54 protein-coding genes (2 of these 54 cut by a window edge) are annotated in these 57,671 nt (G+C 58.5%); 31 read left to right on the top strand and 23 right to left on the bottom strand.

What is annotated here, in order from left to right:
• Together ACA051_RS09840 and ACA051_RS09835 are read right to left on the bottom strand one after the other, a co-directional pair.
• Nucleotides 1-1,826, bottom strand: partial view of a 3-hydroxyacyl-CoA dehydrogenase NAD-binding domain-containing protein gene (locus ACA051_RS09840; protein WP_497374527.1) — the 5' portion only. The gene continues 319 nt to the left of window position 1, outside the view; the window shows 1,826 of its 2,145 coding nt (coding positions 1-1,826); its start codon is at nt 1,824-1,826; its stop codon lies off the left edge, out of view.
• 25 nt (nt 1,827-1,851) lie between these two features.
• The gene (locus ACA051_RS09835; RefSeq protein ID WP_497374525.1) at nt 1,852-3,057 is read right to left on the bottom strand and encodes an acetyl-CoA C-acetyltransferase; all 1,206 of its coding nucleotides are present in this window, start codon (nt 3,055-3,057) and stop codon (nt 1,852-1,854) included.
• Between the two features lie 599 nt (nt 3,058-3,656).
• Between ACA051_RS09835 and ACA051_RS09830 the strand changes: the two genes are divergently transcribed.
• Complete coding sequence (locus tag ACA051_RS09830) at nt 3,657-4,478, top strand: c-type cytochrome (RefSeq protein ID WP_497310561.1); 822 nt, start codon at nt 3,657-3,659, stop codon at nt 4,476-4,478.
• 120 nt (nt 4,479-4,598) lie between these two features.
• Here the strand turns inward: ACA051_RS09830 and ACA051_RS09825 are convergent, their stop codons facing one another.
• The 10 genes from ACA051_RS09825 to ACA051_RS09780 form a co-directional block, all read right to left on the bottom strand.
• A complete protein-coding gene (locus tag ACA051_RS09825) occupies nt 4,599-5,414 on the bottom strand; it encodes a transglutaminase family protein (RefSeq protein WP_497374523.1) in 816 nt (271 codons plus the stop codon).
• On the bottom strand, nt 5,411-6,361 hold the full coding sequence (locus ACA051_RS09820; RefSeq protein WP_131062458.1) for an alpha-E domain-containing protein: 951 nt from the start codon (nt 6,359-6,361) through the stop codon (nt 5,411-5,413). Before ACA051_RS09820 ends, ACA051_RS09825 begins: the two co-directional genes overlap by 4 nt.
• A gap of 12 nt (nt 6,362-6,373) precedes the next feature.
• Nucleotides 6,374-7,783, bottom strand: coding sequence for a circularly permuted type 2 ATP-grasp protein (locus ACA051_RS09815; RefSeq protein WP_017337349.1), 1,410 nt, complete (start codon nt 7,781-7,783; stop codon nt 6,374-6,376).
• A gap of 400 nt (nt 7,784-8,183) precedes the next feature.
• Nucleotides 8,184-8,525: a ribonuclease E inhibitor RraB gene (locus tag ACA051_RS09810; RefSeq protein ID WP_219095560.1), complete on the bottom strand. Its 342-nt coding sequence runs from the start codon at nt 8,523-8,525 to the stop codon at nt 8,184-8,186.
• A 213-nt stretch (nt 8,526-8,738) separates the two neighbouring features.
• Nucleotides 8,739-8,972, bottom strand: a complete 234-nt coding sequence (locus ACA051_RS09805; RefSeq protein ID WP_477793103.1) for a hypothetical protein — start codon at nt 8,970-8,972, stop codon at nt 8,739-8,741.
• A gap of 227 nt (nt 8,973-9,199) precedes the next feature.
• The gene (gene speE / locus ACA051_RS09800) at nt 9,200-10,075 is read right to left on the bottom strand and encodes a polyamine aminopropyltransferase (protein ID WP_497309436.1); all 876 of its coding nucleotides are present in this window, start codon (nt 10,073-10,075) and stop codon (nt 9,200-9,202) included.
• A gap of 251 nt (nt 10,076-10,326) precedes the next feature.
• Nucleotides 10,327-10,518 carry a PLDc N-terminal domain-containing protein gene (locus ACA051_RS09795; RefSeq protein WP_010456621.1) on the bottom strand — a complete coding sequence of 64 codons (192 nt, stop codon included), beginning with the start codon at nt 10,516-10,518 and terminating at the stop codon, nt 10,327-10,329.
• 64 nt (nt 10,519-10,582) lie between these two features.
• Nucleotides 10,583-11,113 carry a hypothetical protein gene (locus ACA051_RS09790; RefSeq protein WP_497374521.1) on the bottom strand — a complete coding sequence of 177 codons (531 nt, stop codon included), beginning with the start codon at nt 11,111-11,113 and terminating at the stop codon, nt 10,583-10,585.
• A gap of 244 nt (nt 11,114-11,357) precedes the next feature.
• Nucleotides 11,358-11,876: an ankyrin repeat domain-containing protein gene (locus ACA051_RS09785; RefSeq protein WP_169856727.1), complete on the bottom strand. Its 519-nt coding sequence runs from the start codon at nt 11,874-11,876 to the stop codon at nt 11,358-11,360.
• 112 nt (nt 11,877-11,988) lie between these two features.
• Nucleotides 11,989-13,815: a long-chain-acyl-CoA synthetase gene (locus ACA051_RS09780; RefSeq protein WP_497374519.1), complete on the bottom strand. Its 1,827-nt coding sequence runs from the start codon at nt 13,813-13,815 to the stop codon at nt 11,989-11,991.
• Nucleotides 13,816-14,158: 343 nt separating this feature from the next.
• Between ACA051_RS09780 and ACA051_RS09775 the strand changes: the two genes are divergently transcribed.
• Complete coding sequence (locus ACA051_RS09775) at nt 14,159-14,437, top strand: DUF3509 domain-containing protein (protein WP_090181818.1); 279 nt, start codon at nt 14,159-14,161, stop codon at nt 14,435-14,437.
• 201 nt (nt 14,438-14,638) lie between these two features.
• On the opposite strand, the gene mtnC is transcribed toward ACA051_RS09775, so the two are convergent.
• The 5 genes from mtnC to aroC all read right to left on the bottom strand — a co-directional run bounded on the left by mtnC (nt 14,639) and on the right by aroC (nt 18,958).
• On the bottom strand, nt 14,639-15,322 hold the full coding sequence (mtnC, locus tag ACA051_RS09770) for an acireductone synthase (RefSeq protein WP_497309431.1): 684 nt from the start codon (nt 15,320-15,322) through the stop codon (nt 14,639-14,641).
• Between the two features lie 4 nt (nt 15,323-15,326).
• Nucleotides 15,327-15,872: a 1,2-dihydroxy-3-keto-5-methylthiopentene dioxygenase gene (locus ACA051_RS09765; protein ID WP_259150911.1), complete on the bottom strand. Its 546-nt coding sequence runs from the start codon at nt 15,870-15,872 to the stop codon at nt 15,327-15,329.
• A gap of 48 nt (nt 15,873-15,920) precedes the next feature.
• Nucleotides 15,921-16,547: a methylthioribulose 1-phosphate dehydratase gene (locus ACA051_RS09760; protein WP_497374517.1), complete on the bottom strand. Its 627-nt coding sequence runs from the start codon at nt 16,545-16,547 to the stop codon at nt 15,921-15,923.
• Nucleotides 16,544-17,689 (bottom strand): MFS transporter, encoded by a 1,146-nt coding sequence (locus tag ACA051_RS09755; protein ID WP_497374515.1) that lies wholly within the window; start codon nt 17,687-17,689, stop codon nt 16,544-16,546. Before ACA051_RS09755 ends, ACA051_RS09760 begins: the two co-directional genes overlap by 4 nt.
• Nucleotides 17,690-17,866: 177 nt before the next feature.
• On the bottom strand, nt 17,867-18,958 hold the full coding sequence (aroC, locus tag ACA051_RS09750) for a chorismate synthase (RefSeq protein WP_497374513.1): 1,092 nt from the start codon (nt 18,956-18,958) through the stop codon (nt 17,867-17,869).
• Nucleotides 18,959-19,087: 129 nt separating this feature from the next.
• Here aroC and ACA051_RS09745 point away from each other — a divergent pair, with 129 nt between their 5' ends.
• Both ACA051_RS09745 and ACA051_RS09740 read left to right on the top strand, forming a co-directional pair.
• Complete coding sequence (locus ACA051_RS09745; protein ID WP_497309425.1) at nt 19,088-20,041, top strand: alpha/beta hydrolase; 954 nt, start codon at nt 19,088-19,090, stop codon at nt 20,039-20,041.
• A gap of 99 nt (nt 20,042-20,140) precedes the next feature.
• Complete coding sequence (locus ACA051_RS09740) at nt 20,141-20,932, top strand: hypothetical protein (protein ID WP_497309423.1); 792 nt, start codon at nt 20,141-20,143, stop codon at nt 20,930-20,932.
• 126 nt (nt 20,933-21,058) lie between these two features.
• Here the strand turns inward: ACA051_RS09740 and prmB are convergent, their stop codons facing one another.
• Nucleotides 21,059-21,967: a 50S ribosomal protein L3 N(5)-glutamine methyltransferase gene (gene prmB, locus ACA051_RS09735; RefSeq protein ID WP_497309422.1), complete on the bottom strand. Its 909-nt coding sequence runs from the start codon at nt 21,965-21,967 to the stop codon at nt 21,059-21,061.
• Between the two features lie 238 nt (nt 21,968-22,205).
• Here prmB and ACA051_RS09730 point away from each other — a divergent pair, with 238 nt between their 5' ends.
• From ACA051_RS09730 to ACA051_RS09685, 10 genes are all read left to right on the top strand, one after another.
• Nucleotides 22,206-22,796: a cysteine hydrolase family protein gene (locus ACA051_RS09730; RefSeq protein WP_497374511.1), complete on the top strand. Its 591-nt coding sequence runs from the start codon at nt 22,206-22,208 to the stop codon at nt 22,794-22,796.
• A 130-nt stretch (nt 22,797-22,926) separates the two neighbouring features.
• On the top strand, nt 22,927-23,247 hold the full coding sequence (locus ACA051_RS09725) for a hypothetical protein (RefSeq protein WP_010456650.1): 321 nt from the start codon (nt 22,927-22,929) through the stop codon (nt 23,245-23,247).
• 87 nt (nt 23,248-23,334) lie between these two features.
• A complete protein-coding gene (locus ACA051_RS09720; RefSeq protein WP_497374508.1) occupies nt 23,335-23,892 on the top strand; it encodes a Smr/MutS family protein in 558 nt (185 codons plus the stop codon).
• A gap of 77 nt (nt 23,893-23,969) precedes the next feature.
• Entirely contained in the window at nt 23,970-24,515 is a 546-nt protein-coding gene (gene folE, locus ACA051_RS09715) for a GTP cyclohydrolase I FolE (RefSeq protein ID WP_003204506.1), read from the top strand.
• A gap of 101 nt (nt 24,516-24,616) precedes the next feature.
• Nucleotides 24,617-24,988, top strand: a complete 372-nt coding sequence (locus tag ACA051_RS09710; RefSeq protein ID WP_497309416.1) for a glutathione S-transferase N-terminal domain-containing protein — start codon at nt 24,617-24,619, stop codon at nt 24,986-24,988.
• Between the two features lie 336 nt (nt 24,989-25,324).
• Nucleotides 25,325-26,674, top strand: coding sequence for an NCS2 family permease (locus ACA051_RS09705; protein WP_042932677.1), 1,350 nt, complete (start codon nt 25,325-25,327; stop codon nt 26,672-26,674).
• A 72-nt stretch (nt 26,675-26,746) separates the two neighbouring features.
• Nucleotides 26,747-27,376 (top strand): LysE family translocator, encoded by a 630-nt coding sequence (locus ACA051_RS09700; protein WP_497309414.1) that lies wholly within the window; start codon nt 26,747-26,749, stop codon nt 27,374-27,376.
• A 209-nt stretch (nt 27,377-27,585) separates the two neighbouring features.
• A complete protein-coding gene (locus ACA051_RS09695) occupies nt 27,586-31,185 on the top strand; it encodes a calcium-binding protein (protein WP_497374506.1) in 3,600 nt (1,199 codons plus the stop codon).
• Nucleotides 31,186-31,417: 232 nt separating this feature from the next.
• A complete protein-coding gene (locus ACA051_RS09690) occupies nt 31,418-33,307 on the top strand; it encodes a hypothetical protein (protein WP_497374504.1) in 1,890 nt (629 codons plus the stop codon).
• Nucleotides 33,308-33,415: 108 nt separating this feature from the next.
• Complete coding sequence (locus ACA051_RS09685; protein WP_497374502.1) at nt 33,416-35,275, top strand: hypothetical protein; 1,860 nt, start codon at nt 33,416-33,418, stop codon at nt 35,273-35,275.
• Nucleotides 35,276-35,430: 155 nt separating this feature from the next.
• On the opposite strand, the gene uraH is transcribed toward ACA051_RS09685, so the two are convergent.
• Nucleotides 35,431-35,784 carry a hydroxyisourate hydrolase gene (gene uraH / locus ACA051_RS09680; protein ID WP_010456673.1) on the bottom strand — a complete coding sequence of 118 codons (354 nt, stop codon included), beginning with the start codon at nt 35,782-35,784 and terminating at the stop codon, nt 35,431-35,433.
• A 419-nt stretch (nt 35,785-36,203) separates the two neighbouring features.
• On the opposite strand from uraH, the gene puuE reads away from it, so the two are divergent.
• From puuE to ACA051_RS09640, 8 genes are all read left to right on the top strand, one after another.
• Nucleotides 36,204-37,130 (top strand): allantoinase PuuE, encoded by a 927-nt coding sequence (puuE, locus tag ACA051_RS09675; protein WP_497309407.1) that lies wholly within the window; start codon nt 36,204-36,206, stop codon nt 37,128-37,130.
• Nucleotides 37,127-37,642 carry a 2-oxo-4-hydroxy-4-carboxy-5-ureidoimidazoline decarboxylase gene (uraD, locus tag ACA051_RS09670; protein ID WP_497374500.1) on the top strand — a complete coding sequence of 172 codons (516 nt, stop codon included), beginning with the start codon at nt 37,127-37,129 and terminating at the stop codon, nt 37,640-37,642. The genes puuE and uraD overlap by 4 nt, the downstream gene beginning before the upstream one ends.
• A 90-nt stretch (nt 37,643-37,732) precedes the next feature.
• On the top strand, nt 37,733-38,728 hold the full coding sequence (gene alc, locus ACA051_RS09665) for an allantoicase (RefSeq protein WP_497374498.1): 996 nt from the start codon (nt 37,733-37,735) through the stop codon (nt 38,726-38,728).
• A 144-nt stretch (nt 38,729-38,872) separates the two neighbouring features.
• Nucleotides 38,873-39,376, top strand: a complete 504-nt coding sequence (locus ACA051_RS09660; RefSeq protein WP_010456681.1) for an ureidoglycolate lyase — start codon at nt 38,873-38,875, stop codon at nt 39,374-39,376.
• Between the two features lie 50 nt (nt 39,377-39,426).
• Nucleotides 39,427-40,719 (top strand): urate hydroxylase PuuD, encoded by a 1,293-nt coding sequence (locus ACA051_RS09655; protein WP_497374496.1) that lies wholly within the window; start codon nt 39,427-39,429, stop codon nt 40,717-40,719.
• 155 nt (nt 40,720-40,874) lie between these two features.
• Nucleotides 40,875-42,233: a nucleobase:cation symporter-2 family protein gene (locus tag ACA051_RS09650; RefSeq protein WP_497374494.1), complete on the top strand. Its 1,359-nt coding sequence runs from the start codon at nt 40,875-40,877 to the stop codon at nt 42,231-42,233.
• A 157-nt stretch (nt 42,234-42,390) separates the two neighbouring features.
• Nucleotides 42,391-43,176 carry an outer membrane protein OmpK gene (locus ACA051_RS09645; protein WP_497374492.1) on the top strand — a complete coding sequence of 262 codons (786 nt, stop codon included), beginning with the start codon at nt 42,391-42,393 and terminating at the stop codon, nt 43,174-43,176.
• A gap of 376 nt (nt 43,177-43,552) precedes the next feature.
• Nucleotides 43,553-44,338 (top strand): outer membrane protein OmpK, encoded by a 786-nt coding sequence (locus ACA051_RS09640; RefSeq protein WP_497309395.1) that lies wholly within the window; start codon nt 43,553-43,555, stop codon nt 44,336-44,338.
• A gap of 133 nt (nt 44,339-44,471) precedes the next feature.
• Here the strand turns inward: ACA051_RS09640 and ACA051_RS09635 are convergent, their stop codons facing one another.
• Together ACA051_RS09635 and ACA051_RS09630 are read right to left on the bottom strand one after the other, a co-directional pair.
• Entirely contained in the window at nt 44,472-45,644 is a 1,173-nt protein-coding gene (locus tag ACA051_RS09635) for a patatin-like phospholipase family protein (protein ID WP_497374490.1), read from the bottom strand.
• 36 nt (nt 45,645-45,680) lie between these two features.
• Nucleotides 45,681-46,613, bottom strand: a complete 933-nt coding sequence (locus tag ACA051_RS09630) for a lipid A biosynthesis lauroyl acyltransferase (RefSeq protein ID WP_497374488.1) — start codon at nt 46,611-46,613, stop codon at nt 45,681-45,683.
• A gap of 118 nt (nt 46,614-46,731) precedes the next feature.
• Between ACA051_RS09630 and minC the strand changes: the two genes are divergently transcribed.
• The 6 genes from minC (at nt 46,732) to ACA051_RS09600 (ending at nt 52,063) form a co-directional block, all read left to right on the top strand.
• Complete coding sequence (gene minC / locus ACA051_RS09625; protein ID WP_010456696.1) at nt 46,732-47,469, top strand: septum site-determining protein MinC; 738 nt, start codon at nt 46,732-46,734, stop codon at nt 47,467-47,469.
• A gap of 191 nt (nt 47,470-47,660) precedes the next feature.
• Nucleotides 47,661-48,473: a septum site-determining protein MinD gene (gene minD / locus ACA051_RS09620; RefSeq protein ID WP_090181772.1), complete on the top strand. Its 813-nt coding sequence runs from the start codon at nt 47,661-47,663 to the stop codon at nt 48,471-48,473.
• Nucleotides 48,473-48,727, top strand: a complete 255-nt coding sequence (minE, locus tag ACA051_RS09615; protein WP_007898843.1) for a cell division topological specificity factor MinE — start codon at nt 48,473-48,475, stop codon at nt 48,725-48,727. Before minD ends, minE begins: the two co-directional genes overlap by 1 nt.
• Nucleotides 48,728-48,908: 181 nt before the next feature.
• Nucleotides 48,909-49,544 (top strand): RluA family pseudouridine synthase, encoded by a 636-nt coding sequence (locus tag ACA051_RS09610; protein WP_497309389.1) that lies wholly within the window; start codon nt 48,909-48,911, stop codon nt 49,542-49,544.
• 46 nt (nt 49,545-49,590) lie between these two features.
• A complete protein-coding gene (locus ACA051_RS09605; protein WP_497374486.1) occupies nt 49,591-50,697 on the top strand; it encodes a hypothetical protein in 1,107 nt (368 codons plus the stop codon).
• A gap of 76 nt (nt 50,698-50,773) precedes the next feature.
• Nucleotides 50,774-52,063, top strand: coding sequence for a M18 family aminopeptidase (locus ACA051_RS09600; protein WP_027922480.1), 1,290 nt, complete (start codon nt 50,774-50,776; stop codon nt 52,061-52,063).
• Nucleotides 52,064-52,259: 196 nt separating this feature from the next.
• On the opposite strand, the gene ACA051_RS09595 is transcribed toward ACA051_RS09600, so the two are convergent.
• Nucleotides 52,260-53,591 (bottom strand): IS110 family RNA-guided transposase, encoded by a 1,332-nt coding sequence (locus ACA051_RS09595; RefSeq protein WP_497373144.1) that lies wholly within the window; start codon nt 53,589-53,591, stop codon nt 52,260-52,262.
• Between the two features lie 361 nt (nt 53,592-53,952).
• On the opposite strand from ACA051_RS09595, the gene ACA051_RS09590 reads away from it, so the two are divergent.
• Both ACA051_RS09590 and ACA051_RS09585 read left to right on the top strand, forming a co-directional pair.
• Entirely contained in the window at nt 53,953-54,129 is a 177-nt protein-coding gene (locus ACA051_RS09590) for a hypothetical protein (protein ID WP_178082289.1), read from the top strand.
• 77 nt (nt 54,130-54,206) lie between these two features.
• Nucleotides 54,207-56,375, top strand: a complete 2,169-nt coding sequence (locus tag ACA051_RS09585; RefSeq protein ID WP_497374484.1) for a mechanosensitive ion channel family protein — start codon at nt 54,207-54,209, stop codon at nt 56,373-56,375.
• 125 nt (nt 56,376-56,500) lie between these two features.
• Here ACA051_RS09585 and ACA051_RS09580 read toward each other — a convergent pair whose 3' ends face one another.
• Nucleotides 56,501-57,214 (bottom strand): UTRA domain-containing protein, encoded by a 714-nt coding sequence (locus tag ACA051_RS09580; RefSeq protein ID WP_010456716.1) that lies wholly within the window; start codon nt 57,212-57,214, stop codon nt 56,501-56,503.
• Between the two features lie 349 nt (nt 57,215-57,563).
• Here ACA051_RS09580 and ACA051_RS09575 point away from each other — a divergent pair, with 349 nt between their 5' ends.
• Nucleotides 57,564-57,671 carry the 5' end (the start) of an ABC transporter substrate-binding protein gene (locus tag ACA051_RS09575; protein ID WP_497374482.1) on the top strand. 957 nt of this gene lie beyond the right edge of the window, so 108 of the gene's 1,065 nt are visible here — the first part of the coding sequence; its start codon is at nt 57,564-57,566; its stop codon lies beyond the right edge, outside the window.

Raw genomic sequence — 57,671 nt, 5'->3', positions numbered from 1 at the left:
GGCCACAGATGTTTCTGGCCACCGGCGGGGTACTCGTAGAAACCGCCTCCTGCGGCTTTACCGGGCCGCTTGTATTCATTGAGCAGCAAATCAATCACGGCGAACGCCGGGTGCTCAATCAGCGGTTTGCCTTCTGCTTGCAGGTCTTTGGCGGTTTGCTGGCGGATATGGCTCATCAGGCTGAGGGAAACTTCGTCGGAGATCGCCAGAGGCCCGATCGGCATGCCGGCCTTGCGCGCTTCTGTCTCGATCATCGGTGCGCTCACGCCTTCGCCGAGCATGGCGATGCCTTCGTTGGTGAAGGTGCCGAACACCCGCGAAGTGAAGAAGCCGCGACTGTCGTTGACCACAATCGGGGTTTTCTTGATTTGCAGGACGAAATCGAATCCGCGCGCCAGGGTGTCGTCGCTGGTGTTGGCGCCTTTGATAATTTCCACCAGCGGCATTTTCTCAACCGGGCTGAAGAAATGCAGACCGATGAACTTCGTTTGATCCGGTACGGCGGTGGCAAGTCCGCTGATCGGCAAGGTCGAGGTGTTGGAGGCGATCACTGCGGCCGGGCCGACGAGTTTCTGTGCCGCGGAGGAGACGTTGGCTTTCAGCTCGCGATCTTCGAACACCGCTTCAATGATCAGATCGCAGCCGGCCAGGTCTGCATCGCTTTCTGTGGTATGGATCCGCGCCAGAATCGCCTCGCGCTGCTCCGCAATCATCTGGCCGCGGGCGACTTTCTTGTCCAGCAGCGCCGCCGAATGGGCCTTGCCCTTCTCCGCTGCTGCGAGGTTGATGTCCTTAAGCACCACTTCAATGCCGGCCGAGGCGCTGACAAAGGCGATTCCCGCGCCCATCATCCCGGCCCCGAGCACGCCGACTTTTTGCGTGACGCAAGGTGCAACCCCCTTGGGCCGCGAGCCGCCGGCGTTGATCTCGTTGAGCTGGAACCAGAAGGTGCCGATCAGGTTTTTCGAGATTTGCCCGGTGGTCAGTTCCGTGAAATAGCGGGTTTCGATCAGGTGGGCGGTGTCAAAATCCACCTGGGCACCTTCAACCACCGCGCAAAGAATTTTCTCCGGCGCCGGCATGCAGCCCTGTGTTTTGCTGCGCAGGATCGACGGCGCAATGGCAAGCATTTGTGCGACTTTCGGGTTCGACGGCGTGCCGCCCGGAATCTGATAACCCTTCACGTCCCACCGCTGTACGGCGGTCGGATTGGCGACAATCCAGGCACGCGCCTTGTTCAGCAGTTCATCGCGATCCGCGGCCAGTTCATCGATCAAACCCGCTAGCAAGGCCTGTTGCGGCCGGACTTTCTTGCCTTCGAGCAAGTACGGCAAGGCTTTCTCGATGCCCAGCATGCGCACCATGCGCACCACCCCGCCGCCGCCCGGTAGCAAGCCAAGGGTGACTTCCGGCAGGCCGAGTTGCACTGACGGATTGTCCAGCGCGACGCGGTGATGGCAGGCGAGGCAGATTTCCCAACCTCCGCCCAGCGCCGCGCCATTGATCGCGGCCACCACCGGTTTGCCGAGGGTTTCCAGGGTGCGCAATTGGCCTTTGAGCGTCAGGACCATGTCGTAAAAGGGTTTGGCTTCGGGTTTGCCGACCTTGATCAGTTCATTGAGGTCGCCGCCGGCAAAGAAGGTTTTTTTGCCCGAGGTGATGATGACGCCGGCAATGCTGTCCTTTTCGGCCACCAGGCGGGCGACGCAAGCGGCCATCGCCTCGCGATAGACCGCGTTCATGGTGTTGGCGCTCTGGCCCGGCATGTCGATGGTCAGGACCACGATCTGGTCCTGACCTTTTTCGTAACGAATGGCTTCAGTCATGTCACTTGTTCCTTAAGGTCGAGGCTCAGAGGCGTTCGATGATGGTGGCAATGCCCATGCCGCCACCGACACACAGCGTCGCGAGGCCATAGCGCAGGCGCCGGGTTTCCAGCTCATCGAGCAGCGTGCCGAGAATCGCGCAGCCGGTGGCGCCCAGCGGGTGCCCCATGGCGATGGAGCCGCCGTTGACGTTGACCTTGTCGGGGTCGATGGCCATATCCTTGATGAATTTCAGCACCACCGAGGCGAAGGCTTCGTTGACCTCGAACAGATCGATGTCTTCAACCCGCAGCCCGGCCTTGGCCAGTGCTTTACGGGTGGCCGGCGCCGGGCCGGTGAGCATGATGGTCGGGTCGGTGCTGGTGACCGCTGTGGCGACAATCCGCGCCCGAGGCTGCAGACCCAGCGCACGGCCTTTGGCCTCGGAACCAATCAGCATCAGGGCGGCGCCATCGACGATGCCGGAACTGTTGCCCGGGGTGTGGACGTGGTTGATCCGCTCGACATGGCTGTAAACGCGCAATGCGGTGGCGTCGAAGCCCATTTGCCCCATCATCTCGAAGCTCGGTTTGAGTTTGCCCAGGCCTTCGAGGGTGGATTCGGCGCGGATGAACTCATCGTGATCGAGCAGGATGATGCCGTTCTGGTCCTGCACCGGCACCAGCGATTTGTTGAACGAGCCGTTGACCCGCGCCCGCGCTGCCTTTTGTTGGGAATGTAGCGCGTAGGCATCGACATCCTGGCGGCTGAAGCCTTCAATCGTGGCGATCAGGTCGGCGCCGACGCCTTGCGGGGTGAAATGGCTGTGCAGATTGGTTTCCGGGTCCAGCGCCCAAGCGCCGCCGTCGCTGCCCATGGGCACGCGGGACATCGACTCGACACCGCCGACTACCACCAAGTCTTCGAAACCGGAACGGACCTTCATCGCGCCGAGGTTTACGGCTTCCAGCCCCGAAGCGCAGAAGCGATTGATCTGCACCCCAGACACGCTGACGTCCCAGTCGGCGACTTGTGCCGCGGTCTTGGCAATATCGGAGCCCTGATCGCCAATTGGCGTGACACAGCCGAGCACCACGTCATCGACCTGACTGGTGTCCAGTGAAGTGCGCTGCTGCAACGCCGTGAGCAGCCCGGCCACCAGACTCACCGGTTTGACACTGTGCAAGGCGCCATCGGCCTTACCTTTGCCACGGGGCGTGCGTAACGCGTCGAAAATCAAAGCTTGGGTCATGACGTCCTCGAACCTGGGCGGGTGAGTAAATACTGAGCTTCCACCTTAGGCCGAGCCGCCGTGGATTCAATGACCGCAGTGCTCACTGTTGTTGACGGACACGCTCAGACGGACGGTCGCTCACGTGAGGATTAACCGATTGACGTCACCAAGCTGTCTAGCAAACGGGCGCCCAAGAAGCTGGCAATAGGCCTCATACCTTTTTAAGAGCATCAAGCAAGCAAACCATACGAAATGGATCTAAACCAAGCGTGACGCGGGCTCTAAGGTGAACATGTACGAAGTTGTCGTCGGGTTTTGCCGAGGCACTTGTCTTACAGGACGTTCAGCGCTCTGCCGTCATGGAGTTATGCAGGCAGGCATCAGGAAATAACAAAAAAGGCGGTCAAGCCATGTTCAAACATTCGAAAGTACGACAAGCCGGGCTCATTCTTTTCGCCACTACGCTGTTGTTGATTTTGCCGAACCTGACCAAGGTGATCGGCTAGTCGGTATTCAAATAATACGGCGCCAGGTTTTTACATCGCCCTCTTAAAAATGTGACTGGCTCGCTACCCGGGCCAGCGTGGGTGTGCCAACCTTTGCGGCACTTCCACGACATGGACGGCGATCATTTGAAAAAGCTCATTCTGTTCGGGGCCTTGCTGCTCAGCACGCCCTTGTATGCCGCACAGCTGAACCTCGAGCTGGGCGCGAGCAGTCGCACCTGGCAGACAGAGGAGTTGCTCAAGCATCCTCAGGTCCAGACCATCACCATCAGCGACGACGTTTCCTACAAGCGGGAGATGAGTTATCGCGCTGTTCCCTTGGCAGCCCTGTTGACGGGCATCAAGCCTGACGACCATCTGCAAGCCGTCGCGCTGGACGGGTTTGCCGCAGAGCTGTCCGCAGCGCCATTGCTGAACGCCCAGGGCGCACGCGCGTGGCTGGCGATTGAAGACCCGGCCAAACCGTGGCCGGCGCTATCTGAAGGGAAACCAGGTGCCGGGCCGTTTTATCTGGTGTGGGTCGATCCGCAAGCCGGCAATATCAGCCCGGAGCAATGGCCGTTTCAAGTGGCGAGTATCAAGCGCTTGGCGCCCGTGGCCGAGCGCTTCCCTGCCCTGCTGCCCGATCCTGCCTTGAAGGCCGACGACCCGGTGAATAAAGGCTTTGCGCTGTTTCAGAAAAATTGCCTGGCTTGTCATCGATTGAACGGTGCCGGGGATGCGCAGTTCGGGCCGGATCTGAATATTCCGTTTAACCCGACCGAGTACTTCGGGGCGGATTTTCTGAAGCGCTACATTCGAGACCCGCAGAGTTTGCGCCAGTGGCCTCAGGCGAAGATGCCGGGGTTTGCGGCGACGGTGTTGCCGGATAGCGATCTGGAGATGCTGGTGGGGTATTTGAAGCATATGGCTGGGCGCAAGGTTAAGCCCTGATCCATTCCCTGCAGGAGCGAGGCTTGCCCGCGAAGGCGTAGTGTCAGTCGACATCAATGTGAATGACACTACGCCTTCGCGGGCAAGCCTCGCTCCTACAAGGGGGTTGTGGTGTTGCGGTTATTGCTGCTGGACTGAGAAAACCGGAGCGGGCATCGGCATCGGCGAAACAAACACCTTCGCGTGCATCTGCTCGCACCCTCCGCCCCGGCGCATCCCGCGAACCGGACAGGCATCCAGGTAATCCAGGCCCACCGCCAGTTTCAAATGCCGCTCAGGCCGGGCCAGTTCATTGGTCACATCGAAGCTGTACCAAGCGTCATCGAGCCAGGCTTCGGCCCAGGCGTGACTGGCCAGGTGTTCGCTGTTCTCGCTGTACAAATACCCCGACACATAACGCGATGGAATGCCCAGGCTGCGGGCACAAGCCAGAAACGCGTGGGTGTGGTCCTGACAGACGCCCGAACGCCCGGCGAAGGCCTGGGCGGCGCTGGTGTCCACTTCGGTGGAGCCCGGCGTGTAGGTCATGTGCGAATTCAGGCCATGCATCAAGTCGATCAACGCCGTGCGATCCCTGCGTTTTTTGCATTCCTTTTCCGCGAACGCACGCAGGGCTTCGTCGGCTTCGGTCAGGCGCGTGAAGCGCAGGAACGGAAGCGCCGACTGGCTTTCATGTTCGGCTTCGCGCAATTCGTCGATGTCGACCTGGCCACGGGCGCCAATGATGATCGCCTCGTGGGGCTCGTCCATGGTCAGCACATGCAGGATGTTGCCGAACGGATCGAGTTGCGCTCGCACCGGGCGCGGCAGGTCAAGTTGCCAACTGAGCACGTTCTGACGCTCGCTGTCGTGGGGTGTCAGTCGCAGGTACTGGATGCTCGCCCGCACCTGATCTTCGTAGTGATAGGTGGTTTCGTGGCTAATGGAAAGTCTCATGCAGCCTCCAGGTAGGAACTGTGAATGGCGTTACCCAACTGGCGCACCAGCGGGATGAATTCGGTCAGCCAGGCGTGCAGGCCTTCGTCGAGAATTTCGTTGATGCCGGTGTAGCGCAGGCGCGCGTCCATCTCCGCTGCCAGGCGTTGCGCGGGACGGCCATTGGCCCCCGGCAGTTGGGCAAGGATCTGGTCGATTTCCTCGGTGCAGGCGCGCAGGGAACGCGGTACATCGGCGCGCAGCAACAGCAACTCGGCCACATGCCGGGCGCCGGGGGCGTCGCGGTAAATTTCGGTGTAGGCCTCGAAAGAGGACAGCGCACGCAGCAACGCACTCCACTGGTAATACGCGTGAGCCGTGCCGTCGCTAACCGCTTCAGCTTGATCGCCGGCCATTTCGTAGCGGGCGTCCAGCAGGCGCAACGTGTTGTCGGCCCGTTCGATAAACGTTCCCAGGCGAATGAAGCGGAACGCATCGTTACGCATGATCGTGCCGTAGGACGCGCCACGGAACAGGTGGGAACGTTCCTTGATCCACTCGCAAAAACGGCTCATGCCGTAGCGACTCAGCCCCTGTTCGGCAATCCCGCGAATCTCCAGCCAGGTGGCGTTGATGTTTTCCCACATATCGGCGGTGATTCGGCCACGCACGGCATGGGCACTGGCCCGCGCCGAGCCCAGGCAGCTGTAGATGCTCGCCGGGTTGGCCGCGTCCAGCGCGAAGAAATGCAGCAGCCGCTCGGCGTGCAAATCACCGTGGCGTTCCAGGTAATCGTCCAGAGTGCCGGTGATCAGTAGCGGCATGGCCAGTTCGTGCAGACCGTCACCGCGACCATCCTGCGGCATCAGCGACAGCGAATAACTGATGTCGAGCATCCGTGCGAGGTTTTCCGCCCGCTCCAGGTAACGCGACATCCAATACAAATCCGAGGCAGTTCTACTTAACATGGCAGGCTTCCTTCAATCCTCGACCACCCAGGTGTCCTTGGTTCCGCCGCCCTGGGAGGAATTCACCACCAGAGAGCCTTCACGCAGGGCGACACGGGTCAAACCGCCGGGCACAACCCGGGTTTCGCGGCCAGACAATACAAACGGACGCAGGTCGATATGGCGTGGCGCGATGCCGTTTTCGACAAAGGTCGGACAGGTCGACAGGGACAACGTCGGTTGCGCGATATACGCGTGAGGCTTGGCTTTGATCCGCGCGCGGAACGACTCGATTTCCGCCGCGGTCGCCGCCGGCCCCACGAGCATTCCGTAACCGCCGGAGCCCTGGGTTTCCTTGACCACCAAGTCTGGAAGATTGGCCAGCACGTGGGAAAGCTCAGAAGGATTGCGACACTGGAACGTCGGCACGTTCTTCAGGATCGGCTCTTCGTCCAGGTAGAAACGGATCATGTCCGTGACAAACGGATACACCGATTTGTCGTCCGCGACCCCGGTGCCGATGGCATTCGCCAGCACCACGTTGCCGGAGCGGTAGGACGACAGCAGCCCAGGAACCCCGAGCATCGAGTCCGGGTTGAACGCCAGCGGATCGAGGAACGCATCGTCGAGGCGACGGTAAATCACGTCGACCGCCTTCGGTCCGTCTGTGGTACGCATGAACACCTTGTCGTCGCGCACGAACAGGTCCGCACCTTCCACCAACTCAACGCCCATCTCCCGCGCCAGGAATGCATGCTCGAAAAACGCGCTGTTGAAGCGACCCGGCGTCAGCACCACCACGCTCGGGTTATCGATCGGGCTGGAGCTTTTCAGGGTGTCGAGCAGCAGGTTCGGATAATGGTCGATCGGCGCGATGCGCTGGGCCGAGAACAACTCGGGAAATAGCCGCATCATCATCTTGCGGTCTTCGAGCATATAGCTCACGCCGCTGGGTGTACGAAGGTTGTCTTCGAGCACGTAGTACGTGCCGTCGCCATCGCGCACCAGATCGACACCGGAGATGTGCGAGTAGATATCGCGGTGCAGATCCAGCCCTTGCATCGCCAACTGGTATTGCTCGTTGGCCAGCACTTGCTCGGCCGGGATGATGCCGGCCTTGATAATGCGCTGCTCGTGGTAGAGGTCGGCGAGGAACATGTTCAACGCCTTGACTCGCTGGATGCAGCCGCGCTCGACGATCCGCCATTCGCTGGCAGGGATGCTGCGCGGGATGGTGTCGAAGGGAATCAGGCGCTCTGTGCCCTGCTCGTCCCCGTAGAGCGTGAAGGTAATCCCGGCGCGATGAAATAACAGATCGGCCTCGCGTCGCCGTTGTGCCAAGAGCTCGTCAGGCGTCTCGGCCAGCCAACGGGCAAACTCCCGATAATGCGGGCGGACCTGGCCGCCGGCATCGTACATCTCATCAAAATAGGTGCGGATCATGCCGTACTCCTTGTCACCCGGACATCTAGGCTTCGCAAGGCCCGTGCCATCGGCAGAAACGCTTTGTTATCAACCAGTTGGATAATCACGCCGTTTGCACCGCACCAATCCTGTGCAGCAAACGCCCCAACCTGATCGCCCCCGCTTCATTGCAAGGCGACGTTGTCGCCTATCACCAGCATAGTCAGAGTTGATTTCACTGCCCGGCCGGCGGTGCGGATAATCCGCGCATCCGCTGCAAAACCTGACCGAACTTCCCTTTAGCCGCCTGCTCAGGCGGTTTTTTTTTGCGCCGGGATTCTTGTTTCAGGGTTTTGCCAAGGGGACATTTCGGCTGCCACAAACGAAAACGGCCAACCCGAAGGTCAGCCGTTGCTGAGCGTTGTCACTGTTCATAACGTTATGCGAGTCGCCCTCGTACTTCCTGCTTGACGCCCCACCCTTCGAGGATGCCGCCCAGAGGCTCGACCACCGCCTCGAAACCCTGTTCGAAATCGCCGATGTCATCGTAGGTGGCGTACATGACTTTGCTCAGTTCGAGCGCCCATGCGCCGTCATCGCGCACACTGATCTGCGCGTTCAAGGATTCACCCTTGTATTGCCCTGCCGCCCTGCGTGCCCGCTCCTCGTCCGGGAAAATGGCGTAGAACTCGATGGGATGGAATCGTGAAAAATCGAAACCGCCTTCTTTCATGCGGCGCAACACGCTGCTGCTGATGTCTTCTTGATAGGCTGTGCTCATGAAACGTCCCCCTCAAATTGATGGATAGACTTTCCGTATTCCCGGCACGCGCAACCGATTGGTGCGAGCGATGCGGCAACCAGGTTGCCGGTGGGAAGCAAGCATGTAGCTGACAAGACCAGACCTTAGCGATCCGTTCGCTGATCTCGATTGCAGAGTAGCCCCAAGACAGAGGCGCTGCCAAGGCCTGGATAAGAATGAGACAGGTGTTGTTCAGATTGGCGTGATGCCGAGGATTTGAATGCTGTTCTGGGCTTTGAGACTTTTGACGCTGGCATCAGCGGTTCGCCCTTCCAGATCATTCAGATCCAGTTCGGCGGCGACAGGAAGGAGCCGGGCCTTGATGAGTTTCGCGGCTTGCTCGTTATCCGGGCACTCGTCGCACTCAAAGACTTCATCGACTGTTTCACCGTGATCATCTACGAAAGTGATTTTCCACTTTTGCATCAGTGCCTCCTCGATCAAACCCGCAAATGGGCTTACAACCATCTGGACTTTTGGTCTGAGTGATCGTTCAAACGGATTACCGCATGCAGGTATGAAAAAAATACAGGAACCTGTAGGAGCGAAGCTTGCTCGCGAAAGCGGTGTATCAGTCAACTTGTATATTGCCTGATGCACCGCTTTCGCGAGCAAGCTTCGCTCCTACAAGGGGTTATGCGCACATCTTCAGTTTAGTCGTTGCTTGGCTTGTTCACCGCTTGCAGCACGTATTGCGGCAAGGCGAAGGCGCCGATGTGGATTTCCGGGTTGTAGTAGCGGGTGATGATGCCGCTGCCGGCGAAACGCTGTTGCAGGGTTTCGCGGGACAACTTGCGATAAGCGGTGTTGGTCGCGCCCCAGGCAAAGGTCATCGAGCCGCCGATGTAGGTTGGCACCGCGGCCTGATAGAAGTGCCAGTCAGGGAACAGGCTGCGCAGGCGACCCGCGGTGGTTTTGACTTCTTCGATCTGCATGAACGGCGTGCCGTTCTGGGTGACCAGGATGCCGCCTTCGTTCAGGCAGCGACGGCAGGCCTGGTAGAAGTTTTCGGAGAACAGCACTTCACCCGGACCGATCGGGTCGGTGGAGTCGGAAATGATCACGTCGAATTTTTCGGTGGTGGTGGCGACGAAACGCATGCCGTCGTCGATCACCAGGTTCAGGCGTGGATCATCGAACGCACCCTTGGAGTGGTTCGGCAGAAATTCCTTGCACATGTCGACCACGGTGCCGTCGATCTCGACCATGGTGATGTGCTCGATGCTGCGGTGCTTGGCCACTTCACGCAGCATGCCGCCGTCGCCACCACCGATGATCAGCACGCGCTTGGCGGTGCCGTGCGCCAGGATCGGCACGTGGGTGAGCATCTCGTGGTAGATGAATTCGTCGGCCTCGGTGGTCTGGATCACGCCGTCCAGTGCCATGACCCGGCCCATGCGCGGGTTTTCGAAAATCACCAGGTGCTGGTGTTCGGTGCGCACTTCGTGCAGCAGTTTTTCCATGCGAAAACGCTGGCCGTAGCCTTCGTAGAGGGTTTCCAGGTATTCGCTGGTGGTGATGTTGCTCATGGGAAGTGCTCCGATGAATGCGGTGGCAACGGACGGTTACCCGCCCATGATGGCCAATCGATCAGCTCGATTAACCGGGAAAGGCGCGCATTCTACGTTGCGGAAGATGACAGGTCGAACCTTCTGACACCCGCATACCTGTAGCAGCGAGGCTTGCCCGCGAAGAACGATAACTCGGTCTCTCTGTTAAACCGTGTAATCGTTCTTCGCGGGCAAGCCTCGCTCCTACAGGGGGGGGGGCGGTGTTGGGGTCAGATCCGGACGTTGCCCCGTGGCCCGGCGATTGCCCAGATGATCAGGCCCAGGACCGGCAGCAGCAGGATCAGCAGCACCCAGATGATTTTCATCCCTGTGTCGGCGCCACTTTTGAGCACGTTGATGATGGCCCAGATGTCCAGGACAAGAATAATCAGGCCAATCAGGCCATTGAACGTGGAACCCATGGTGTCGCTCCCTAAGAGTGGTGTGCACTCTTAGGATAGCCGGGCCTTGCGAGGGTTCCGTTATTTAAACGTGGACCGCGATTTTCAGGGCTTCGAGCGATGGCGCGGCGATGATACCCACTTGAGCGCACAACTCGAGCACGCGCGGTACATCGTTGCCGTAGACCAATACCACTTGCAGTTCGTCGTCGAGCAACTGGCTGAAATTCATCAGCGTGTAACCGCCGTTTTCCTTGTTCATGCTGCCCATCTGCACCTGAATGCGGTTGAGCGCGGTCAGGGCTTCGGTCTTGGCCAGTTGCTTGGGTTTGATGTTGAAATCAACACCGGGGCCGAACGAGGCGACGATCTTGGCGAACAGGTCGACGTAGGTGTCGGCCTGGAACAGCACGGTTTCCGGCAGGCTGCCGACTACAATCCACTCGCCCAGTGGAATCGGGAAGGAGTCGTCGTAGTTGATATCCGGATTGGCCGTCAGAAAAGCCTCGGGACCGGCGTAGGCCTGAGCCGCTTCCTCAGCGACTTTCAGGATTTCCTCATCGCTCATGCACCCGGAGCTGATTTTAGTGATGAGTTCGACGAGTGCGGCTTTCATGGGGCGGATCCTGTAGCGAGTGAATTTTAGGGCGCGAAGGATAGCGCATTCGGAGAGAGTTACCGAGCAGACCAAAACTGTGTGGCGAGGGAGCTTGCTCCCGCTCGGCTGCGAAGCAGTCGTAATCCCGGTGTTTGTGGTCTATCTGAACCTCTGCGGTGACTGGTTTTTGGGCTGCTTCGCAGCCCAGCGGGAGCAAGCTCCCTCGCCACAGAAGCCTCTCACCACAAGGGACCGTGTACGATCAGGCCAGCAATTTTTGCAACTGCGCGGTGGTGTCGACGGCGCCCATGGTTTTCGCGGCATCCAGCGCGGTGACGCCATTGGCATCCTTGGCTTTCGGATCGGCGCCTTTGCTGATCAGGTAATCGACGATTTCAACGCGGTTGAACATCGCAGCCATCATCAGCGCGGTGCGGCCGTCGAAGGACGAGCCTTCCACTTGGGCACCACCGTCAACCAACGCCTTGACCACCGCCAGGTCGCCCTTGAACGCGGCGCCGGCAATCGGGCTCTGGCCATTGTCGTTGCGGATTTCCGGGTCGGCCTTGTGTTCCAGCAGCACTTTCACCGTCTCCACGTGGCCGTGGTAGGCGGCGAGCATCAGCAAGGTGTCGCCCTTGTGGTTGCGCAGGTTCGGCGGCAGGCCTTTGGTCAGCAGCGCAGCCATCATGGCCGCATCGCCCTCGCGCGCTTTGTTGAATACCTGTTCGGCAAATTCAGCGGCTTCTTCGGGGGTCATCTGGCGGCTTTGGTCTGACATCGGGGACTCCACTGTCTGTCATTCGGGAAAGCCGACAGTTTCCCGAGCAGCCCCGAGGCTGTCACTTCTTTTTTCTCAAGAGCCGCCATAGCCACATTCAATAGCGCTGCTTTCAATAACGAAAAGCGCCGCCGTGAATATCCGCCAGCAACTGCGGAGTGACTTGCACGTAAGTCTGGGTGCCGGGCAGCCAGGCGTAGATCGGGTCATCGCCGGTTTTGCCGGGGTCGAAGGCTTCGTCCTTGAGCCGGGTCTTCTGGTATTTGAAAGTCCCGGTGGTCTCCATTTTCACTTTCACCCGCAGGAAAAGCGGTACCGCGTACGCGGGCATTTGCTGGCGGGCAAACGCCAGCAACTCGCTGAAGTCCAGGGTCGCCAAGGATTCGGCTGGCGTGATCGCGGCCATGCCGGCACGCCCGTTGGTGTTGTGGATTTCGACGCCATACGCCACGGCTTCAGAAATATTCGGGTGTTGCAGCAGGATGTTTTCGACCTCGGTGGTCGAGACGTTCTCACCCTTCCAGCGGTAGGTGTCCCCCAACCGATCAACAAACTGCGCATGGCCAAAACCGATGTTGCGCAGCAGATCGCCGGTATTGAAGTAACGGTCGCCCCGGGTGAATACGTCGTGGAGCACGACTTTTTCGGTCTTCTGCGGATCGGTGTAACCGTCCAGCGGCGCCTTGTCGTCGATTCTCGCCAACAACAGGCCCTGCTCGCCTTTGGCGACTTTGCGCATGAAGCCCTTTGCGTCACGAATCGGCAGGCCGCTGTCGTGGTCGTAGGCCACCAGCTCCCAGGCCATCAGGGAAAAACCGATGGTGTTGTCGAAGTTGAGGATGTTGGTGAACCCGATATTGCCGTCGCTGGCGGCGTACAGCTCACAGATGTGCTCAACCGCAAAACGCGTCTTGAACTCGCGCCAGGCGCCGGGCCGCAGGCCATTGCCGATCATCTTGGTCACGCGGTGTGTGCTGTCGTCGGCCGTGGGCGGTTGATCCACCAGGTAGCGGCATAATTCGCCAACGTAACCGAGGGTGGTCGCCTGGTATTTGCGCACGTCGTTCCAGAACTGGCTGGCGCTGAACTTGCGGCGGATGGCAAATCCCGCAGCGCCGCTGATTGCCGAGCCCCAACACACGCAGAGCCCGGTGGCGTGATACAGCGGCAAGGTGCAATACACGACATCCTCGGGCTGCATATTCAGGGCGATCTGGCCGAAGCTCGCGGAGCTGCGCATCCAGCGACCGTGTTTGAAAACGCCCGCCTTGGGTAATCCGGTGGTGCCGGAGGTGTAGATATAGAAACAGGGGTCGTCGAAAAAAACCTGCTGGCTGCTGGCCGGATTCTCACTGGACGCCTGGGCGCTGGCGCTCATCAGGTTGATGAAACCGTCGGGCGCATGGCCGGGATGCCGGAAGGTGTCTTGATCGGCGACGAACCAGGTGCGCGTCGGCTCGATCGCCACCCGCTCGCGGACCGCGCTGAAGGCCGGGACCAATTCTTCACCAACAATGACCGCCGCAGGCGCCACCAGGTTCAGGCTGTGGGCCAGGGTGTCGCGGGCTTGCGAAGTGTTCAGCAAGGCGCTGATCGCACCGACCTTGGCCACTGCCAATATCGTCACCAGCAGTTCCGGACGATTCTCGAGAAAAACCGCCACCACATCGCCCTTGCGAATGCCTTGGGTGATCAGGTGATGGGCGATGCGATTGGCCCACTGGTTGACCTGTGCATAAGTCAGCGTCACATCGCCCTGCAGCAACGCCGGGCCATCGGGATTGCGCAAGGTCGCTTGCTCGAACGTCCAACCGAGGCCACACGGTTGGCTCGGGTCCTTGACGTTGGCGACTTTCATGCCCTTCACCACACGCGGAATGGCTTTGGCAATGGAAGGCAGCTTGCGGAGCATCATGCCCCAGGTAATCGTGTCGCTCATGCTTGCTCCCGTTCGATCTTTTTATTGTCGGGCGGCGGTCTATGAGTCCGAAAATACGTCAGCGGTTCTTGAGCTGTACACGCGGTTTTTGAAATGTTTTGTATCCGGGCCTGCGCGTTCGAGATCGGGAACCTCAGCGCGGGTGATTGGTTCCATCGAATCGAGGCCAACCACGCAAAATGCAGGATGCACGATGGCCATTCATGCAGATTGCACGAAAGCAAAAAACCACCAAAAATATAAGATATTGATTTATAACGATTTTTAAAACTTCAGGTGCTGGCACAATCACTGCAACTACCTCTCCATGCTTGCCAATCAAGTGCTAACGGAGCTGATAGACATGAGCCTGATCCAAGAAAAATTTACCTCCCTATTCTCCAACTTCGATGTGACCACCCAGCCGCGTCCGGATGGTGGCATTCTGCTGACCCTGCGCAGTACCGAAGGCAAAGTGTTCAAGCGTTCGATTTCGTACCAGCAATTGCATGCCGGCGATCAGTTGTCGTGGGTCATCAGTGCGATTCGCCGTGACCTGGCCGAACAGGCCAGCGAACTGCCGCAGATTTCCATGCTGCAAAGCCAGCAACGGTTCGCCCTGCCGACCTATCACTCGGCGTGAACCCTGCGGTTGTGTAAATAAACGCGCTGTAAAAAAACAGGCCGTGAAGCGTTCGCTTCACGGCCTGTTTAGTTTCTGGATTTACACAATTCCATGTGGGAGTGAGCCTGCTCGCGATTGCTGTGTGTCCGGCAACATTTAAGTTGAATAGCACTTCGCAATCGCGAGCAGGCTCACTCCCACAGGTTATGGGGTTGGACCTTAGAAAGTAGAAGGATCAATCCGCGCAAAACTGTCGACGGTCACATGCCCCGCCAGCTCCCCGCCTTCTCGGGCCAGCCCGCAAGTGGCCATGCCGGCCATGCGCGCCGCATCCAGTTCCTCGACGATGTCTGACAGAAACACGATCTGCTCAGCCTCCAGCCCGATGGCTAGAGTAATACGCTCGTAAGATTGCGCTTCACGCTTGGGCCCCGACGTGGTGTCGAAGTAGCCGTTGAACAGAGGCGACAAATCACCCGCCTCCGAACAGCCGAAGATCAGCTTTTGTGCCTGGATCGAGCCCGAGGAATACACAAACAGTTTGAAACCGTCCTGATGCCAGCGCTTGAGCGCTTCAACGGCGTCCGGGTAAACGTGGCCTTTTAACTGCCCGGCTTGATAGCCCTGCTCCCAGACCATGCCTTGCAACGCTTTCAGCGGCGTGGCTTTGCGGTCTTCGGCAATCCAGCCCAGCAGGATCTCGATTACCCGCTCAACGTCGGCGCCCGGTTCGTTGCTGTCGCGGCGCACGGCGGCCAGTTGCTCGGCCACATCCGCGCGCTCGGCGTGCTGGCGAACAAAGTCCGGCAGGTGTTTGGCAGCGTAAGGAAACAGCACGTCGAACACAAAACTCACCGCGCTGGTGGTGCCTTCAATGTCGGTGAGAATCGCTTTGATCGGCATCGGTTCAGTCCTCAAGACGCGGGAAGCGGCTGGCGATGTCTTCGCCGGTGAAGTTGGCGACCCAGCCTTCAGGGTTGTTGAACAGACGGATCGCGACGAAGTGCGGATGCTCGCCCATGTCGAACCAGTGTGGCGTGCCGGCCGGTACGGAGATCAGGTCGTTCTTCTCGCACAGCACCGCGTAGACGTAATCGTCGATGTGCAGGGTGAACAGCCCACGGCCGGCGACGAAAAATCGTACTTCGTCTTCGCCATGGCGGTGTTCGTCGAGAAATTTGGCGCGCAGTTCGGCTTTTTGCGGGTGATCGCTGTTCAGGCTGATCACGTCGACGGTGACGTAACCGCGCTCGGTCATCAGCTTGTCGATCTGTTCCTGGTAAGCAGCGATGACTTCTTCCTGGCTGGCGCCCGGCTGGATTTTCGCCGTGGCTTGCCAGCGATCGAAACGCACGCCCTGCTCGGCCAAGGTCGAGGCGATGTCTTCGAAATGGGTCAGCACCTTGTTCGGAATATCAGGGCTTGAGACGTGGTAAACGGACAGGCTGCTCATCAGGGCAACTCCTTAACGGTTCAGGCTAGGCGGTTCATGCGTGACGCTTCAGCTTTTATGGTTCAAGAGTGAGCGCATCTTCAACTCGCATTCGAACAAAAATTCAAACGCTTCGATCTGCCGCAGGGCGTCGCTCATGCGCACGCCCCAGGTGTAGAGGCCGTGGCCGCGAATCAGGTAGCCGACGCAATCGGGGTGGGCTTCAAGCCAAGGCTGCACCTTGGCGGCGAGGCGCGCAATGTCCTGATCGTTGTCGAAAATCGGCACGCGCACCCGGGACTCGTGGGTCGAAACGCCACTGAAGGCTTTTTGCAGTTCGTAATCTTCGAACTCGATGAAATCCTGCGGCGTCAGGCGCGACAGCACCGTGGCGTTCACCGAATGGGTGTGCAGCACCGCGCCGATCTCCGGGCGCCAGCTGTAGAGCTGGGTGTGCAGCAGGGTTTCGGCGGACGGTTTCTTGCCCGGTTCCAGGCTGTTGCCCGACAGGTCGGTGGCCAGCACATCATCCACACCCAACTGGCCTTTGTGCTTGCCGGACACGGTCAGCAGCGCTTCGGTCGGCGACAGACGGGTCGAGTAGTTGCTGCTGGTGGCCGGCGACCAGCCGCGACCGTACAGAAAACGCCCGGCGTCGATGATTTCCTGGGCGAGGTGTTCACGGGTAAGGCTCATGGCCTGTCCTCTTGCATGCGTGTGGCGATGATAACGGCAGCGGCGAAGGCTGCGAGACTGGCAATACTAAAGGTGAACGTGGCTCCGAGCGCATTCCAGCTGTAGCCGGAATACAACGCACCCAAGGCGCCGCCGGTGCCGGCCAGCGCGGCATAAAGCGCCTGGCCCTGTCCTTGCTGACGTGCGCCGAAGCTACGTTGCACGAACTGGATGGCAGCGGCGTGAAAGCTGCCGAATGTAGCGGCGTGCAGCACCTGGGCAAACAGCAGCACCCAAAGGAATTCGGCCAGCGAGCCCAGCAGCAACCAGCGCACGGCCGCCAGCAGGAAACTCGCCAGCAGCACCCGACGCACCGAGAAGCGCGCGAGGATTTTGCTCATGGCCAGGAACATCAGAACTTCGGCGACCACGCCGACCGCCCAGAGCATGCCGATCACGCCTCGACTGTAACCGAGCCGTTCGAGGTGCAGGGTCAAAAAGGTGTAATACGGCCCGTGGCTCACCTGCATCAGCGCCACGCAAGCGTAAAACGCCAACACGCCGGGATTGCGCAATTGCCTGAGAAACCCGTCTCCGGCAATGCGCTCGCCCTGAACCGGTTGAGCGTTGGGCACCCACAGGCTGCTGACGACAATGCCGGCCATGATCAGCACCAGCGCCACCGGATAAACGTCGAGGCTCAGCCATTCGAACATCCGGCCAAGCGCGACCACGGTGATGATGAAACCGATGGACCCCCAGAGGCGGATCTGACTGTAGCGCGACGTCTGCCCTTTCAAGTGCGCCAGGGTGATGACTTCGAACTGCGGCAACACCGCGTGCCAGAAGAACGCATGCAACGCCATGACCATCGCCAGCCAGGCGTAGGTCTTGCTGACGAAAATCAGCGAAAACGTCAGCAGCGTGCAGACGGCGCCAAAGCGCACGATGGCCAGGCGCCGGCCGGTGTAATCACCGAGCCAGCCCCAGATGTTCGGTGCCACGCAACGCATCAGCATCGGGATCGCCACCAGCTCACCAATGCGCGCGCTGGAAAAACCCAGGTGATCGAAGTACAGCGCCAGAAACGGCGCTGTCGAACCGAGCAAGGCGAAATAGAACAGATAGAAACTGGAAAGCCGCCAGTACGGGAGCGCCGCCATAGTCGTCAGACCCTGGCGGCTGTGAGGCTCTGTACGAAAACTGCCTGCGCGACGATCATGCTGCGTTAAAAACAGGCTCGCAATGCTCATGTAGGTCCCTACACTCCGCTTGCTCGCCTGTTTTTGCCTTGCCTGATCGCCGCTCGGCGAGTTTTCGTACAGACCCTGCGTCAGCCATTAAAGCTGACCCAGCACCGGCGTGCTCACGCGCACGTCGGCATTCTGCCCGCGATGACGCAACAGGTGATCCATCAGCACGATGGCCATCATCGCTTCGGCGATCGGCGTGGCGCGGATGCCGACACATGGGTCGTGACGGCCCTTGGTGATGACGTCCACCGGGTTGCCATGAATGTCGATCGAGCGGCCAGGCGTGGTGATACTCGAGGTTGGCTTGAGGGCCAGATGCGCAACGATCGGCTGACCGGACGAGATGCCGCCCAAAATACCGCCCGCGTTGTTGCTTAGGAAGCCTTCCGGGGTCATTTCGTCGCGGTGTTCGGTGCCGCGCTGGGCGACGCTGGCGAAACCGGCGCCGATTTCCACGCCTTTCACGGCGTTGATGCTCATCAGCGCATGGGCCAGTTCGGCGTCGAGGCGGTCGAAGATCGGCTCGCCGAGGCCTGGCATCACGCCTTCGGCGACGACGGTGATCTTCGCGCCGACCGAGTCCTGATCGCGACGCAACTGGTCCATGTAGGCTTCCAGCTCCGGCACCTTGTCCGGGTCAGGGCAGAAGAACGCGTTATCTTCCACCGAATCCCAGGTCTTGAACGGGATATCGATCGGGCCGAGCTGGCTCATGTAGCCGCGAATGACGATGCCCTGGGTGGCCAGGTATTTCTTCGCAATCGCACCGGCGGCCACGCGCATGGCGGTTTCACGGGCGGAGCTGCGTCCGCCACCGCGGTAATCGCGTTCGCCGTATTTGTGGTGATAGGTGTAGTCGGCGTGGGCCGGACGGAACAGATCCTTGATCGCCGAGTAGTCCTTGGACTTCTGGTCAGTGTTGCGGATCAACAGGCCGATGGCGCAACCGGTGGTGCGACCTTCGAACAAGCCGGAGAGGATTTCGACTTCGTCGGCTTCCTGGCGCTGCGTGGTGTGGCGGCTGGTGCCGGGTTTGCGGCGATCCAGATCGCGCTGCAGATCCTCAAGGGAAATCTCCAGCCCCGGCGGGCAGCCGTCGACAATGGCGACCAACGCCGGACCATGGCTTTCGCCCGCGGTGGTGACAGTGAACAGCTTGCCGTAGGTATTGCCGGACATGCAGGACGCTCCGTGAAATGAACCTGAATACGTAATGCGCGCCAGTATACGCAGGCTACCCAAGTAGTTCATCCTCGAACCTTATGGGTGCCCGCGAGTCCAACCGGCACCTTTGTGAATGATGGCGTGATGATGCTGCGAGTTCTAGCCTTGAGCCTTACCCTGTTTACCGGCTTTTCCCAGGCCACTGTCCTGCAACGCCCGATCACTTTGGATACCGGCACCGGAGAGCTTTTCGGCTCGCTGTTGTTGCCTAAATCCGACATACCGGTGCCGGTTGTCCTGATCATTTCCGGCTCTGGCCCTACGGATCGTGACGGAAACAACCCCGACGGCGGCCGCAATGACAGCCTCAAGCGGCTGGCCTGGGTGCTGGCCAAACACAACATCGCCAGCGTGCGTTACGACAAACGCGGCGTGGCGGCGAGCCTCGCGGCGACGCCGGACGAGCGCAATCTGTCGGTGGAGGCCTATGTGGCCGACGCCGAGGCCTGGGGCCGCAAGCTCAAAACCGATCCGCGCTTTGGCCAGCTGATTCTGCTGGGCCACAGCGAAGGCGCCTTGATCGCCAGCCTCGCGGCGCCGAGCGTCGATGCCGCTGCGGTCATCTCAATGTCCGGCAGTGCCCGGCCGATCGACCAAGTGTTACGTCAGCAATTGAGCAATCGCCTGCCACCGCCGCTAATGCTGCGCAGCAATGAACTGCTCGACAGCCTCAAGGCCGGCCACACTGACGACAACGTTCCGCCGCAGTTGCAGGTGATCTTCCGCCCGAGCGTGCAGCCTTATCTGATTTCGCTGTTCCGCCAGGACCCGGCGGCGGCGTTCGCCAAACTGAAAATGCCGGCGTTGATCATCCAGGGCAGCAACGACATCCAGGTCGGCGTCGGTGACGCCAGGATGCTCAAGGCGGCCAAACCGGACGCTGAACTGGCGCTGATCGAAGGCATGAACCACGTCATGCGCATCGTGCCCAACGATGTAAAACGGCAAATGGCCTCTTACAAGGACCCGCAATTGCCCTTGGCCGCTGAACTCGGCGCGCGAATCCTCGGGTTTATTGACGGACTTCGCACCAGTTAGCCACTACTAACCCTCCAGTCCTGAAAAAAACGGCCGATAAGCCTTTGTCGCCAGCGCTATGACTGACGACAAGCAGAGCTTGGACAGGATCTCGCCGTTATGACTGATACCCAGACTTCACCTGACACGACCGCTGAAAAAGACGCACCGCCAGCGGTCGAGCTGCCGTGGGCGGACGTTCACGTCGAGCACCACAAGATGCTCCGTCTGGCGCCGCTGCAAACCGACCGCAATACCGGTGGGCGGCCGTTACGCTTTGTCGAATTCGGTTACGCCGACCGCCACAGCAAGGACCACAGCCTGATGCGCATGAGCATCAAGCTGCCCGGCCAGCGCGTACGCAAAGAGCAGAATCATCTGGACGTGTGGGTCGATCACACCGCCAAGCGTGTGCATTTCGAGCCCGAAAGCGGCTTGCAGATTGAACCGATGAACCGTGGCATCGGCCGGTTCATGGCCGCTCAAGGGATTACCTGGGCGAAGAAACGTTGGCCCGGCTACACCGTCGACGGCACCGATCTGAACAATAAAGATGCGTTGAACGAAGACACGCGCCTGCGCCGCGATCACTTCCTGAAGTCGCATGGTTTTGAGGTGGTCTACGCCGACGCCCAGCATTTGAAAGGCAGCGTCAAAGAAGTTCAGGTCGAGGATCTGGTGGGTGATTGGAACAGCGAGAAGCTGCAAGTGGTGGAAATCCTCGAAGCCGCGCAGATGCTTCAACAGGCCGATCAGAACCTGGCCGAGCAGGAAGTGAAGCTGAAGAAGCACGAAGAGAAGGTCAGCAAGTACAAGCGTGAAGACGCCGGGCTGCGCTTTACCATTACATGCCTGGTGGCGTTTGCGGTGTTTCAGGCGGGGTTGTTGATCTGGATTGCTACGCACCGGTAACGATCTGAGACCGTGGCGCGGCCTTCGCGGGCAAGCCTCGCTCCTACAGATTCTGCGTCGTGCCCAAATGATGCGGCACACACAAGACCTGTAGGAGCGAGGCTTGCCCGCGAAAGCGCCCTAAAGTCAGACGCGGGACGCGAACAGGGCCTGATGATCGCGGCACTGCTCCGCGCTCAACATGAACACACCATGCCCGCCGCGCTCGAAATCGAGCCAGGCGAAGTCGACCTCTGGGTACAGCCCCTCGACGTGAACCTGGCTGTTGCCCACTTCAACTATCAGCAAGCCCTTCTCGGTCAAGTGATCCGCTGCCTCAGCGAGCATCCGTCGCACCAGGTTCAGGCCATCATCACCGCAGGCCAGACCCAGTTCAGGTTCATGCTGATATTCGTCGGGCATGTCGGCGAAATCTTCCGCGTCAACGTAAGGCGGGTTCGACACGATCAGGTCAAAACGCTGACCCGGCAAACCGTCAAACCCATCACCCTGAACGGTATACACCCGCTCATCAACGCCATGGCGCTCGATGTTCTGGTTGGCCACTTCCAGCGCTTCGAACGAAAGATCGGCCAGCACCACTTCGGCGTTCTGGAACTCGTAGGCGCAGGCGATACCGATGCAACCGGAACCGGTGCACAGGTCGAGAATCCGCGCAGGCTCGGCGCCCAACCACGGCTCGAAACGTTTTTCGATCAGCTCGCCAATCGGTGAACGCGGGATCAACACACGCTCGTCGACAATGAACGACATGCCACAAAACCACGCTTCGCCCAGCAGGTAAGCAGTCGGAATACGCTCTTCGATACGGCGCTTGAGCATGCGCTGCAGGTTGACCAACTCGTCCTCTTCCAGGTTGCAGTCAAGGTAGCTGTCGGATATTTCCCACGGCAAGTGCAAGGCACCCAACACCAGTTGACGGGCTTCGTCCCAGGCGTTGTCGGTCCCATGGCCGAAAAACAGATCCTCCCCATGGAAGCGGCTGACGGCCCAACGGATATGGTCACGCAGGGTACGAAGGCGGGAAGTAATCACAGGGGCAAACTCCAGAAAAAACGACTGGCGATTCTAACAGCCAAAACGCGCCACGACGACGCGGGAAAACAGCGGATCAGATGTAGGACATATCCATTTTTGCTGTTGGCTATTGAACAAAACCTGCATCTTGACAAGGCTGCACGCCAGCAACGACGGCGCCTACGATAGTAGCGATTCACAGAACCGCTCAGCCAGAGGACAATGTCGCAAAAGCCCCACTCCAAGGAGCCCCAGAATGTCAGTTCCAAAAACGATGTTTCAACTCAGCGGCCGCGGTTACGCAGCAGCCAATCTGGGTCATGCGACCCTTGTCATCATCGATGCCCAGAAAGAATACCTCAGCGGCCCGCTGGCCCTGACTGGCATGGATGCTGCCGTCGCGAACATCAAGCAACTGGTGGCCGCTGCCCGTGCAGCCGGTCGTCCGATCATGCATGTGCGTCATCTCGGCACCGTCGGCGGGCTGTTCGATCCACAGGGCGAGCGCGGTGAGTTTATCCCGGGGCTTGAACCACAGGCGGACGAAACCATTATCGGCAAACTGCTGCCGAGTGCGTTTCACGGCACCGAATTGCTGGAACGCTTGCAGAACCTTGGTTCGCTGGACCTGATCGTGTGCGGCTTCATGAGTCACTCCAGCGTCAGCACCACCGTGCGTGCGGCAAAGAACCTGGGCTTTCGCTGCACCCTGGTTGAAGACGCCTGCGCAACTCGCGATCTGCCCTACAAGGGTGGCGTACTCACTGCCGAGCATGTTCAGCACACCGAAATGGCGATCATGGCGGACAACTTCGCCACCCTCGCGCTCACTCACGAACTGATCTGATCGGCCTCGAAGAGCGGTCAATACCGCCGCTCATCCGCAAAAGCCTCTCATTTGCTGCAATTGACTTAGCCTCAGGAACAACCCGGACAACTCCCGGTCGAAGGGCCGATACCCATTGAGGAAGGTCGGAATGAAGCTATCCGATGGTTTTGACGCACGCCGCTTGCGGCCCAAGGGCCAACGCAACTGGCGTTTTCGATTCGGCGCAGCCTTTGCTGCCTTGCTGGCGACGTGCGGTGTGTTGCTGGCAATGGCCGGTGCCGCCAGCCTGCTCGGCCGCCCCCCGGCCCTGGGCGAATTGAATGCCAGTCCGCTGGGCTCGGCGATCATTCTGGCCGTTGGCCTGTTCGTGCTTTATATCGGTGTGTGGCTGTGGCGTCGCTGCCGGCGTCGTTCTCGCCAGTCACGAGAGCTGAACATGTCCCCGCACCTGATGAAAAAACACGATTGAATCGAAGGCCCGACTTTTTGGCGGGCCTCAATTGTTATGGATAGCGCCTCGACTTGGGTAAACTGGCCGCCCTTCGCGGAGGCTGACATGCAAGACGACGATTTTTCCCTGTTCAAAAGTGCGATCCAAGGCGTCAAGCCGATCAAGCACGATCGCGCCGACACCGGCAAACCCAAGGCCGACCGCGCGCAAATCGCCAAGCTGCGCCAAGCCGCGACCGTTCGCACCGATGCCACCACCGTTGATGGTCTGTCCGATCAGTTCGTTATCGACGTCGGCCCGGAAGACGAGTTGATGTGGGCCCGTGACGGTGTTCAGGAAAGCCAGATGCGCAAGCTCAAGGTCGGACAGATTCCGTTCGAAGGCAGCCTCGACCTGCATGGGACGACAGTGGAAAAAGCCCGGGAAACCCTCTGGGCGTTTCTGGCTGAAGCCACCAAATTCGAAATCCGCTGTGTGCGTGTCACCCACGGCAAAGCCGTGCGTCTGGACGGCAAGCGGCCGATGATCAAAAGCCACGTCAACACATGGTTGCGTCAGCATTCCCAGGTGCTTGGCTTCACCTCGTGCCAACCGAAACATGGCGGTGCCGGCGCGGTTTATGTGATGCTCAAACGGACCATGATGGAAGGTCGCGACGAGTAAAGCTGTCGCTTCACGCTTGCAGCGCCGTGTTTGCCACCGTACCCTTGCCCTTTGCGAAAATCCCCACAGGTAGTTTCATGTCCCTGGAACAGAATTACACCGCGATTCTCGGCCAACTGGGCGAGGACGTCTCCCGCGAGGGCCTGCTCGACACGCCAAAGCGTGCCGCCAAAGCCATGCAGTACCTCTGCCGCGGCTATGAACAGACACTGGAAGAAGTCACCAACGGTGCCTTGTTCAGCTCCGACAACAGCGAAATGGTGCTGGTCAAGGACATCGAGCTTTACTCGTTGTGCGAACACCATCTGCTGCCGTTCATCGGCAAGGCTCACGTCGCCTACATCCCGAGCGGCAAAGTGTTGGGCCTGTCGAAAGTCGCGCGGATCGTCGATATGTACGCCCGCCGCCTGCAGATCCAGGAAAACCTCAGCCGCCAGATCGCCGATGCGGTCCAGCAAGTCACCGGCGCCCTGGGCGTTGCTGTAGTGATCGAGGCCAAACACATGTGCATGATGATGCGCGGTGTGGAGAAACAGAATTCGTCAATGATCACTTCGGTGATGCTCGGTGAGTTCCGCGAAAACGCCGCCACCCGCAGCGAGTTTCTCAGCCTGATCAAGTAATTGGTTACACGAAGAAAACCGGCATTCATCGCCGGTTTTTTTTCGCCTGTGAAAAATCAGGTAAGCTGCGCGCCTTCCGTTCGCCCTGTGAGGCTTATTCCGTGTTCGTAAAAGCGCTTCGTGTCGGCCTTGGCCAACTGATCATCTTCATCGACTTCATTACCCGCCCAGGCAAGAAGCAGCGCCCCGCCGCCGCTCAGGCTCAGGTCGAAACGGCCGCCAAGGACCTGACGCTGTATCAGTTCCACGCCTGCCCGTTCTGCGTGAAAACCCGTCGCACCCTGCGTCGCCTGAATGTGCCGGTGGCGTTGCGCGATGCAAAGAACAACGAACAGGATCGCCAGACCCTTCTCGAACAAGGCGGCAAGATCAAGGTGCCGTGCCTGCGCATTGAAGAAAATGGGCAGACCACTTGGATGTATGAGTCCAAGGTGATTATTGAATATCTGGATAAGCGGTTCGCGGCCGCCTGACACGGCGGATTTCGGACAAAAATAAACCGGCCCGTTGGCCGGTTTATTTGTTTCTACCCTCCCCTCGCGCCGTTTTCGTCGCCTGTTTCTGATGCAGGCCGGGTTCGGCCAGCGGCACGACGAAGGCATCCCTCCCGGCGATATATCCCTATTGCCAAACTTTTCGTCTACAAAACCAAAAACATTATTTGCTTTATTTGTATACAAAAGCATAATCCACTTCGTGCGAGTTCCTGACTGACCGGTCAACAAATTCGCAAATGCCTCAATGGGCCGCTGCCACCCTCATGGGTCCGGCCCTGGAAATAACAATAAAACTCTTGAGGAGTATTCGCTGTGGAAAGCCGCAAATCCGAAGCCCCGACGCTGGAACTCTCGCCGCCGTTACGTAATGGCTTGCTTGAGCGCATCTTCAAACTCAGCTTGCACGGCACCACGGTGAAGACCGAGCTGATCGCTGGTCTGACAACCTTCATCACCATGGCCTACATCATCTTCGTCAACCCCAACATCATGGCCGACGCCGGGATCGATCACGGTGCCGCGTTCGTCGCGACCTGCATCGCGGCAGCGCTGGGTTGCCTGTTAATGGGCCTGTACGCCAACTGGCCGGTTGGCCTGGCACCGGGCATGGGGCTGAACGCCTTCTTCACTTACACCGTGGTCGGCACCATGGGCTACAACTGGGAAACCGCCCTTGGCGCGGTGTTTGTTTCCGGTGTGTTGTTCATGTTCCTGACCTTTTCGCGGATTCGCGAATGGTTGCTCAACAGCATTCCTGTGAGTCTGCGCTACGCCATGGGCGCCGGCGTGGGGTTATTTCTTGGGTTGATCGGCCTGAAAACCGCGGGCATCGTCGTGGATAGCCCGGCCACCCTGATCAAGCTCGGCTCCCTGCGCGAGCCCGGCCCGTTGCTGGCCGCCATCTGCTTTCTGATGATCGCCGTGCTCAGCTACCACAAAGTGTTCGGTGCAATCCTCATCAGCATCATCACCGTGACCCTCGCGGGCTGGGGCCTGGGCCTCGTCCACTACGAAGGCATCATGTCTGCTCCGCCAAGCCTGGCGCCCACCTGGATGGCCATGAACGTCGCCGGCGTGTTCAACGTCAGCATGATCAGCGTGGTGTTGGCCTTCCTCTTCGTGCACATGTTCGACACCGCCGGCACCTTGATGGGCGTGGCCCAGCGCGCCAATCTGGTGAACGCGGACGGCCGCATCGAAAACCTTTCCCGCGCCATGAAAGCCGACAGTGCTTCCAGCGTGTTTGGTGCGGTGGTCGGCGTCCCGCCAGTCACAAGCTACGTGGAAAGTGCCGCTGGCGTAGCGGCGGGTGGTCGGACTGGTCTTACCGCCGTCACCGTAGGTGTGTTATTTATTGCAGCCATGTTCTTCGCTCCGCTGGCGGGCATGATCCCCGCTTATGCAACGGCCGGTGCGCTGATTTATGTGGCAATGCTGATGATGGGCGGCATGGCGCACATCGAATGGGACGAAGCGACCGACAGCATTCCGGCGATCGTCACTGCGATCATGATGCCGCTTACCTTCTCGGTCGCCGATGGTATCGCGCTGGGTTTTATCACTTACGTGGTGCTGAAGGCCTTCACCGGTAAGCACAAGGAAATTTCCGTCAGTTTGTGGGTGCTGTGCGCGATCTTCATCGCCAAGTTTATTTTCTTGTAAGCGTTACGCCGTAAGCGTTTCAAATCAGCCTCACCCCGTCGGGTGGGGCTTTTGCACAAATGGAGGAAAGTGATGAGTCTGGAAACCTGGCTGCTGTTCAGCGGCGCTGCGCTGGTGGTGATCCTGATCCCGGGGCCCCTGTCATTGCTGATGATCAGCAACAGTCTGAATTTCGGTTTGCGCCGGTCTTACCCGGCGTTCCTGGGGGGCGTGATTGCTTCGATCTGCTTGCTCAGTGCCTCCGCGCTGGGGCTGGGCGCGCTGTTGCTGGCGTCGGAACAGCTGTTCAGTGTGCTGAAAATCGTCGGTGCGCTGTACCTGTTCTACCTCGCCTGGCAGAGCTGGCAGCAATCGCGCCAGCCTTCGGTAGGCGCTGAAGTGCCCCAGGCAGCGCCGGTGCCGCGTTTTCGCGCCCTGTTCGGACGCGCATTCGTGTTAGGCGCGAGCAATCCGAAGGATATTTTGTTCTTTGCTGCTTTCCTGCCGCAGTTTTTGAGCGCCGGACAACCGTTCCTGCCGCAATTGCTGGTGATGATCGCGACCTGGACTGTGCTGGATCTGCTGTGCAAGTTGGCCTATGGGCTGGGCGCTCATGGCGCAGCGAAATATCTGCGCAGTGGCAAGGGACAAAGTTGGTTTAACCGAGTGAGCGCAGGACTCTTCAGTGGTGCGGGTGCAGCCTCCTTATTAAGCAATCACTAATCGGATCGCGCTATTACTGGAACACTTGATCTCATAAGATTTTATTGACGTCAGCACACTTAGAATTGATTGCCAAGGACGGCAACACTTCAACCCCCATCGAGAAACAAACAGCAACAGGCAATATAAATATATATAGTTGTCTTTTCTGAACTCTCTTTACCATGGCGCTGCGACTTCGCACACAACGCCAGAAAAAGGAAGTTCTTATGGCATTTGTTTTCCAATCACCCGACCCCGATCACTACAATGCCGTCGAAGTTACGGATATCGACCTGCAAGCCAACGAGTACTCACCGACTACTATTGATTTCAACAAAGAAAGTATCACCTCCGCCCCAAAACAAACAAACGCCAATAAAAGCCAACTAAGCGTTATTGATGAGCTGTTCGGCCCGATCAAGATAGGCTCCCATTCGATTACCCGATGCGCACTGGATGCATTGGGTGCGACATCGAATGGTCAGCGTTTGAACGGTCAAAACACGTTCTTTCGCCATCCCAAACGGTCTTTTGTGAACTCGTTGCAGTTTGACCCTTTGTACATTGAAGCCCGTATGCGCTCCACCGGCACAAAAGACGATTACGCACTCCCTTCATTACTGTTTGAAATGGCGTCGCAACGCCCGTTGACGGCGCCCCCCCTACTAAGAGACAAACTCGATACGCCTGCCGATCCTGAACAGTACCGACACAAACTGGACAAACTGCTAAAAGCGGCACAGAAGCTTGATATACGCCACGCACACCTGTCCAAAAGTCCCCCCCCGTGGGTAAACCGGATCAAGAGCAGCAGCATGGTCAGCATGGGGACCGGACTTCAGGCCTTTGGCATTTACAGCGGATTGCGCGGGCTTCAAGACGCCATCGCACGCAAAGATCACGGCGAAATTGTATTCAACAGCCTCAGCACCTCAGCGGAAGTCACTTCGTTAGCCGTCGAAGTTGCGGTAACCAAGCAAGCAAAATACATGATCGAGGCGGGGCAAAAAGCCTACAAGGATTTTGCCAAAACCAGCTTCGGCGTTCGACTGGGGCGTGGGGCGGGTCTGATCGCCAGCGCACTGACACTTCCCTTCGATGTCATCTCCGCCGTTAAATCCTTTAATGGCGCAGCGGCGACCACAGGCAAAGAAGCCATTGATCACTATGTCGCCGCAGGCTTGAGCGTTACCAGCGCAGCAATGACGTTGATTTTAGGTGCCGCAGCGTTGGCAGGCTTCTCCTTTATCGGCCCGGTGGGGCTGGCAGCCGGACTTCTGCTGGTTGCAGGTTCCCAGGTCTATGCGGCGGTACGCGTTGTCGACGATATCGATGATTACATCGAACTCACTACCCACGAGCGCCTGCGCACGGGCTGGTTCGCCTTTTGGGGAGTCAGTCCTGACGAGAACATACAATCTCGCCACGCGATTGCCAAATCCACCGTTGAACATTCGAGATTATTACAAGCAACCGCCCGAAAATTACTGGAAGGCAAGTTAAAAGACAGCACAGAGGTCATTGTAAACGGCAAGTTTGAGGTCGAGCTAAAGCCGACACAGGTGCCTAGCTTCGATTGGGATGCGCAACAATACACTTATAAATCTGTGCAAAAACCGCATGTCATTGACCGTGACGACACTATTGATGCTCGGGACGGAGTGACTGCGGATATGCCCGGTGCGGAGTTTGGAGCTCCCGGAGAGAACAAAGGAGCGGTGTGGTTTATTGGCGGCGGAAACGACACCATTCTTGGCATTGAAAAAAAGCCAAACAGATTCTATTACGGCGCAGGTATCAAGCAACTGACCGGGGGTGATAAAGACGATGAGTTCGTCTTCGAGGGCGCCGCCGAGCTCCTCAAAAACGGTCCAAAAGACCCTCTACCCACTCTCCTGAAAGGTGGTTTTGGCAACGACACATTAGTTGTTACCGGAAGCTACCCTGAGGGCAACCGGCAAAGATTCGGATATTTCATCGATCTGGACGACGGACGACTTTCCATCATCACCCGTGACCAAACCAACGACAGCCGTTTCAACTATCGACACACGCTTCTAGAGAGCATTGAGAACGTAGAAACCCTGGCGGGTGCGGAAAACAAGGTCATCGGGACAGACGGCCCGAACATTATCAAGTCTCGCGGTCGCGACACCATTGAGGCGGGCGCCGGAGATGACAAGATCTATCTTCTGAGCAATGAAGGTGCCGCCTCTGGTGGTCCTGGAAAGGATCACTACGCGGTTGCCCATAAATCCGGCAACGTATCTATTACTGAAGATGGCGTGGACGAGAGCGTCATTGCACTTGACTGGAGAATGGACCTGATTAAAGGCTGGAAGATTGTAGAACAGGAGCTGGTCATCACCTCCGGATTTGATCTCGACGATATCAGGGAGAGGGATGTGTACATCAAGGGCGTTTACAAAACAGTCAACAATCAACGACTCCTGCAGAACAGCAAATTGACGTTCGTTACAAAGGATGGGTTTCATTTGATGCCTGAACTTCCTGACACCATTGAGACGGCTGACCCGCTCGACATTAAAACCGTCATTACCCAACAGGGAATAACACAAAACCCGGTCATACTTTACAACCGCGAATACACGGTCGCACACGACAAAGACACGAGCTATTGCATGTCGAAAATCAATGAGCATACGACCCTTGCAGTAAAGCAACGAAGCACAAACACGCTTGCAACCCTTTATCTGGATTACGCCAGCCATGAACTGACCCGGGCCGAGGCTTACTACAACGTAGACCTGATGCGCCAGCCTGATTTCGACCGCATCATGTATAAAGAATGCGGCATGACCTTTCACTTTGACAATAAACGGTTGACTATCAAGAACCTGGCCAGCTCTATCTGGAGCGGAGACCATAGAATCACAAGCCGACTAACGCGCCCCACAAACCTGTTGAACCAGCATTTTATTCTGATCATGAAGGATGGCGTTTCTTATAGAGTCGGTCCACCCTCCCTGCCCGATACAGCATTTTCCAACGATCAGTTCCAGATAAGCGGCCCGATGGAGCGCACCAGCGAAGTGCCGCTGCCACTAGCGGCTAGAGATGGAAAGTATATTTTTCGTCAACCCTTGGACAACGAAGGCCATAAGCTGGGCAACCGGGAGAAATGCGTCAAACTTATCGCTTACCCGGATCAAACAGCCATCGAACATCTGGAGGGCGACGGCTCGACGTACCTTGTCCACCTCACCTCCGAAATGACGTTAAGCATTTCAACGCCAGGTGCTCGTGCGAACGCCATCCTCAAATCGCAATCAGCGTCTACCTGGGAATTCGATGCAACGAGCCTCGCCTACACCCGCATCAAACGGGTGGATAACCATCTGCTGATCGGAGATACCGATATTCATCTTCCGCACTACGACGATCCTCAAGACTTAGTTGATCAAATACGTGTCATCACGCCAGACGGTGTTATCTACAAAGTCGATCTGGATTTCGACGAGGTCTACATTGACTCGCTGGATGGCAGGTACTTTAAAGGCCACGTTCTGAACGAAGGAGCCCTATCGACAGAACTGACATCCTTGGAAATGGACGACCTCGCCGTTCGAAATATAGCCATGAGAGACGGTACTGCCGGCAGTGTGTCTTACAACCTGTCGGACCGGCGCTGGATACTTGATACAGACAAGTTCCGCACTGTCCTTTACGCCGACCTGGTCCCTATACACCGGTGCGCCCACCAACTAGAACACTGTTATGAATTAATGGAGTTTGGCACCCGACCCACCCCTCCTGTAAACGCTGCCGATCTGCGGATACTTTTAGACACCTGCAAACTTTTATAGAGCCTGTTCAAAACATATATCACTATTAAGCTGAAGCCTTTTGTAGCAAATACCGCCATACCCTATAAATATTTATAGCTTCTCGAGATCTGATCCAATCAAAACTGACCACTGTGATGTCCAGGGCCGTGCACCTTCACGAGCCCTGCCTTTCACCCAACTAACTTTTCGTCTGTTTCAGGTGCCCTTACTGATTTAGACCTTCACCAGATTATTTATCGGAACTGCGGTCATGGCTAAACCACCCAAAAAAGTTTCCAGCCCCAATACGCCTGGCACTTCATCGACCCTCCCCAGACCTTCACCTGAGGATGACGTAGCCAGGGTCGGCTCATCCACCCGTGCTGTCACGCCTGTGCGTGGAGGCGAAAACCCTACAGACACCCCTGCGCCAAGTACGTTGCCAGGCGACACTTCACAACAGCAGTCCGTTGTTGTCACCCATATGCCTGCCCGTACTTACGGCCCCTCCGTGCAACCCGAGAACCTGGTGTCCTGGCCCCGTGAACAGGTTGATCAACTGATACGCGTCGGTGACACCGGGCTCTTCATGAGCAAGGAGCAAAGGTTGTATGCCGATCTTGAAAAAGCAGGCATTGGCAGAATAGAACCGAACGCCAACGGCGATTACCAAGTCTATTTCCCTTTCGCCCCCGACCATGCAGGACCGGTGCTGAGGAAAGTCGAAGGCAAGCCCCTGTGGGCAGTCTTGCCGTCAACGCCGGGCTTGCAAGCAGGGGGTTCGCGCGTGACCACTTTGAACGTCGCTGCGCCTGTCCACCTCATCAGAAATCCGGTCGTGATTAAAAAGCTACCGGCCGCCAACAGGCTCGGAATACGCTGGCACAACCGGAGAAGTTATGTCGAGTTAATAGATGAGGGCATTGTTCAAATCGCCAGAAACGCGAATGGAGATTATCAGGCGACCTTCGGCCAGGAATGGACACCTTCCGGCCCCCTACTTGAGAGGATTGGACTGACACGATTCTGGCGACGTAAACCTCAGGCGCAGGCCACTGATCAACTGGCGGCTCCTCAACAATCATCTACCGTCGAAGAGGCCGGTCCGAGCAAGCGTCAGCGCCTAGGGGGGAATGAAGAGCATCCAGACACAAGCGGACCCTCGCAACAGATTATTCCCCTCTATCCCACCCATCCGATAAATCAACATCCGTACCTGTGGGTATCATGGGGAAAGGTCAACAAGCCCCTCGCAAACGAATCCATTCAAATCGGAGAACTTCATTATCAAACTGTACCCGAGGTAAAAAACGTACAAAAAGTCTTGAACTACCTCCAGCACCCCGAATTCCCACCCTCACGCTTCGACCTGTTCGAACAGATGTTGCACGCAAAACCATGGTTACAACCCGTACCAGTCGTTCTGAATAGCGACGGCAAATGGATTGTGAATAGCACCCGCCGGTTGTTTGAAAAACCGATGACGGAATCTGTTTCGGCTGTATTCCCGGACTTTTCGCCGATCACTTCGCGTGCTGTCGCAAAGAAGCTATTCGAACATTCCGGGGATTCCGAAGTGATCGCCCGAGAGGGTTTGTACACCACCACACTTACCCTCGATCACTGGAAGGAACAAGTGGGCATCTTTGATGCAAAATTCGAGAATCCAATTGACTTATTGCCTGTCGCTTCGCGCATGGATCATGAAGGACGAATCATTTCCATGGAGACTCCGACATTTGGCGAGCCATTACGCAGGCTGGACTTCCTTCCCGGACATTTCCAGATGGAATGGGACAACTTTGTCGCGGACCGGTCTGACTACAACCTCAAACGGTTAGTCCGCACCGCGTTGGTACGTAACGGGTATGAGGTATTTCCTTTACTGAATGAGCATCGCAATCCCAAGCTGATATTCAAACGCGCGGGGCACGACAAGGTTTACTTCCTGAAACTCGGGTTCGTTGAGAAAAATGCGATTGCGATAAACTCGCCTCCCTCGCCTGAACTTTCCGACCCGTCTTTATTTTCACAAGTGGGCAATGACGCCCTGCAAGCACTCACCACCGCCAACCAACAGAACAACATTGTTTGGTTATTAGGTGGGTTTCAAACAGCCCCGTCTGGATGGCAGTCTGTTTTTATTATCAGAGAGCGTTAATTACGGCCATCTTCATTTACAGCCGACAACACTAAAGCTCCTTATCAGATATTCGATCTTTATCGCTTAAACATCACCAACTTATATAACTACCAAGGAACACTACTCATGGCTAAACCGCCAAAAAGAGTTTCAACTTCCAATACATCCGACACTTCGACAAACTTTCCAAGGTCTTCGTCAGAAGATAATCGGGTACGGGGCGGCGATCACGCCGCGACGGTCGGCAGACCTCTGGGAGACGCCAATCCCGTTTCCGACACCAATGTTTCAAGCTCATCGCAAAGCACCTTGCCTCGTCAGCCAGTCGTCGTTACCGACATGCCGGTAACCGCAACAAGCGCCGCCGAAATCGCTGCCAACATGATTTCGTGGCCTCGAAACAAAGTCGATGAACTATTCAAGATCGCCAACACCGGGCTATTCATGAGCAGCCGGCAACAGCTATACGCCGATATTGGAGAGGAAGGCATTTTTCTGATCAAAGCAAATGCGAGAGGCGATTACCAGATCCCCCTCCCGTTTGCCCCGGGCCAACCAGGCCCCATCCTGACGAAGGTGCCTGGTCAGCCACAATGGAGAATCACCCGGGAGGGCATGGTTCTTCCCTCCGCAGGCGTACCAGCGAGGCCGGAAGCGCTGGAGATCATTCCCCGGCACTTGGCCGACAAACTGACGCCACCCAATGCCAACGGCCTGCGCTACGACAAGCTGAAAAGAACCTATGTCGACCTTGCGGAAGAAGGCACGGTCATGGTTCGTAAAAATACGGACGGGGACTATCAGGCCTCCTCAACGAGCGAATTGACCCCTTCGGGCCCGGTACTCGAAGGCATTGATGGGATGAAGCTATGGCAACGCAAGGCAATCGACACCACGGCCTCAGAAGCTGAAGAGTCAGGCCCTACGCCGGGTAAGCGCCCTCGTCTTGAGGAAAATGCCGAGGCGTCCGACCCCGCGGCAGATAACAGCCATCGCGCTGCCACCTTGAATGAAAACCCGTATTTGTGGGCCTCCTGGGGGAAAATAACCAAACCTGATTCGGTGGAATCCATAAAGATCGGTCAGCTCCATTACCCGATCGTGCCAAAGGGGCCGATGGCCGATCATTTACCCCTCGTTTTCATTCAACACCCGGGATTTGCGCCCTCGCGCTTCGAGGCATTCGAACGCATGCTGCACGAAGCCCCTTCGTTGCAGCCCGTAGCCACCAGCCACCACGCCGGCACAAATACCCGAAAAGTCGACGGTGCGACTCGCCTCTTTGAGAAATCACTGACGCAACAGGTCGCGGATGTCTACAAGGGTTTCACGGAGCCGACTTCGCGAGCCGTCGCCAAGCGACTATTTGAGCTTTCCAATGAGTCGCAGGTGTTCAATGGCCGCGGGTTGGCGCTAATGATGCAAACCTTTCGCCATTGGCAGGGCAAGTCGACCATCGGCGTGCCACGACTCGGCGACCCGTTGGATATGTTGCCTGTCGCGTCCGGCAATGAAGGCGCCAGACGGGTCGTCGAATTGCACGCTCCGGATTCCGTCGCGCCCTTACAGCAGTTGAACTTCAGTCCCGAGAGTACTCATGCCTGGCAGTTCTACGCCGAGCTGCCCAACGGACCGGGTCGACTATCGTTATTGCTCGCCTCGATACTGGGCCACAGCGGTTACAAAGTCTTCCTTCCTGCAAACGTTGAGAATGTCCAGCTCACGCCCCCAACGCTGGTATTTAAAAGGCCCAATCACAACAAGGTCTACTTTCTTAAACTGGGACGTGTGGAGACCGATGCGATTGAAATCAAGCCGCCGTCCATACCAGAGCTTGCCGACCCTCTGCTGAGGGCACGAGTGGGTGCCGAAGCCCACCAGTTGCTGCTTGCCGCCAATGCGAAGGGTGATGTGGTATGGCTGATAGGTGGCGTCCAGCACCTGCTCACTGGAAACCCTGCTGTTTTCATAATCAAGGAACGCTGATAGAGAACGCGCGCACCTCGCCGCCCGTTAGTGGGGTGCACCCCGAAGGTATCGGGTCAAACGCGACGCAAAAAAAAGCCCGCAGTGTGAGCGGGCGAAAGACCAAAGAAGCTATATGCGCAGTCGCTTCCAGGTTGAGGCAGCTGCTTGGGGGATCAACTGCCGCGGTACGTGGAATAGCTGTACGGCGAAATCAGCAATGGCACATGGTAGTGATCCTGTTCCGCAGAGATGCCGAACCGCAGCACTACCACGTCCAGGAACGCAGGTTCCGGCAGCTGAACACCTCGGGCACGGTAGTAATCGCCCGCATGAAACTGAACCTGATAGACCCCGGAACGGTAGTCATCGCCTTGCAGCAGCGGCGCGTCGACACGGCCATCGCTGTTGGTGATCGCGCTGGCGACCAATTCCAGCTGCGAACCTTCAACGCGGTACAGCTCGACCTTGATCGAGCTGCCCGGGCAACCGTGTGCAGCGTCCAAAACGTGTGTAGTCAAACGTCCCATTGATTCTGCGCGCCTGGCCGCAATGAGCAGTCAGACCTCGCACCTCCCGAAGTCAGTTGAAAAGGAGACCGCACCGATTCGGAGCACGAAACGCTGCGGCGAGCGACTGATTAAGACACTTTTAAAAAAAATTGTACACAATAAAAACGACATTTTTAGCGCTATCCTCGTCAGTCGGAGATTTGCAGCAGATCTGCCGTTGAACCATGAGAGCAATGAACCTTCCATCCATTAGCTGACCAATTGGGCAGGTTTCTTGCACTATCACTTGAAGATGACTGCTGATGAAAAATGCGAAAAATCAGGCTTACAAAGTGAGTATAAAGTTGTATACAATCAGCCCATCGCTGTGACGCCAGCCTGTCATCTCACCGCCAGGCCGCCACACAACCTGTCAACGAACAAGAAGGAAGACTGCAGTGAGCGCTGACTACCCACGCGACCTGATCGGTTACGGCAGTAACCCTCCTCACCCCCACTGGCCGGGCAATGCCCGCATCGCCCTGTCGTTCGTGCTCAATTACGAGGAAGGTGGCGAGCGCAATGTCCTGCACGGCGATAAAGAATCCGAAGCCTTCCTCTCGGAAATGGTCTCGGCGCAACCGCTGCAAGGCGCGCGCAACATGAGCATGGAATCCCTTTACGAGTATGGCAGCCGCGCCGGCGTTTGGCGGGTGCTGAAGCTGTTCAAGGAATTCGACATCCCGCTGACCATCTTCGCCGTAGCCATGGCTGCCCAGCGCCACCCGGACGTGATCCGCGCGATGGTCGATGCCGGCCACGAGATCTGCAGTCACGGCTACCGCTGGATCGACTACCAGTACATGGACGAAGCGCAGGAACGCGAGCACATGCTCGAAGCAATCCGCATCCTCACCGAAATCACCGGCGAACGCCCACTGGGCTGGTACACCGGCCGCACCGGTCCGAACACCCGTCGCCTGGTGATGGAAGAAGGCGGTTTCCTCTACGACTGCGACACCTACGACGACGACCTGCCCTACTGGGAACCCAACAACCCGACCGGCAAGCCGCACCTGGTGATCCCGTACACGCTGGACACCAACGACATGCGCTTCACCCAGGTCCAGGGTTTCAACAAGGGCGACGATTTCTTTGAATACCTCAAAGACGCGTTCGACGTGCTGTACGCCGAAGGCGCCGAAGCACCGAAGATGCTGTCGATCGGCCTGCACTGTCGCCTGATCGGCCGTCCGGCGCGCCTGGCCTCGCTCAAGCGCTTTATCGAATACGCTAAAAGTCATGAACAGGTGTGGTTCAGCCGTCGCGTCGACATCGCTCGCCACTGGCACGAAACACACCCGTACCAAGGGGCTGCCAAATGAGCACCTTTCAAACGCTGAAACCATCGACCCTGAGCCGCGACGCGTTTGTTGCCGCTTTCGCCGACATCTACGAACATTCGCCATGGGTGGCCGAGAAGGCTTTCGACCTGGGCCAGGACACCTCGATTGACCAGATCGAAACCCTGCACCAGCGCATGAGCGACATCCTGTTGAGCGCCGATCACGCCAGTCAACTGGCCTTGATCAACGCTCACCCGGACCTGGCCGGCAAAGCCGCCGTCCAAGGCCAACTGACCGAAGCCAGCACGAATGAACAGGCTGGCGCCGGTATTCACCAATGCACGGCCGAAGAGTTTTCTCGCTTCACCGAGCTGAACGACGCCTACAAAGCCAAGTTCAAGTTTCCCTTCATCATGGCGGTAAAAGGCAGCAACCGGCATCAGATCCTCGCGGCGTTCGAAACGCGCATTCACAATTCGGCGGATACCGAATTCAAATGCGCGCTGGCGGAGATCAACAAGATAGCGTTGTTCCGATTACTGACTCTCTAGCAAGCTTGGCCCGAGAGACCTCTAGAACGCTTGCGTTTCCCAGGGCCCTGCAAGCATCCCAAGCCAACTAATTAAAGGCAGACAAGAAGAATGAAAGCTTACGCCGTACCTTTCGAGAAGTTCGTCAACCTGGCCGATGCCCGCCTGGGCACTAAAATCATCTCGGTCACCGATGACTGGTTCGCTGATGCCAACCGCCTGTTCCAGCCAACCCCGGCTGTGTGGAAGGAGGGCGTGTTCGATGACAACGGCAAGTGGATGGACGGCTGGGAGTCGCGCCGCAAGCGCTTCGAAGGCTACGACAGCGCGGTGATCCGCCTGGGCGTACCGGGCTCGATCAAAGGCGTAGACATCGACACTTCATTCTTCACCGGCAACTTCCCGCCGTCGGCTTCACTAGAAGCGTGCTTCCTGGCCTCGGGCGAGCCGGACGATAACACCCAGTGGACCGAAGTGCTGTCCGCCGTCGAGCTGCAGGGCAACAGCCACCACTACCACGAAATCAGCAACGACCAGGCCTTCAGCCACCTGCGCTTTAACATCTACCCGGATGGCGGCGTAGCGCGTCTGCGTGTCTACGGCGTGCCGCACCGCGACTGGTCGGCCGTTGGCGACAACGAGCAGGTCGACCTAGCCGCCGCCCTCAACGGTGGCCGCGCCCTCGCCTGCTCCGACGAACACTTCGGCCGCATGAGCAACATCCTCAACCCGGGCCGTGGCATCAACATGGGCGACGGCTGGGAAACCGCCCGTCGTCGCACGCCGGGTAACGACTGGGTCATCGTCGCGCTGGGGCATGCCGGCGAAATCGAGAAAGTCATCGTCGACACCCTGCACTTCAAGGGCAACTACCCGGACACGTGCTCGATCCAGGGCGCATTCGTGAAGGGCGGCACCGACAGCCAGATCGAAACCCAGTCGCTGTTCTGGCGTGAACTGCTGCCGGCGCAGAAACTGGAAATGCACGCCGAACACACCTTCGCCGAGCAGATCAAGGCCCTGGGCCCGATCACCCACATCCGCCTGAACGTGTTTCCGGACGGTGGTGTGAGCCGCCTGCGTGTTCTCGGCAAGGTTGCTAAATAAGCGTTGAACCCTGTGGCGAGGGAGCTTGCTCCCGCTGGGCTGCGAAGCGGCCCCAAAAGCTGGGGAGCGCTGCGCACTCCAGCGGGAGCACGCTCCCTCGCCACAAAAGCAGAACCAACAACACAGAATTCGGATAAAAACAGCATGCGCACACTGACGATTGAACCGCTGACCAAAGAAGCCTTCGCCCCTTTCGGTGACGTGATCGAAACCGACGGCAGCGATCACTTCATGATCAACAACGGTTCGACCATGCGCTTTCACAAACTGGCGACGGTGCAAACCGCCACGCCAGAGGACAACGCGATCATCAGCATTTTCCGCGCCGACGCGCAGGACATGCCGCTGACAGTCAGCATGCTGGAGCGTCACCCGCTGGGCAGCCAGGCTTTCATTCCGCTGCTCGGCAACCCCTTTCTGATCGTGGTCGCGCCACTTGGCGATGAACCTGTATCAGGCTTGGTCCGCGCCTTCGTCACCAACGGCAGGCAGGGCATTAATTACCATCGCGGCGTTTGGCACCATCCGGTGCTGACGATCGAAAAGCGGGATGACTTCCTGGTGGTTGATCGCAGTGGCACAGGCAATAACTGCGATGAGCATTTTTTCAAAGAGGATGAGCGTTTGATCCTTGCCCCCCACCAATAAGAGAAGGTCTGATCACTCGATAACAGAGTGACAGGCGAGAGGTAAAGACTGTGGAAGCACATCTGTTCGAATGGCTGAACCTGAGCGTGCGCTGGGTTCACATGATTACTGGCGTGGCCTGGATCGGTGCGTCGTTCTATTTCGTCTGGCTGGAAAACAACCTCAATCGGGTCAACCCGAAAAGTGGTCTGGCGGGCGATCTGTGGGCGATCCACGGCGGCGGTATCTACCACCTGGAAAAATACAAACTGGCCCCACCGACCATGCCGGACAACCTGCACTGGTTCAAATGGGAAGCCTACTTCACCTGGCTGTCGGGGATCGCGCTGCTGTGCGTGGTGTTCTACTCCAACCCGACGCTGTACCTGCTGGCACCGGGCAGCAGCCTGACCGGCCCTGAAGGGGTCGCACTGGGCATTGCCTCGTTGTTCGTCGGCTGGTTCGTCTACTCCTTCCTCTGCGACTCGGCCCTGGGCAAACGCCCTGCCCTGCTAGGCTTCATCCTGTTCGTGCTGATCATTGGCGCCGCTTACGGCTTCAGCAAAGTGTTCAGTGGTCGTGGTGCGTACCTGCACGTCGGCGCGATCATCGGCACCATCATGGTCGGCAACGTGTTCCGCATCATCATGCCGGCGCAGCGCGCACTGGTGGCAGCGATTGCCGAAAACCGCACGCCGGACCCGGCACTGCCGGCCAAAGGCTTGCTGCGCTCGCGGCACAACAACTACTTCACCTTGCCGGTGCTGTTCATCATGATCAGCAACCACTTCCCGAGCACCTACGGCAGCCAATACAACTGGCTGATCCTGGCCGGGATCGCGGTACTGGCGGTGTTGGTGCGTCACTACTTCAACACCCGTCATGACAGTCACAAGTTCGCCTGGACGTTGCCTGTCGCGGCCGTTGGCATGATCTGCCTGGCTTACGTCACCGGCCCGGCGCAAATGCCGAGCGCACCTGAAGTCGCCAAGGCGCCTGGCACCATCGAGTACCAGCCGCTGCCGGAAACCGCCGTCGGTGGTGGTGCCAAACCTGCCGCTGCGAAGCCTGCTGAAGCGCCGGTCCAGGCGTCCAATGCCGGCCCGAGTTTCGACAAGGTGCACAGCGTGATCCAGGAGCGTTGCTCGGTGTGCCATTCGGCCAAACCAACCAGCCCATTGTTCAGTGCGGCACCGGCCGGCGTGATGTTCGACACCCCCGAGCAGATCCGCCAGAACGCCGCGCGCATCCAGGCTCAGGCCGTCACCAGCCAGATCATGCCACTGGGCAACATCACCCAGATGACCCAGCAGGAACGTGACCTGATCGGTGCGTGGATTGTTCAGGGAGCCCCGACCAACTAACCGGTGAAAAGCTTCGCCGGCAAGGCGGATCGCCGCCCGCTCGCTCCTACAAGGCTCACGCTGAACTGTAGGAGCGAGGCTTGCCCGCGAATGGCCGCGCCGCGGTCAACCCTGATGCACAAAATCACAAGAATAAAAAAGATCCGAGGTGTTGCATGTCCGAGCTATCCGAAGCGCGCATCCCCGACGCACCCGCTATTCAGCGTTTGCCCCTTTTGCAATTGATCCTAGTCGGCCTGCAACACGTTCTGCTGATGTACGGCGGCGCCATCGCGGTGCCGCTGATCATCGGGCAAGCTGCCGGCCTGAGTCGTGAGGAAATCGCCTTCCTGATCAACGCCGACCTGCTGGTGGCCGGGATCGCGACTATCGTGCAATCGCTGGGCATCGGCCCGATGGGCATCCGCATGCCGGTGATGATGGGCGCCAGTTTCGCCGCCGTCGGCAGCATGGTCGCCATGGCCGGCATGCCCGGGATCGGCCTGCAAGGGATCTTCGGTGCAACCATCGCCGCCGGTTTCTTCGGCATGATCATCGCGCCGTTCATGTCCAAGGTCGTGCGCTTTTTCCCGCCGCTGGTGACCGGCACGGTCATCACCTCGATCGGTTTGTCGCTGTTCCCCGTGGCCGTCAATTGGGCGGGCGGCGGTGCCGGCGCCACTCAATTCGGTTCACCGATTTACCTGGCCATTGCAGCGCTGGTGTTGGCCACCATTCTGCTGGTCCACCGCTTCATGCGCGGGTTCTGGGTCAATATTTCGGTGCTGATCGGCATGTGCCTGGGCTACGTGATCTGCGGGCTGATCGGGATGGTCGACCTTAGCGGCATGGCGGATGCGCCCTGGGTGCAGATCGTCACCCCGCTGCATTTCGGCATGCCCAAATTTGAACTCGCACCGATCCTGTCCATGTGCCTGGTGGTGGTGATCATCTTCGTCGAGTCCACCGGGATGTTCCTCGCGCTCGGCAAAATCACCGGCCAGGAAGTCTGCCCACGGATGCTGCGCCGCGGCTTGCTGTGTGATGCGGGCGCCTCGTTCTTCGCCGGTTTCTTCAACACCTTCACCCACTCTTCGTTCGCACAGAACATCGGCCTGGTGCAGATGACTGGCGTGCGTTGCCGTTCGGTGACCATCGTTGCCGGTGGTTTGCTGGTGATGCTGAGCCTGCTGCCGAAAGCGGCGTTCCTGGTGGCGTCAATTCCGCCGGCGGTTCTGGGCGGCGCGGCGATTGCGATGTTCGGTATGGTCGCCGCCACCGGGATCAAGATTCTCCAGGAAGCCGATATCGGTGACCGTCGCAACCAGTTGCTGGTGGCGGTGAGCATCGGCATGGGGCTGATTCCGGTGGTGCGTCCGGAGTTCTTCGCACACTTGCCGTTGTGGATGAGTCCGATCACCCACAGCGGCATTGCGATGGCGACGCTGAGTGCGCTGTCGCTGAACCTACTGTTCAACATTCTTGGCGGCCGCGAACGCGCGGCGATCAACGACTGCCACGCTCACCCGCACTAACCCAATAACGCCCCAAAACCTGTGGGAGCGAGCTTGCTCGCGATAGCGGTATCACATTCAACATCAATGTTGATTGAACCGACGCCATCGCGAGCAGGCTCGCTCCCACAGTGGAAACTCCTGCGCCTTGAAAAATAAAAACAAGAGGGAGCAACAGATGATTCGGACTCAAACAAACCTGCTGTTGGGCAGCAGTCTCCTGGCTGCAAGTCAGGCCATGGCCGGTGATTTGCCGCTATGGCAGACCAACAGCCTGAGCTATTTGTACGGCAAGGATTTCGCGGTCAACCCGTCGATCCAGCAGACGATAACCTTTGAGCATGCCGACCGCTGGAAGTACGGCGACAACTTTCTGTTCGTCGACAGCACTTACTACAACGGTGAGAAAGACCGGAACAAAGGCGTTCACGCCTATTACGGCGAGTTCAGTCCGCGCCTCTCCTTCGGCAAAATCCTCGACCGCCGTTTCGAATTTGGCCCGATCAAGGACGTGTTGCTGGCCATGACCTACGAAAATGGCGAAGACGACACCGAGGCCTATCTGATCGGCCCCGGTTTCGACCTCGCGGTTCCCGGCTTCAACTTTTTCACCTTGAACTTCTACTATCGCCAGACCGAAGGCTCGCGTCCCGGCGACGATGTCTGGCAGATCACGCCGGCCTGGTCTTACACCCTGCCATTGGGCAACTCGAACCTGTTGATCGACGGCTACATCGACTGGGTCGTGGATAATGACCAGAACTCACAGGGCACCTACCACGCCAACCTGCACGTCAACCCGCAGATCAAGTACGACCTGGGCAAGGCCCTGAGCTGGCGGGAGAAACAGGTGTACGTCGGCGTCGAGTACAGCTACTGGAAAGACAAGTACGGCATCGAAAACAACGGCAACTTCGATACCAATGAAAACACCACCAGCCTGCTGGTGAAGGTGCACTTTTAAGATGGCCCGCAACCGTGCTCCAAACCTGTCGTCGGTGCGCTGTTGCGGGGCACTTGAGACCTGGCCAAGGAGTCAGTATTCTCCGCGGCCGCCTAAATCCGCTTTAAAAAAAAGCCCGGATTTAATTCCTGACCAGAAAGCCAACTTATCCCGGCTCTGCACGGTACCAAGGCACTCCAAAACCCCTCTCAATCGACTGCTCTTGAGCAGCCGAGCGGGAGTTTTTTGGCTTTTCGAAAGCCTTGGCTCAGCTCTTGCTAACAGCACTAAAGCTGACCGACTGGATAATTTTTTACCGCTACAGAAAAAGGCGCCACACCAGAGCGTCGACCTTAGAAAAAAAACGTGGAACCACCTACTTTTTGGGAGCAACCGAATGAAACGCACGTGCACCAGCTTGATGCTCGCGGGATCGTTACTGGCCGGGGGCCAGGCCATGGCCGGCGACTTGCTGCAATGGCAGAACAACAGCCTGACCTACCTCTATGGCAAGGACTTCCAGGTCAACCCGCGCATTCAGCAGACGGTGACCTTCGAACACGCCGACGGCTGGAAATACGGCGACAACTTCTTCTTCATCGACAAGATCTTCTACAACGGCAAGGAAGACGCCTTCGCGGGCAAGAACACCCACTACGGTGAGTTCAGCCCACGCTTGTCGTTCAACAAGATCTTCGACCAGAAATTGACGTTTGGCCCGATCAAAGATGTGCTGCTGGCCATGACTTACGAGTTCGGTGAAGACGATACCGAGTCCTACCTGATCGGCCCTGGTTTCGATCTGGCGATCCCAGGCTTCGACTACTTCCAGCTGAACTTCTACAACCGTCATACCGAAGGCGACCGCCCAGGTGACAATATCTGGCAGGTCACTCCGGTCTGGTCCTACACCATCCCGGTGGGCGACTCGAACATCCTGATCGACGGTTTCATGGACTGGGTGGTCGACAACGACGTCAACAAGAAAGGCGAGTACCACGCCAACCTGCACTTCAATCCGCAGGTCAAATACGACCTGGGCAAGGCGCTGAACCTTGGCGAAAAGCAGTTGTACGTCGGTGTCGAGTATGACTACTGGAAAAACAAGTACGGCATCGAAGACAGCCAGGGTTTCAAGACTGATCAGAGCGTGACCAGCTTCCTGGTCAAGGTTCACTTCTGATCCGGCGGCGTCTGTGAGGACGCCTTCGCGGGCAAGCCTCGCTCCTACAGGGCTCTGTGTCGTTCACATAATCGGCGAACGACACAAAACCCTGTAGGAGCGAGGCTGGCCCGCGAAGGCCGCACCGCCAATCTCAAGCTGGAACAACAGGCTCCGCCAACCCAAGAAACCGGCACAACTCCCCGCGCTTGGCCAACGCATCCCGCCGCCCCAAATCAATCAATTCGCTGCAATACCCCGCCTCGAACAGCAGATAACTCAGCACCCCCGCCCCACTCGTCTTGGTCGCCCCCGGCCCACGCAGAAACAGGCGCAACGCCGCCGGCAATTCCTGCCGATGCCGCGCCGCAATCTCATCGATTGGCTGACTCGGCGAAATCACCAGCACGTCCACTGGCGCCACGCCCAACGCGCGTGTCGGCGTGCCATTGGGCAACAAGTGACTGAACTGATTCAGACGCTGCAGCAACTCAATGTCACTTTCCAGGCTGTCAATGAACGTGCTGTTGAGCATGTGCCCGCCGATCTGCGCCAGGGTCGGCTGCTGACCGGTGTAGGCGCGTTGCAGCGGCTGCTGCGGGTCGACGCCGCGCGGGTTGCCGCTGACGCCCACTACCAGCACGCGGCTGGCGCCCAGGTGCAGGGCCGGGCTGATCGGTGCCGATTGGCGCACCGCGCCATCGCCGAAATACTCTTCGCCGATTTTCACCGGTGCGAACAACAAGGGAATCGCTGAACTGGCCAGCAAGTGATCGACGGTCAATTGCGTGGGCACGCCGATCCGCCGATGGCGCAACCAGGCATCGATGGTGCCGCCACCCTGATAGAACGTGACGGCCTGCCCGGACTCGTAACCGAATGCCGTGACCGCCACCGCCTGCAATTGCTTCTGGGCGATGGCCTCGGCGATGCCGTTCATGTGCAGTCTGTCGTCGAGCAAGCCGCGCAGCGGCGAACTGTTGAGCAACGCCACCGGCACCTGAGCGCCAATCCCGAGCAGACTGTGGCTGACAAAGCGGCTGGCCTGGTGGATCACGCCCGGCCAGTCGCTGCGCAGCACCAGTTGACTGCGAAAGCCCTGCCAGAACGCAGTCAGACGCTCGATCGCGCCACGAAAGTCCATCGCCCCACTGGCCAGGCTGACAGCGTTGATTGCCCCGGCCGAGGTGCCGACGATCACGGGAAACGGATTCGCCGCGCCCACCGGCAGCAACTCGGCAATCGCCGCCAGCACGCCCACCTGATACGCCGCCCGAGCCCCGCCGCCGGAAAGAATCAACCCTGTAACCGGTTCAGCAGGACTCATCGCAACGCTCCGTGGTGCAAAGAAGGGATCAGGGGCTCAGCCGCGTTTTTTGTACAACTTCGGCTCGCCCGGTGGACGGCTCTTGAACCGCCGATGAGCCCAGAGGTATTGCTCGGGGCGCTCACGCAGGGCGCCTTCGACCCACTGATTGATACGGATGCAATCAGCCTCTTCGGTTTCACCGGGGAAACCCTCGAGCGGCGCATGGATCATCAACCGATAGCCGCTGCCGTCCGCCAGACGCTCCTGGGTGAACGGCACCACCAGCGCCTTGCCCAGCCGGGCAAACTTGCTGGTGGCCGTGACGGTCGCGGCCTGAATGCCGAACAGCGGCACAAAGATGCTTTGCTTGGCGCCGTAGTCCTGATCCGGTGCGTACCAGATCGCCCGACCGGCCCGCAGCAATTTGAGCATGCCGCGCACGTCGTCACGCTCCACGGCCAGCGAGTCGACGTTGTGCCGCTCGCGCCCCAGGCGCTGGATGTAGTCGAACAAAGGATTCTTGTGCTCGCGGTACATGCCGTCGATGGTGTGCTGCTGCCCCAACAGCGCCGCGCCGATTTCCAGCGTGGTGAAATGCACTGCCATCAGGATCACGCCCTTGCCTTCGCGCTGGGCCTTTTTCAGATGCTCCAGGCCTTCGACATGGGCCAGCTTCGCCAGACGCTGACGCGACCACCACCAGCTCATGGCCATTTCAAAGAAGGCGATGCCGGTAGAGGCGAAGTTTTCCTTGAGCAAGCGCTTGCGTTCGTCGGCGGATTTTTCAGGGAAACACAGCTCCAGATTGCGTTTGGCAATGCGCCGTCGGTCGCCGGCCAGCCGATACATCAAGGCACCCAGCAGGCGGCCGATAAACAGCAACGCCGGATACGGCAACTGAACAATCAGCCACAACAGCCCCAAGCCACACCACAGCGGCCAGAAACGCGGCATAAGAAATGTTTTTCGAAAACGCGGGCGATCCATTAAAGGTTCCGGAAAGACAATGGCCGCGCATTCTACATCGTTCGACCCGGCTTGCGGCTTGCGGGCGTTCTCGTTATAAGTCTCGGCACTTTTAGTGACAAGCCGTTGTATGCCGACCATGAGCCAAACCGAACCGCAAGACCAGGATCCCGTGTTCCAGTTGAAGGGCAGCATGCTCGCCATAACCGTGCTGGAACTGGCCCGCAACGACCTCGAGAACCTTGATCGGCAACTGGCCGCCAAGGTCGCCCAGGCGCCTAACTTCTTCAGCAATGCGCCGCTGGTGCTGGCCCTGGACAAACTCCCGGCGAGCGAAGGCGCGGTCGATCTGCCGGGACTGATGCGCGTGTGCCGCCAGCATGGCCTGCGCACTCTGGCAATCCGTGCCAGCCGCATCGAAGACATCGCCGCCGCCATCGCCGTCGATTTGCCAGTGCTGCCGCCGTCCGGCGCCCGTGAGCGCCCCCTCGACCCGCTCGAAGGCCAGGTGAAGAAAAAGCCGGAAAAACCGCCCGAGCCAACCATCAAACCGACGAAAATCATCACGTCGCCAGTACGCGGAGGCCAGCAAATTTATGCCCAGGGCTGCGATCTGGTGGTGATCTCCTCGGTCAGCCCGGGTGCGGAACTTCTCGCCGATGGGAACATCCATGTATACGGCCCGATGCGCGGTCGCGTGCTGGCCGGGGTCAAAGGCGACACGAAAGCCAGGATTTTCTGTCAGCAAATGAGCGCTGAACTGGTCTCCATCGCCGGCCACTACAAGGTTTCCGAGGATTTGCGTCGCGACCCTTTATGGGGCGCGGGCGTGCAAGTCAGCCTGTCAGGCGACGTGTTGAACATCATTCGGCTTTAACGGATACTGCCGCATTTTCCAAGCATCTCTAAAACGTAGCGAAAACGGCTCAAACGAAGTAGGAAAAAGGCCAAACACAGTGTTTACCGCTGTTCTGGACCGGATTCCAGCCAAGGCTGTCCGACTGCAGTAGTTTTTCAAGAGATGTTTTTCAGGGGCTAAAAGTCCTTTTTCCTTAGGGGTGAAACACCTTGGCCAAGATTCTAGTGGTTACATCCGGCAAGGGTGGTGTGGGTAAGACCACCACCAGCGCCGCTATCGGTACCGGCCTCGCACTGCGTGGCCACAAAACAGTTATCGTCGACTTCGACGTCGGTTTGCGTAACCTTGACCTGATCATGGGTTGCGAACGCCGCGTGGTGTATGACTTCGTCAACGTGGTCAACGGCGAAGCCAACCTGCAACAAGCACTGATCAAAGACAAACGCCTGGAAAACCTCTACGTCCTGGCCGCCAGTCAGACCCGCGACAAAGACGCGCTGACCGTGGAAGGCGTGGAAAAAGTCCTGATGGCGCTGAAAGAAGACTTCGAATACGTGGTCTGCGACTCCCCTGCCGGCATCGAGAAAGGCGCGCACCTGGCCATGTACTTCGCTGATGAAGCGATTATCGTGACCAACCCGGAAGTGTCCTCGGTACGTGACTCAGACCGCATGCTGGGCCTGCTGGCCAGCAAATCCCGTCGTGCCGAGAACGGTGAAGAGCCGATCAAGGAACACCTGCTGCTGACCCGCTACAACCCTCAACGCGTCAGCGATGGCGAAATGCTCGGCGTCGAAGACGTCAAGGAAATCCTGGCGGTCGCCCTGTTGGGTGTCATTCCGGAATCCCAAGCGGTACTCAAGGCTTCCAACTCGGGCGTGCCCGTGATTCTCGACGACCAGAGTGACGCCGGTCAGGCGTACAGCGATGCGGTCGACCGTCTGCTGGGCAAAACCGTGGAACATCGTTTTCTCGATGTGACGAAGAAGGGCTTCTTCGAGCGCCTGTTTGGAGGTAGATAATGAATCTTTTTGACTTCTTTCGTGCCAGCAAAAAGGTCAGCACCGCGTCGGTAGCGAAAGAGCGTCTACAGATCATCGTGGCGCATGAACGCGGCCAGCGCAGTACGCCTGACTACTTGCCAGCCTTGCAGAAGGAACTGGTGGAAGTGATCCGCAAGTACGTCAATATCGGGTCCGACGACGTGCACGTCGCGCTGGAAAACCAGGGCAGCTGCTCGATTCTGGAACTCAATATCACCCTGCCGGATCGCTAGTCGATCCAGCGGGAGCCACGGCGGCTCAGGCTTTTACGCACTCCGTAGGAGCGAAGCTTGCTCGCGAACACAGGCAACTCGGTGTATCTGATAGACCGAGGTGACGCATTCGCGAGCAAGCTTCGCTCCCACAGAGTGCGGGGCCTGAGTCGCCGTTGGCGTTTGTTACGAGGCTGTTTTAATGCCGTTGTCCAACATCCGCATCATCCATCAGGACTCCGCAGTACTGGTGGTGGATAAACCGACCCTGCTGCTCTCTGTCCCCGGCCGGGCCGATGACAACAAGGACTGCCTGATCACACGCCTGCAAGAAAACGGCTACCCGGAAGCGCGAATCGTCCATCGCCTGGACTGGGAAACGTCCGGCATCATTCTGTTGGCCCGTGACCCGGACACTCATCGCGAGTTGTCTCGGCAATTTCACGACCGCGAAACCGAAAAAGCCTACACCGCCCTGTGCTGGGGACAACCGGAACTGGACAGCGGCAGCATCGACCTGCCCTTGCGCTACGATCCGCCGACCAAGCCACGCCATGTGGTGGACCACGAGTTCGGCAAACACGCCCTGACCTTCTGGCGAGTACTGGAACGTTGTGGCGACTGGTGCCGCGTCGAACTGACGCCGATCACCGGCCGGTCCCATCAGTTGCGCGTGCACATGCTTTCCATCGGCCACCCGCTGCTGGGCGACGGTCTCTACGCCCACGAACAGGCCCTGGCTGCCTGGCCACGCCTGTGCCTGCACGCCAGCATGCTCAGCTTCACCCATCCTCAGACGGGCGAACGCTTGCGTTTCGAATGCCCGGCGCCGTTTTAAGCACTGCCGACACTCAGTCGCCCGTTTTGAAAGGATACCCATCTGGATGCGTTGTACCGATCCCCAGGCAACACCCGTCAAGAAAACCCGACACCAACTGCTCTACCTGGTCTACGGGAACCAGGAGGTTTACCGGCGCGAAGCCAAGTTCAGTATTTTGACCGCGCTGTCACATGCGAAGAACGGTAAGCTCCCGAGCATCCGAATCCTCACGGATCGCCCTCAGGACTACGCCGGCTGGCCGGTCGAAACGGTCACGCTGACCCAGGAAACCCTGACCCTGTGGCAAGGCGAAAACGGCTATCACCATCGTCGCAAGGCCTGCGCGATTGCCGCCGGTCTAAAGTTTGCGGAAAAAACCCTGTTCGTCGACACCGACACGCTGTTCACCAGCGACCCGAACCTGGTCTTCAAACAGATCCAGCCGCAGCACTATGTGATGGATCGCTTCGAGTACAACTGGCAGGACGTGTGTGAACACCCCGAGTATGTGAAGCTCGGCGGTTGCCTGCACGCTCACGGCATCACGGCCGACAACGGTTTCAAGCTGTACAACAGCGGATTGTGCGGCGTCACCGACCGCGACAGCGCCCTGTTCGAGGAGTCGATCAAGCTCATCGATGAATGGACCCGGGACGGCTTCGACATCCACACCATCGAACAGATCGCCCTGTCATTCGCGATGCGCGACAAACCGATTCAGGAGGCGAAAAAATACATCTATCACTACTTCGCGGAAAAACGCTTTTTCCATGCGATGCAGGCGTATTTCTTCTCTCAGCATGGCGAGCGGTTCAGCCCTGAGCTGGTCGAACTGTGCCGGGACGTGCCACGGGTCAAACCCTTCCCATCGGCCTGGCAGCGGCTGAAAATCAAATGGAAGCTGCGCAACCAGAGCGGCGCACTGCGCAAGGTTGGTCGCGATCTGCTCTACGGCAGCGCAGCGCCTGATCACCCGTACTACAAGGCATGCCGACACGAATGGTGGGAATGTGCCTCGCGGGAGATCCTTCGTTGGGACCCGACTCGTCAGAAACAGCTGCTGGAGACTCACCAGAACGGCTGGCCCCAACAACTGCCCAAGCCTGAAAAGCCTAAAGATGAGCGGATTATCATGCAGTACCTGAAAAAGCGGGTAGCGGCTGCCAACTGACGTGACCGGTTCACGTCATGCCCAAAGGCCCCGGCCAATACGTTAAACTCCCGCCCACTGCTGTCTGGAGCTTCTTATGCGCGAAGAGTTGAACCAAGGCCTGATCGACTTCCTCAAGGCCTCCCCTACCCCGTTCCATGCCACTGCCAGCCTTGTTCAGCGTCTGGAAGCGGCGGGTTTTGTGCGCCTTGACGAGCGCGAGCCCTGGACCACCGAAGCCAACGGTCGTTACTACGTCACTCGTAACGACTCGTCGATCGTCGCCATCAAGATGGGACGCCATTCGCCGCTGCATGGCGGCATTCGCCTGGTTGGCGCCCATACCGACAGCCCGTGCCTACGGGTCAAACCCCAGCCGGAACTGCAGCGTCAGGGCTTCTGGCAGCTGGGCGTCGAAGTTTACGGCGGTGCATTGTTGGCCCCGTGGTTCGACCGCGACTTGTCCCTGGCCGGGCGCGTGACGTTCCGCCGCGACGGCAAGGTCGAGAGCCAGTTGATCGACTTCAAGGCGCCGATCGCCACCATCCCGAACCTGGCCATTCACCTCAATCGTGAAGCCAATATGGGTTGGGCCATCAATGCCCAGACCGAACTGCCACCGATCCTCGCGCAATTTGCCGGTGATGAGCGCGTGGACTTCCGCGCCGTGCTCACCAATCAGCTGGCGCTGGAACATGGCCTGAATGCGGACGTGGTGCTCGACTACGAGCTGAGCTTCTACGACACGCAGAGCGCCGCCATTATCGGTCTGCATGGCGACTTCATCGCGGGCGCGCGCCTGGACAACTTGCTGTCGTGCTATGCCGGCCTGCAAGCCTTGCTGACCGCTGAAACCGACGAAACCTGCGTGCTGGTGTGCAACGACCACGAAGAAGTCGGTTCCTGCTCGGCGTGCGGCGCCGATGGTCCGATGCTTGAGCAAACCTTGCGTCGCCTGCTGCCTGAAGGCGACGAATTCGTGCGCACCATTCAGAAGTCCTTGCTGGTCTCGGCCGACAACGCCCACGGCGTGCACCCCAACTATGCGGAAAAGCACGACGCCAACCACGGCCCGAAACTCAACGCCGGCCCGGTAATCAAGGTCAACAGCAACCAGCGCTACGCCACCAACAGCGAAACCGCCGGGTTCTTCCGCCATCTGTGCATGGCCGAAGAAGTGCCGGTGCAAAGCTTCGTGGTGCGCAGCGACATGGGCTGCGGCTCGACCATCGGCCCGATTACCGCCAGCCATCTGGGCGTGCGCACCGTGGACATCGGCCTGCCGACGTTCGCCATGCACTCGATCCGTGAACTGTGCGGCAGCCACGACCTGGCCCACCTGGTCAAAGTGTTGAGCGCGTTCTACGCCTGTCAGGAATTGCCGTAATTACGCGCCAATGAATGGCTGGAATGCTATCTGTGGCGAGGGAGCTTGCTCCCGCTCGACTGCGCAGCAGTCGCAAAACCAGTGAATGCGGTCTGCCTGAAGGATCGCGATTGCTCGGTTTGGGGCTGCTTCGCAGCCCAGCGGGAGCAAGCTCTTATCAAACAAAAAATAACCCATTGTTTTTGCTCTTGAAAAATCATGCTGCTTTGACCAGTTGCATGCCTAGCTTGCGTGCTTTTCGCTCCAGAGCGCGCAGCTGTCGGCTGCGGCTTTTTTCTTCAAACTCTTCAATTCCCTTCTCAACATAGGGCTGCCCCTTCGTCAGCATGGCGTAGATCAGCCGCGCCAATTGGTGTGCGGTGGCTTTGATCGCGCAACTGGTGTCCATCCGCGTCAGGCGGGCGCGGTGGCTGGCGCCGATGAAACTTTTGTCCTGTCGCCCATTGGAAGCCGCTTGCTTAAGCGCTTGAGCTGCTCGATTAATGATTTTCGGTGCTTTCCCTGGAAGCGGTTTACCTCCTGATATCCGCGTAGGCGGTGCCACGCCCAGCCAGGAGCAAAAGTGCTGAGAGGTGGGAAAACGTGACAAATCCGGCCCCAATTCACTGGCTAATACCAGCGCCGTATCAATCCCGATGGTGGGGATAGCCGTCAGGTCCACACCCATTACCTTGTTCAATGCCCGGTGCAACGCTTGCTGTTGGTCGGTCGAGCGGTGCGGGCTGCGCAGCGGCTTGCCGGGTGCCACTGGTTCATGCTCAAGAACCGGTAGTCGCTCAAGTGCCTGGGCGATGGCCCGGTCACACTCGGCGATCTGGGTTTCCAGAAAGTCATGGCAGGCCAATTCCTGACTCAGAGCATGCAAGTGCTCGGCTCGCCAGTTGCCATGCAAACTGCGGGCAATGGTCGCCTGATCTGCCTTGATGCGCCCGTCTTTCATCGTTGCGAGTTGTTCAGGGTTACGCTCGCCGCCGACAATAGCCCGCAAAATCTTCAGGCCCGTCACCCCGGTGATATCGCTGATGACTTGGGCCAGCTGGATGTTCATCTGGCTCAAGGCTTTTTGCATGCGATTGATGGACTTGGCTTGATCGCAGACTTTATTGGCTCGCTGACGGACCAGAGAGCGCATTGAGCAGATTTCATCCGAAGGGCGAAACGCACCGCTGAGCAGGCCATGGGTCATGAGCTGCCAAATCCACTGGCAGTCGAGCACATCGGACTTGCGACCTGAGGTCTGCCGGGTGGCGCGCGAGTTGACGAGGTAAACCTCGAATCCGCGTGCATCCAGCACTTCGAAAAGGGGGATCCAGTAGACCCCCGTCGCCTCCATGGCCACCACGTTGATGTTCAGTGACTGGAGCCAGTCGGCCAAAGCAATCAAGTCGTCGGTGAAGGTGGAGAATTGACGAACAGGCGGATCACATCGCCCTGAATCCACGGCGACCCAGTGTTCGCGAAGGCCGACATCAATGCCGGCACAGTGATGATGGATAATCTCAAAACGCTTCTGGTTCTTGCGCGCCATGACAATTCCTCGCAGGATTGAACGACGCGCGCGGGGTACACGGTGGCGAACGGATTCACTCTCTTATACGAGGTCATGGCTTACGCCATGCCGTCAGCGACTCCACGCCGATACCGTGCAGGCCACTCTCCCTCTCGGGTGCTGTCACACCAGTGCTGGTTACGGCCTTTGCCCCGCGCGCGTTCTTCAAACTTTACGATGAACCTGTTTGCTGCGCGACAGCGCGGCGTCGAAGACGGCGCGGGGCCTCCCTCGCCACAAGGATCGCGCCGCATCCCTGAATCAGATGTGACTCACATCACCACCGGTCGCCCAAAAGCCACCTAGACTTCAAATATCCTCTCCGACAAGGCAGTCACCCATGATCTCGATGTCTTCATTCCACGCCATGCTGATCCCCATTCTTGCCGGGATGATCATGCTGGCCATCGGCTTCAACTTCCGCGACAAAAACGCCGGTGTGTTCGCCATGTGGATTGGCATGCTGACGATCCTCGCCACCGTGGTTTTCAAGATCCTCGCCAAACTCAACGAATAAATCCTCCCCCTGGCTCGCATTGATTTTGACGGGCTCGTACACTCGGCCGATCTGTTCATCCCGAGGTTGACCGCCTAGTGTTCGCTCGTCTTTTCGCTCTGCCGTGTTTTTTCCTTGTCTGTCTGATGACGCTGCTGCCGATGGCGCCTGCCCAGGCGGTCGGTTTGCCGGGCTTGCTCAACAGTTCGGCCAAGGCCCAGCCAGAAGCGCAAGAGCCGCTGGGCCAATCGCTGGATGAAGTCATCAAGTCGCTGGAGAATGATCAGCAGCGGACCAAACTGCTGGCGGACCTGAAGAAGCTGCGCGACGTCACCAAAAAGGCTCAGCCGGCCGCCGAAGAAGGCGTACTCGGCCTGATCGGCGGCACACTGGCCACCTTCGAAAAACAGTTTTCCGGGGCCGACAGTCCCCTTACGCGCTGGTCCGAAGAGTTTGACCTGGCCAAAGACGAACTGACGGCACTGATGCTGCCAGCCAACGAGTGGCTGCCGATCATCTTTGCCTTCGCCATGATTCTGATGGTCTGGAGCCTGCTGGCCGCAGCGCTGATCTGGGTCAGTCACCGAGTGCGCATGCGCTTCGGCCTGACCGAAGAACTGCCGCAACACCCCAAGGCCCTCGACATGTTGCGCTTCGCCCTGCGCAAACTCGGGCCGTGGCTGATTGCCTTGGTCATGACGGTCTACATGAGCTACGCCCTGCCCTCGTCACTGGGCAAAAGCCTGGCCATGGTGCTGGCCTACGCGCTGGTGGTGGGCACGTGTTTCTCGGCGATCTGCGTGATCGCGTTTTCCGTGCTCGACGGCCCGCATCGCCACCGGGCTTTGTACATCCTGCGACATCAAGCCTTTCGGCCGTTGTGGCTGATCGGCAGTTTCACCGCGTTCGGTGAAGCGTTGAGCGATCCGCGCCTGGTCGCCGGCCTCGGCAGCCACCTGGCCCACACCGCCGCGACCATAGCCAACGTGCTGGCCGCGCTGTCCACTGGGTTGTTCATCCTGCGCTTCCGCCGGCCGATCGCGCACCTGATCCGTAACCAGCCGTTGTCCCGACGCCTGACGCGCCGCGCGCTCAGCGACACCATCGATATTCTCGGCACCTTCTGGTACGTGCCCGCATTGGTGTTGGTGGCCATCTCGCTGTTCGCCACCTTCGTCTCGGCCGGCGACACCAGCACCGCACTGCGCCAGGCGCTGATCTGCACCGTGCTGCTGGTGTTGTGCATGGTCATCAACGGCCTGGTTCGCCGTCATTCGCTGAAACCGCAACGGGGTGTGAAGCGTCATGCGCTGTATTCGGAACGCCTGAAAAGTTTCTTCTACACCCTCGCCCATCTCCTGGTCTGGCTGGTCTTCATCGAACTGGGCCTGCGGGTCTGGGGCATGTCGTTGATTGCCTTCACAGAAGGCGAAGGCCATGAAGTCAGCGTCAAACTGTTCAGCCTCGCCGGTACGCTGATTTTTGCCTGGCTGATCTGGATCCTCAGCGACACCGCCGTGCACCACGCCCTCACCCGCTCGCGCAAAGGCCTGGCCAACGCCCGCGCACAGACGATGATGCCGCTGATTCGCAACGTGCTGTTCGTGGCGATCTTCATCATTGCGTTGATCGTCGCGCTGGCGAACATGGGCATGAACGTCACGCCACTGCTGGCCGGTGCCGGCGTGATCGGCCTGGCCATCGGTTTCGGTGCGCAGTCGCTGGTTGCGGACTTGATCACCGGCCTGTTCATCATCATCGAAGACTCCCTGGCCATCGACGACTACGTGGACGTCGGCGGCCACCTCGGTACCGTCGAAGGCCTGACCATTCGTACCGTTCGCCTGCGGGACATCGACGGCATCGTGCACACCATTCCGTTCAGCGAAATCAAAAGCATCAAGAACTACTCCCGGGAATTCGGCTACGCGATCTTCCGGGTGGCGGTGCCCGCCAGCATGGACATCGACGAGGCGATCAAACTGATGCGCGAAGTTGGCCAGAAAATGCGCACCGACCCACTGCAACGGCGCAATATCTGGTCGCCGCTGGAGATTCAGGGGGTCGAGAGTTTCGAGTCGGGTAATGCGATTCTTCGGGCCCGGTTCAAGACTGCGCCGATCAAGCAGTGGGAGGTTTCACGGGCGTTCAATCTGTCGCTGAAGCGGCATCTGGATGAGGCGGGGATGGATCTGGCGACGCCGCGGATGAGTGTCCAGGTGATTACAGCCGGAGGTGGGCCGCAGAAGGATGTGTCTGCTACTTGATTCATAGGGTGGCTGTCAGGGCCCCTTCGCGAGCAAGCCCGCTCCCACATTTGAAATCCATTCCAATGTGGGAGCGGGCTTGCTCGCGAAGGGGTCGACGCGATACTCCAGTTAAACCACGCTGACTAAACCACATCAACGCCCACATGAATCGCATCATGCCGCCAAAACTCCAGGTCACAATCGATCAGCCGCTCATGCTGATCGTAGTTGACCCGGGCGATCCGCAATCCCGGGCTCCCCACCGACACCCGTAACGCTGCCGCCGCATCCACCGACAACGCGGTCGGCACGATCTCGAACCGCACCCGCCCGTAATGCAAGTCGTAATGCCTGGCGTACAGCTCGGTGATCGACTGATTCAGATCGAAATCCAGAATCCCCGGAAAGTACTGCGGATTCAGGTAGTGCTCCACGTACAGCACCAGCCGCTCATCAATGCGCCGCGCCCGGCAGATCTGAATCACGCTGGACAACGCCGGCAACTGCAACCACGCGCACACCGCGGCCGACGCCGGTTGCAACCGCGCCGAAATCACCTCGGTCGACGGCACCCGCCCCTGCGCACTGACCATCGCGTGAAAGTGACTGCGTTGCATCAGGTTGTAAGCAAGGCGCGGTGGCGAGACAAACCAGCCACGGCGCTCCTCCCGATAAATCTGCCCTTGGGCTTCCAGTTGCAACAAGGCTTCACGCACGGTGATACGCGTGGTACCGAACAACTCACTGAGCTTGCGCTCGGCCGGCAGTTTGCTCCCGGGCGCCAACAGACCATGGTCGAGCTGTTCTTGCAGAACCTGCCCGATGGCTGTCACCGCTTTGGTTGTCTCGATGCGCATCAACGTTACCTATCTGGACTAGACCAGCACTGTTTCGGGGCAGAACCGTGATTCAAACCGGCTCCATCAACTCCCTGCAAGCCTAGGCACTGCTTGTGACTGGCAGATGACAAAGCCGCCGAACGGTTGCACCAGACGCCTGCAAAATCACGGCCAAGTCCTTTCGTATCAGCCCTTTAGCCATGGTCTACGCTTACTCGGAAGCCTGAGCATCACCGCGTAAAAAATAGAGGCCTACCGATCGTCGACATCAAAATGTCATCAGCGGCGCCTAAATTGGCTCAGGTATTGCTGACCTAGACCAACACAACCGCAATCGCAGCGTTGAAAACGCCCAAAGGAGCTTCGGATGAAAAAGCTTTTCCTGGCATCACTGTTAGGCTCGACCATTGCCATGTGCACCGCCGTCATGGCCGCTGATGATTTGAAAACCCTGGAAGCCGCTGCGAAAGCGGAA

This window comes from Pseudomonas sp. LBUM1669 (assembly GCF_059695705.1).
Note: the sequence above shows the minus strand (reverse complement) of the source record. Positions and strands in the feature narration are given on the sequence as shown.

Bases quoted from the DNA above. Each gene is read 5' to 3' on its own strand.
- ACA051_RS09650 (WP_497374494.1), top strand. From the start codon at position 40,875: ATGTCCGAGCTATCCGAAGCGCGCATCCCCGACGCACCCGCTATTCAG.
- ACA051_RS09830 (WP_497310561.1), top strand. From the start codon at position 3,657: ATGGACGGCGATCATTTGAAAAAGCTCATTCTGTTCGGGGCCTTGCTG.
- ACA051_RS09580 (WP_010456716.1), bottom strand. From the start codon at position 57,214: ATGCGCATCGAGACAACCAAAGCGGTGACAGCCATCGGGCAGGTTCTG.
- minE (WP_007898843.1), top strand. From the start codon at position 48,473: ATGAATCTTTTTGACTTCTTTCGTGCCAGCAAAAAGGTCAGCACCGCG.
- ACA051_RS09805 (WP_477793103.1), bottom strand. From the start codon at position 8,972: ATGCAAAAGTGGAAAATCACTTTCGTAGATGATCACGGTGAAACAGTC.
- folE (WP_003204506.1), top strand. From the start codon at position 23,970: ATGTCCCTGGAACAGAATTACACCGCGATTCTCGGCCAACTGGGCGAG.
- ACA051_RS09635 (WP_497374490.1), bottom strand. From the start codon at position 45,644: ATGAGTCCTGCTGAACCGGTTACAGGGTTGATTCTTTCCGGCGGCGGG.
- ACA051_RS09590 (WP_178082289.1), top strand. From the start codon at position 53,953: ATGATCTCGATGTCTTCATTCCACGCCATGCTGATCCCCATTCTTGCC.
- ACA051_RS09740 (WP_497309423.1), top strand. From the start codon at position 20,141: ATGACTGATACCCAGACTTCACCTGACACGACCGCTGAAAAAGACGCA.
- aroC (WP_497374513.1), bottom strand. From the start codon at position 18,958: ATGTCCGGCAATACCTACGGCAAGCTGTTCACTGTCACCACCGCGGGC.
- ACA051_RS09795 (WP_010456621.1), bottom strand. From the start codon at position 10,518: ATGGGTTCCACGTTCAATGGCCTGATTGGCCTGATTATTCTTGTCCTG.
- ACA051_RS09690 (WP_497374504.1), top strand. From the start codon at position 31,418: ATGGCTAAACCACCCAAAAAAGTTTCCAGCCCCAATACGCCTGGCACT.
- ACA051_RS09745 (WP_497309425.1), top strand. From the start codon at position 19,088: ATGATGCTGCGAGTTCTAGCCTTGAGCCTTACCCTGTTTACCGGCTTT.
- ACA051_RS09605 (WP_497374486.1), top strand. From the start codon at position 49,591: ATGCGTTGTACCGATCCCCAGGCAACACCCGTCAAGAAAACCCGACAC.
- ACA051_RS09685 (WP_497374502.1), top strand. From the start codon at position 33,416: ATGGCTAAACCGCCAAAAAGAGTTTCAACTTCCAATACATCCGACACT.
- alc (WP_497374498.1), top strand. From the start codon at position 37,733: ATGAAAGCTTACGCCGTACCTTTCGAGAAGTTCGTCAACCTGGCCGAT.
- ACA051_RS09780 (WP_497374519.1), bottom strand. From the start codon at position 13,815: ATGAGCGACACGATTACCTGGGGCATGATGCTCCGCAAGCTGCCTTCC.
- ACA051_RS09660 (WP_010456681.1), top strand. From the start codon at position 38,873: ATGCGCACACTGACGATTGAACCGCTGACCAAAGAAGCCTTCGCCCCT.
- ACA051_RS09825 (WP_497374523.1), bottom strand. From the start codon at position 5,414: ATGAGACTTTCCATTAGCCACGAAACCACCTATCACTACGAAGATCAG.
- ACA051_RS09725 (WP_010456650.1), top strand. From the start codon at position 22,927: ATGAAGCTATCCGATGGTTTTGACGCACGCCGCTTGCGGCCCAAGGGC.
- ACA051_RS09720 (WP_497374508.1), top strand. From the start codon at position 23,335: ATGCAAGACGACGATTTTTCCCTGTTCAAAAGTGCGATCCAAGGCGTC.
- ACA051_RS09730 (WP_497374511.1), top strand. From the start codon at position 22,206: ATGTCAGTTCCAAAAACGATGTTTCAACTCAGCGGCCGCGGTTACGCA.
- ACA051_RS09630 (WP_497374488.1), bottom strand. From the start codon at position 46,613: ATGGATCGCCCGCGTTTTCGAAAAACATTTCTTATGCCGCGTTTCTGG.
- ACA051_RS09775 (WP_090181818.1), top strand. From the start codon at position 14,159: ATGAGCCTGATCCAAGAAAAATTTACCTCCCTATTCTCCAACTTCGAT.
- ACA051_RS09765 (WP_259150911.1), bottom strand. From the start codon at position 15,872: ATGAGCAGCCTGTCCGTTTACCACGTCTCAAGCCCTGATATTCCGAAC.
- ACA051_RS09760 (WP_497374517.1), bottom strand. From the start codon at position 16,547: ATGAGCCTTACCCGTGAACACCTCGCCCAGGAAATCATCGACGCCGGG.
- ACA051_RS09790 (WP_497374521.1), bottom strand. From the start codon at position 11,113: ATGAAAGCCGCACTCGTCGAACTCATCACTAAAATCAGCTCCGGGTGC.
- ACA051_RS09815 (WP_017337349.1), bottom strand. From the start codon at position 7,783: ATGATCCGCACCTATTTTGATGAGATGTACGATGCCGGCGGCCAGGTC.
- ACA051_RS09820 (WP_131062458.1), bottom strand. From the start codon at position 6,361: ATGTTAAGTAGAACTGCCTCGGATTTGTATTGGATGTCGCGTTACCTG.
- ACA051_RS09755 (WP_497374515.1), bottom strand. From the start codon at position 17,689: ATGGCGGCGCTCCCGTACTGGCGGCTTTCCAGTTTCTATCTGTTCTAT.
- minC (WP_010456696.1), top strand. From the start codon at position 46,732: ATGAGCCAAACCGAACCGCAAGACCAGGATCCCGTGTTCCAGTTGAAG.
- ACA051_RS09595 (WP_497373144.1), bottom strand. From the start codon at position 53,591: ATGGCGCGCAAGAACCAGAAGCGTTTTGAGATTATCCATCATCACTGT.
- ACA051_RS09645 (WP_497374492.1), top strand. From the start codon at position 42,391: ATGATTCGGACTCAAACAAACCTGCTGTTGGGCAGCAGTCTCCTGGCT.
- speE (WP_497309436.1), bottom strand. From the start codon at position 10,075: ATGAGCAACATCACCACCAGCGAATACCTGGAAACCCTCTACGAAGGC.
- uraH (WP_010456673.1), bottom strand. From the start codon at position 35,784: ATGGGACGTTTGACTACACACGTTTTGGACGCTGCACACGGTTGCCCG.
- ACA051_RS09700 (WP_497309414.1), top strand. From the start codon at position 26,747: ATGAGTCTGGAAACCTGGCTGCTGTTCAGCGGCGCTGCGCTGGTGGTG.
- mtnC (WP_497309431.1), bottom strand. From the start codon at position 15,322: ATGCCGATCAAAGCGATTCTCACCGACATTGAAGGCACCACCAGCGCG.
- ACA051_RS09810 (WP_219095560.1), bottom strand. From the start codon at position 8,525: ATGAGCACAGCCTATCAAGAAGACATCAGCAGCAGCGTGTTGCGCCGC.
- ACA051_RS09640 (WP_497309395.1), top strand. From the start codon at position 43,553: ATGAAACGCACGTGCACCAGCTTGATGCTCGCGGGATCGTTACTGGCC.
- uraD (WP_497374500.1), top strand. From the start codon at position 37,127: ATGAGCACCTTTCAAACGCTGAAACCATCGACCCTGAGCCGCGACGCG.
- ACA051_RS09835 (WP_497374525.1), bottom strand. From the start codon at position 3,057: ATGACCCAAGCTTTGATTTTCGACGCGTTACGCACGCCCCGTGGCAAA.
- ACA051_RS09785 (WP_169856727.1), bottom strand. From the start codon at position 11,876: ATGTCAGACCAAAGCCGCCAGATGACCCCCGAAGAAGCCGCTGAATTT.
- ACA051_RS09610 (WP_497309389.1), top strand. From the start codon at position 48,909: ATGCCGTTGTCCAACATCCGCATCATCCATCAGGACTCCGCAGTACTG.
- ACA051_RS09600 (WP_027922480.1), top strand. From the start codon at position 50,774: ATGCGCGAAGAGTTGAACCAAGGCCTGATCGACTTCCTCAAGGCCTCC.
- ACA051_RS09695 (WP_497374506.1), top strand. From the start codon at position 27,586: ATGGCATTTGTTTTCCAATCACCCGACCCCGATCACTACAATGCCGTC.